The organism is Streptomyces sp. NPDC031121, from assembly GCF_055570615.1.
Genome location: NZ_JBVIGV010000010.1, coordinates 42884 through 84831, shown reverse-complemented (window position 1 = coordinate 84831; position 41948 = coordinate 42884). Strand labels below are relative to the sequence as shown.

Here is a 41948-nt window from a genome sequence, read left to right as displayed (position 1 = left end):
TCCTGTCCCCTTATACTCGGGTGGAGGGTGTTTGAGCTTTGGGGACGGGGGGGCTGGTGGGGGGGGTTGCGCGGAAAAAAGGGTGGTTTGTCCCTCCCCCCCCCACCCCATTGGCCGGTCCCCCCCCCCGCCAGGTCGGATCTGTCGGGCTCGGCTCAGAGGGCGAGCGCCTGGGCGCGGCGCTTGACCTCCGTGCCGCGATTCTCGCGCAACGCCTGCACGGGGGTGCCGGGCAGGGTCGGGTCGGCGGTGAAGAGCCACTCCAGCATCTCCTCGTCGGAGAAGCCGTCGTCCTTCAGCACGGTCAGCAGGCCGGTGAGGCCCTTGACCAGCTTGTCGCCGTCGATGAAGTCGGCGGGGACCTGGAGGGCGCGGTTCTCCCCGCGGCGCACCGCGATCAGCTGACCTTCCTTGACCAGCTGGCGGACCCGGGTCACTTCGACGCCCATCATCTCGGCGATGTCGGGGAGGTGGAGCCAGGCGGGGACAAGGGCATCGATCTTTGCGTCAATCTCGGTCACGGCACAAGCCTGCCACCTCCCACGGGCCGCCGGTACCCGAGCCGACCCGTACGGGGCCGCCCGGGCGCCCGGCCGGGCGGCGGCTACGCGGCCGCGGCCTTGAGCGGGATCTCCGGGTCCGCGACGCGGGCCGGGTCGACGGGGGTGCCCGCCTCGATGAGCCGCCGGCCCTGGGCGAGGTCCCGGGGGCGGCCCACGGCCAGGATCGCGACCATGGCCCCGGCGCGCAGCCAGCACACCGACCAGTCCCGCCCGGCGGGGTCGCCGCGCCACAGCAGGGTGTCCGCGTCCGCATGGTGGCCGGCGTACTGGACGAACCGGCCGAACTGCTCCGACCAGAAGTACGGCACCGGGTCGTACGCCTCCACGGGCTCTCCCGCCAGGATGTTCGCCGCGACGACGCGCGGCCCCTGGAGGGCGTTGTCCCAGTGGTGCACCAGCAGCCGGGCCCCGTACCGGGCCGAGGGGAACGAGGCGCAGTCGCCGACCGCGTACACCCCGGGGACGGAGGTCCGCAGGTGGGCGTCGGCGGTGACCGATCCGTCGGGGCCGAGCTCGACGCCCGACCCGGCGAGCCAGCGGGTCGCGGGCCGGGCCCCGATGCCGACGACGACCGCGCCGGCGGGCAGCTCGCGGCCGTCGGCCAGCAGGACCCGCCCGGCCTCCACGGACGCCACCCGGGCGGAGGTGAGCAGGTCGGCGCCGATCTCCCCGTACCAGCCGCCCATCGCGGCGGCGACCTCGGCGGGCAGCGCCCCGGCCAGGACCCGGTCCGCGGCCTCGACGACGGTGACCGCGCAGCCGGCCTCGCGGGCGGCGGTCGCGAACTCGGCGCCGATCCAGCCGGCACCGACGACGACGGTCGCCGGGGCGCGCGCGATGACCGGCCGCAGCCGGGCCGCGTCGTCGAGGGTGCGCAGCAGGTGGACGCCCGGCACGCCCTCGGCGCCCGGCAGGGTCAGCGGCTCGGCGCCGGTCGCCAGCACGAGGACCCCGTACGGGACCGGTCCGGCCTCGGTGTCCAGCTCGCGGTCGGCGGGCCGCAGACCGGTGACCTCGACTCCCAGCCGGAGCGTGATCCCGAGGCCCTCGAAGTCGACGTCGAAGGCGGAGTCCTCGGCCTTGCCGAGCAGCACCGCCTTGGACAGCGGGGGCCGGTCGTACGGCTGGTGGGGCTCGGCGCCCAGCAGGGTGACGGGGCCGTTCCAGCCCTGCTCGCGCAGGGCGACCGCGGTCTGGACCCCGGCCATCCCGGCGCCGACGATGACGACGCCGCGCTCGTGGTTTTCCGTCTGCTCGCTCACGAAACCCACCCTAGCGACCTGACGATCAGTCAGTGAAGTTGCCGCGGGGGGCCCGGCGGGGCGCCCTCCGGCCTCCTCCCGCTCCCGGAAGGGGAGCGGCTACTGTGGCCACCGTACCTGTCGCGGGAGTCCGGGCGCACCGGGCTGAGAGGGAGGCTGAAGCGGCCTCCGACCGTACGAACCTGATCCGGGTCATGCCGGCGAAGGGAGGGGCTGGACGCCCATGCACTCATCTCGGAAGGGATCCGACGTCCTCGTCATCGGGGGCGGGATCATCGGTCTGGCCACCGCCTGGCGGGCCGCCCGGCGCGGGCTGCGCACCGCGCTCGCCGACCCCGCGCCCGGCGGCGGCGCGGCCCGGGTCGCGGCCGGCATGCTCGCCGCGGTCACGGAACTCCACTACGGCGAGGAGACCCTGCTGGGCCTCAACCTCGCCTCCGCCGCCCGCTACCCGGAGTTCGCCGCCGAGCTGGCCGATGCCAGCGGCGGCATGGACATCGGCTACCGGGCCTGCGGCACCCTCGCCGTCGCCCTCGACGCCGACGACCGGCTCCACCTGCGGGAACTGCACGCCCTCCAGCGCCGCTGCGGCCTGGAGCCGGAATGGCTCACCGGCCGCGAGTGCCGCCGGCTGGAGCCGATGCTGGCCCCCGGCGTCCGCGGCGGCCTGCGCGTCGACGGCGACCACCAGGTGGACCCGCGCCGGCTCGCGGCCGCCCTCCTCGCCGCCTGCGAACGCGCCGGGGTGGAGATCCGCCGGGCGCGCGCCGAACGCCTCCTCGTCTCCGCCGACCGGGCGGCCGGGGCCCTCCTCGACGACGGCACCGAGCTGCGCGCCGGGCAGGTCGTCCTGGCCGCCGGATCGCTCAGCGGCCGCCTCGCCGGCGTACCGCGGGAGGTCCTGCCGCCGGTACGGCCCGTCAAGGGGCAGGTGCTGCGGCTCGCGGTGCCGGCGGCGTACGGGCCGTTCCTGTCGCGGACGGTGCGGGCCGTCGTCCGCGGCAGCCACGTCTACCTGGTGCCGCGGGAGAACGGCGAACTCGTCGTCGGCGCCACCAGCGAGGAACTCGGCTGGGACACCACCGTCACCGCCGGCGGCGTGTACGAACTCCTCCGCGACGCCCACGAACTCGTACCCGGCATCACCGAACTCCCGCTGACCGAGACCCTGGCCGGGCTGCGGCCCGGCTCCCCCGACAACGCCCCGCTCCTCGGCCCGACCGCCCTGCCCGGCCTGCACCTCGCCACCGGGCACTACCGCAACGGGGTCCTGCTGACCCCGCTCACCGGCGACGCGATGGCCGAGCTGCTCGCGACCGGCACGCTGCCGGACGTGGCACTGCCGTTCACCCCGAGCCGCTTCACCGCCGCACGTCAGGAGGCGTACGCATGACCATCTCCGTCAACGGCGAGCCGCGCGAGTTCGCGGCCGGCACCACCCTCGACGCGGTGGTCGCCACCCTCACCACCGCGCCGTCGGGCGTCGCCGCCGCCCTCAACGAGGCGGTCGTACCGCGCGGCCAGTGGCCGCGGACCCCGGTCGGCGACGGCGACCGGATCGAAATCCTCACCGCGGTCCAGGGAGGCTGAGCACGATGGCCGACGACGTGTTCACCCTCGGCGGGCGCACCTTCACCTCCCGCCTGATCATGGGCACGGGCGGGGCGCCCAGCCTCGACATCCTGGAGCGGGCGCTGACCGCCTCCGGCACCGAGCTGACGACCGTGGCGATGCGCCGCCTCGACCCCACCGTCCAGGGCTCCGTCCTCTCCGTCCTCGACCGGCTCGGGATCGCGGTCCTCCCGAACACGGCGGGCTGCTTCACCGCCGGCGAGGCCGTCCTCACCGCGCGGCTCGCACGGGAGGCGCTGGGCACCGACTGGATCAAGCTGGAGGTCGTCGCCGACGAACGGACGCTGCTCCCCGACGGGGAGGAGCTGCTCCAAGCCGCCGAAACCCTCGTCGACGACGGCTTCACGGTGCTGCCGTACACGAGTGACGACCCGGTCCTCGCACGCAAGCTGGAAGACGCCGGATGCGCGGCCGTCATGCCGCTCGGCTCGCCCATCGGGTCCGGGATGGGCATCCGGAACCCGCACAACTTCGAGCTGATCGTCGAACGGGCCGGCGTGCCGGTGATCCTGGACGCGGGCGCCGGCACGGCCTCCGACGCCGCCCTCGCAATGGAGCTGGGGTGCGCGGGAGTGATGCTCGCCTCCGCCGTGACGCGGGCGCAGTCCCCGGTGCTGATGGCTGCCGCCATGCGGGACGCGGTGTCCGCGGGCCGGCTCGCCCACCGCGCCGGCCGCATCCCCCAACGCCGCTTCGCGTCCCCCTCCTCCCCCACGGAGGGCCGCCCCGCCCTGGACCCGGAACGCCCGGCGTTCTGACCACCCCGCCGGATCGCCGCGCGGGCTTCCGCACCGACTCCGCGGCATCCGTGCGCTCCGCGCCCGTCGCGCTCAATCGCCGCGTTTTCAGCCCCGCCGGCGTTTGAGGCGCGGGGTCCGGGGCGGAGCCCCGGTTTCGGGAAGGGGCGGGGTGGGGCACGGCTCCGCGCAGCGGCAGCGGTGGCGGGGGCCGGCAGCCGCGCGTGGGGCGCGTCACAAGTGCGCACCAGCCTGGCTCTCCCGGCGGAGCCCACAGGTGCCGATCGTAGAATCGCCGGGTGGACACGACCCTGGATGACCCTCTGGTCGGGCAGACGCTCGACGGCCGCTACCGCATCGATGCCCGTATCGCGGCCGGCGGGATGGCGACGGTCTACCGGGCTTTGGACACCCGGCTGGACCGGGTTCTCGCGTTGAAGGTGATGCATCCGGCGCTGGCCGCGGACGGCGCGTTCGTGGAGCGTTTCATCCGTGAGGCGAAGTCGGTGGCGCGGCTGGCGCACCCGAATGTGGTGGCGGTGTTCGACCAGGGTACGGACGGCCCGTACACGTATCTGGCGATGGAGTACGTGTCGGGCTGCACGTTGCGGGATGTGCTGCGTGAGCGGGGTGCGCTGCAGCCGCGGGCGGCGTTGGACATTCTGGAGCCGGTGCTGGCGGCGCTGGGTGCGGCTCATCGGGCGGGTTTCGTGCATCGGGACATGAAGCCGGAGAACGTGCTGATCGGTGACGACGGCCGGGTGAAGGTGGCTGATTTCGGCCTGGTGCGGTCGGTGGATTCGGTGACGAGTACGACGGGTGCCGTGCTGGGCACGGTGTCGTATCTGGCTCCGGAGCAGGTGGAGAGCGGTGTCGCGGACACCCGTGCCGATGTGTATGCGTGCGGGGTCGTCCTGTACGAGATGCTGACGGGTGGGAAGCCGCATACGGGTGGTACGCCGGCGCAGGTGCTGTACCGGCACTTGCACGAGGATGTGCCGCCTCCGTCGGCGGTGGTGCCGGGTCTGCCGGTTTCGCTGGACGGGATCGTGGCACAGGCGACGGCCCGGATGCCGGAGCTGCGTCCGTTCGATGCGGCGGCGCTGCTGGGTGTGGTGCTCGGGGTGCGGGCGGAGTTGTCGGATGCGGAGTTGGATGCGGTACCGCCGCAGGCGCTGGCGGGTGAGCGGTCGGCGGCGGAGGACCGTACGAGTGTGATTCCGCGCCCGGTGGGGGCTCGGCAGGGCGGCGGCGCCGGCGATGTGGAGCACACGTCGGTGCTGGCGCCGCTGCCGGAGAGCGGTCCCGCTCAGGCGGGCCCGGCTCCGGCGGGCCGGGCTTCGCGGGCGCTGGCGGGCCGGGTGCGGCGGGGTCCGCTGCTGGTGGTGGCGGCGGTGCTGCTGGTGCTGGGTCTGGGCACGGGTGTGTGGTACATCAGCGCGGGCCAGTTCACGAAGGTCCCGAATCTGCTGGGGAAGTCGGAGGCGCAGGCGCGTTCGGAGCTGTCGGAGGCCGGCCTGGGTGTGAAGCGGGTGGAGCGGAAGTTCAGCGAGGCTTTCGAGCGGGGCACGGTGATGGCTTCGGACCCGGGGGGCGGCAAGCGGATCCGCGGCAACGGTGCGGTGGTGCTGACCGTTTCGCGGGGCCCGCAGGTGGTGGTGGTCCCGAAGGTGAAGGGCCGGCCGCTGGATGAGGCGAAGGCGGAGCTGACGCGGAGCGGCTTGGCGCCGGGGATCGTGAACGAGGCGTTCAGCCAGGACGTCCCGCAGGGCTCGGTGATCGGCACGGACCCGGTGGACGGGCAGAAGCGCGCGCCGGACACGGCGGTGGCGATCACGGTGAGCAAGGGCCGGCCGGTGCAGGTGCCGAACGTGGCGGCGCGGCCGGTGGAGCAGGCCCGTACGGCGTTGCAGGATCTGGGCTTGAAGGTGGAGGTGGCTGCGGAGCAGGTCAACTCGCCGGTGCCGGCGGGGACGGTGGCGAACCAGTCGCTGAGTGCCGGTGCTCAGGCTGCGGCGGGTGACACGGTGGTGTTGACGGTGTCGAAGGGGCCGCGTCTGGTTCCGGTGCCGAACGTGACGGGGCAGGACGCGGATGCGGCGCGCCGGACGCTGGAGGGTGCCGGGTTCAAGGTGCGCGTGGAGAAGCCGCTGATCTCGTTCTCGAACACGGTGGACGCGCAGTCGGTGCCGGCTGGCCAGAACGCCCCGGAGGGCAGCACGGTCGTCCTGCGGATCAAGGGGCTCTAGCCGTGTCGGTGGCGGCGGCCGCGGAGGCAGGGGCGGCGGATGTCGTCGCGGCCGGGCGGCGTGCGCGGAATCCGGTCGGCGGGCACGTTCCGGTGGCGGGCGGGCTCGCCTCGGTGGGGTTGTCGTACGCGCGGGAGCTGGCCGCCGAGGCGGTGCAGGTGTTCGTGGCGAATCCGCGGGGCTGGGCGACTCCGTCGGGCAGCCCCGCGCAGGACGAGTTGTTCGTCGCGGGCTGCGCGGAGGCGGGGATCCCGGCGTTCGTGCACGCCCCGTATCTGATCAACTTCGGCTCGCACACGGCGGCGACGGTGGAGCGCTCGGTGGAGTCGCTGCGGCACTCGCTGCGCCGCGGTCGGCGGATCGGGGCGCGCGGGGTGGTCGTCCACACGGGGTCGGCGACGGGCGGGCGGCCGCGCGAGGCGGCATTGGCGCAGGTCAGGGAGTATGTGCTGCCGCTGCTGGACGAGCTGGTACACGAGGACGACCCGTTCCTGCTGCTGGAGTCGACGGCGGGGCAGGGGTCGTCGCTGTGTTCGCGGATGGAGGACTTCGGCCCGTACGTCGAGGCCCTGGACCGCCATCCGCGGCTGGGGGTCTGCCTGGACACCTGCCATGTGTTCGCCGCGGGGCACGACCTGGCGGAGCCGGGCGGTGTGAAGGCGGCGCTGGACCTGCTGGTGGACACGGTGGGCGAGGGGCGGCTGAAGCTGGTGCACGCCAACGACTCGAAGGAGGGTGTGGGCGCGCACCGGGACCGGCACGCGAACATCGGCGGGGGACGCATCGGCCGGGAGGCGTTCGCGGAGCTGTTCGCGCATCCGGCCATGGAGGGGGTGCCCCTGGTGATCGAGACGCCGGGCGGCAAGGAGGGGCATGCGGCGGACGTGGCCCTGTTGAAGGAGCTGCGGGACCGGCACTGAGCCGGGGGCGGCCGCGTCCTGCGCCCGTGTCGGCCCGGCCCGGCCCGGCCGGGGAGCCGGCCGCGGGGAGCTTCTACAGCTCGGGCCCGTCGCCCGGTTCCTCCTGGTACGAGTAGCGCTGCTCCCGCCAGGGGTCGCCGATGTTGTGGTAGCCGCGCTCTTCCCAGAAGCCGCGCCGGTCGGCGGTCATGTACTCGATGCCGCGGACCCATTTCGGGCCCTTCCAGGCGTACAGGTGGGGCACCACGAGCCGGAGCGGGAAGCCGTGTTCGGCGGTGAGGGGCTCGCCGCCCTGGTGGGTGGCGAAGACGGTCCGCTCGGAGGCGAAGTCGGCCATCCGCAGGTTGGAGCTGAACCCGTACTCGGCCCACACCATCACGTGCGTGGCCTGCGGCGACGGGGGTGCGAGGGCGAGGATCTCGCGGGCGAGGACGCCGCCCCACTCGGCGCCGACCATGCTGAACTTGGTCACGCAGTGCAGATCGGCGACGACGGTCTCGAAGGGCAGCGCGGTGAACTGCTCGTGGTTCCAGCAGTGCTTCTGCCCGTCGGCGGTGGCGCCGAAGACGCGGAACTCCCAGCGGTCGGGCTTGAACCGGGGCACGGGCCCGTAGTGGGTGACGGGCCAGCCCCGCTGGAGCCGCTGTCCCGGGGGAAGCTCCAGCTGTTCTGCTCCCGGAGATTCCCGGCTGTCCGGCTGACCCATGTCTCCATGGTGACAGACGTGGCGGGGTGGTCATGACCAGGCGCGAGCTGATTCGGGCATGTCATGGCAACTCCCACTAAGGAGGCACTTACTGGACGGTTCATGGTCACGGTGCAAGGATGCGCGCACAGACCCGTCACTAGCTGACATTGCCTGGAAGGAGCCTCTGCGATGCAGGGCGACCCCGAGGTCCTCGAGTTTCTGAACGAGCAGCTGACCGGCGAGCTCACGGCGATCAACCAGTACTGGCTCCACTACCGGATCCAGGACAACAAGGGTTGGACCAAGCTCGCGAACTACACCCGTGCCGAATCCATCGACGAGATGAAGCACGCGGACAAGCTCACCGAGCGGATCCTGATGCTCGACGGGCTTCCGAACTACCAGCGCCTCTTCCACGTGCGGGTGGGCCAGACGCTGACGGAGATGTTCCAGGCGGACCGCCAGGTGGAGGTCGAGGCGATCGACCGGCTCAAGCGCGGCATCGAGGTCATGCGCGGCAAGGGCGACACCACCTCGGCGCGGCTCTTCGAGGACATCCTGGAGGACGAGGAGCACCACATCGACTACCTGGACACGCAGCTGGAGCTGATCGAGACGCTCGGGGAGCAGCTGTACATCGCCCAGCTGATCGAGCAGCCGGAGAGCTGACGGGCGGCTGTTCCGCGTACGGGCCTCAGGCGGCCTCGGCGAGTTCCTTCTCGGCGGTGGCTGTGTCCGCGGCGAGCGCGTCAGCGGCGGTGCGGCCCTTCTCCAGCAGCTCGCGGCGGGGGCAGGCCCCGCGGCCGAGGAGGCCCTGGATGGTGCGGACGCAGGAGCCGCAGTCGGTGCCGGCCTTGGTCACGGAGGCTATCTGCCGGGGGGTGCAGGCCCCGGCGGCCGCGTGCTCTTGGACCTGCTTGTCGGTGATGCCGAAGCAAGAGCAGACGTACACGCGGTTCACCTCCTGGGTGGTCTTGCAGCCACCCCTGTTCGGTGAGGCTTACCTAACCGTACCCAAATCAGGGGTGGCCTGAAAGCCCCGGGTACGCCAGTGGGGCGCGGATCACACGGATCCGCGCCCCACTGTCATCGCCTGTCATCGCGCGCTCACCCGCCGCCGCGGGCGGCGGCGGGTGCGGCCGCTACTGGTCGCGGTACATCTCCGCGACGAGGAAGGCCAGGTCGAGGGACTGGCTGCGGTTCAGCCGCGGGTCGCAGGCCGTCTCGTAGCGCTGGTGCAGGTCGTCGACGAAGATCTCGTCGCCGCCGCCCACGCACTCGGTGACGTCGTCGCCGGTGAGCTCGACGTGGATGCCGCCAGGGTGGGTGCCCAGCGCCTTGTGGACCTCGAAGAAGCCCTTGACCTCGTCGAGGACGTCGTCGAAGCGGCGCGTCTTGTGGCCGGAGGCGGCCTCGAAGGTGTTGCCGTGCATCGGGTCGGTGACCCAGCCGACGACCGCGCCGGAGGCGGTGACCTTCTCCACGAGCTCGGGCAGCTTGTCGCGCACCTTGTCGGCGCCCATGCGGACGACGAAGGTGAGCCGGCCCGGGTCGCGCTCGGGGTCGAGGCGGTCGATGTAGGTCAGCGCCTCGTCCACGGTGGTCGTGGGGCCGAGCTTGATGCCGATCGGGTTGGCGATCTGCGAGCAGAACTCGATGTGCGCGTGGTCCAGCTGCCGGGTGCGCTCGCCGATCCACACCATGTGGCCGGAGGTGTCGTACAGCTTCCCGGTCCGGGAGTCCGTACGGGTGAGGGCGCCCTCGTAGTCGAGGAGCAGCGCCTCGTGCGAGGAGTAGAACTCCACCGCCTTGAACTCGGCCGGGTCGGTGCCGCAGGCCTTCATGAAGCTCAGGGCGTTGTCGATCTCCCGGGCGAGCTGCTCGTAGCGCTGCCCGGACGGGGAGGACTTCACGAAGTCCTGGTTCCAGGCGTGCACCTGGCGCAGGTCGGCGTAGCCGCCGGTGGTGAAGGCGCGCACCAGGTTCAGCGTCGACGCGGAGGCGTGGTACATGCGCTTGAGCCGCTCGGGGTCCGGGACGCGGGCCTCGGAGGTGAACTCGAAGCCGTTGACGGAGTCGCCGCGGTAGGTCGGCAGGGTCACCCCGTCGCGGGTCTCGGTGTCCTTGGAGCGGGGCTTGCTGTACTGGCCGGCGATGCGCCCGACCTTCACGACGGGCACGGAGGCCGCGTAGGTCAGGACGGCGCTCATCTGGAGCAGCGTCTTCAGCTTGGCGCGGATGTGGTCGGCGGACACGGCGTCGAAGGCCTCGGCGCAGTCGCCGCCCTGGAGGAGGAACGCCTCACCACGGGCGACGGCTCCCAGACGGGCGCGCAGCTGGTCGCATTCGCCCGCGAAAACGAGCGGAGGATACGACTCGAGGTCCGCGACGACTGCGCGCAGGGCCTCGGCATCGGGGTACGAAGGCTGCTGCGCCGCGGGCAGGTCTCGCCAGGTCGCCTTGGCGGCGGGGGCGTGGGTTTCAGCGTTCACGGTCACCCCTACACATTAAGGCGTCCCACCTCGTGCCCTGCCTGATGCCCATCAGTTGAGACGGACGTCTCTCACCGTGTTTCCCCCGCACGCCGTCCGTCCGGGTGGGCTAGGGTGGCCGGCATGTACGCGCACTCCTGCCGCTCCTGGTGGTGGACCGCTCCCGGCGGCCCACTCCTCGCGCGTACCCACTGACACGACCGACGCGAAGGCCGCCCCGAGGGGCGGCCTTCCGCGTGTGCGATGCGGCCGGCCGTCCCTCCCACCCGGAAGGACCACCGCCCCGCATGGAGACCACCGCCAGCCGACTGCTCGACCTGCTCGGCGACGACAGCCCCCCGTTCGCGCTGCTGCGCCGGCGCACCCCCGGCCGCGCCCACGACACCGTCGAGGTGCTCGTGGGGCCCGTCCACGAGGCGGAGCGCCTCGCCGACCTGCCCGTCCGCGGGCTGCCGACGCTCGCCCTGGTGCCGTTCCGGCAGATCCGCGAGCGCGGGTTCGACGTCCCCGACGACGGCACGCCGCTGAGCGTGCTGGCCGCGGAGGAGGCGTACGAGGTCCCGCTCGCCGAGGCGCTGGCCGTGCTGCCGGCGCACGCGGTGCGGGTGGAGGGCGGCGGCTTCGACGTGCCCGACGAGGAGTACGCGCGGATCGTCCGGCGGGTCGTGGAGGAGGAGATCGGCCGCGGCGAGGGCGCGAACTTCGTCATCCGGCGCACGTACGGCGGCCGCATCGACGGCTTCGGGCGGGCGGACGCGCTGGCGCTGTTCCGGCGGCTGCTGCTGGGCGAGCGGGGCGCGTACTGGACGTACGTGGTCCACACCGGTGCGCGGACGCTGGTCGGGGCGAGTCCGGAGGTGCACGTGCGGATGTCCGGCGGGACCGTCGTGATGAACCCGATCAGCGGGACCTACCGGTATCCGGCCGGGGGGCCGACCGCCGAGTCGCTGCTGGCGTTCCTGGGCGACCGCAAGGAGACCGAGGAGCTGTCGATGGTGGTCGACGAGGAGCTCAAGATGATGTGCACGGTCGGCGACCGCGGCGGTGTGGTGGTCGGGCCGCGGCTGAAGGAGATGGCGCACCTGGCGCACACCGAGTACGAGCTGCGGGGCCGTTCCTCGCTGGACGTGCGGGAGGTGCTGCGGGAGACGATGTTCGCGGCGACGGTGACGGGCTCGCCGGTGGAGAACGCCTGCCGGGTGATCGGGCGGCACGAGCCGGTCGGCCCGGACGGGGTGGGCCGCGGCTACTACGCGGGGGCGCTGGCCCTGCTGGGTGTGGACGCCGCGGGCGGGCAGGTGCTGGACTCCCCCATCCTGATCCGCACCGCGGACATCGGCGTGGACGGGGCCCTGCGCGTGCCCGTCGGGGCGACGCTGGTGCGCCACTCGGACCCGGCGGGCGAGGTCGCCGAGACGCACGCGAAGGCGGCCGGGGTGCTGGCGGCGCTGGGGGTCCGGCCGGGGGCGCCGCGGCCGGCCTTCGAGGGGGCCCGGCTGGCGGAGGACCCTCGGGTGGTGCGGGCGCTGGCCGCGCGGCGCCGGGATCTGGCGCCGTTCTGGCTGCGGATGCAGGAGCGGCCGCCGGCCGCGGCCGGGGACTGCCTGGTGGTGGACGGCGAGGACACGTTCACCGCGATGCTGGCGCACGTGCTGCGGGCCGGCGGGCTGTCGGTGTCGGTACGCCGCTACGACGAGCCGGGGCTGCGGGAGGCCGCCCTCGCGCACACGGGACCGGTCGTGCTCGGCCCGGGGCCCGGCGACCCGTCCGACCCGGCGGACCCGAAGATGCGGCTGCTGCGCGGTCTGGCGGGGGAGCTGCTGGCCGGGCACGCGGGCGGGCTGCTCGGGGTGTGCCTGGGGCACGAGCTGATCGCCGCCGAGCTGGGGCTGCCGCTGGTCCGCAAGGCCGAGCCGGCGCAGGGGGCGCAGGTGGAGGTCGACCTGTTCGGCCGGCCCGAGGTGGTCGGCTTCTACAACGCGTTCGCGGCCGCCTGCGACGGCGCGGCCGCGGCCCGGCTGGCCGCGCGGGGCGTCGAGGTGGCGCGGGATCCGGCGACGGGCGAGGTCCACGCCCTGCGGTCCGCCTCCGGCGGCTTCGCCGGCGTCCAGTTCCACCCCGAGTCCGTCCTCACCCTGCGCGGCGCGGACCTGCTGCACGGCCTGCTGGCGGGCGTGCGCACGGGCGCCCCGGCGTAACACAGGCCGTCGCCCCGGCAGCGGCGGGGCGCGTCGGCACACGCGGCAGGCCACGACACCGCAGGCCCGGCGGGGCCCGGCGTCCCCGGGGCTGCCGCCCCGGCCGGGGAGACGTCCGTCGGGCGCCCCGGCGGAACGGGCCCGGCCCGGCCCCGGACGCCGAAGGCGGACCGTACCGGGGCGCCGCCTCGGCCCTCCCCCGGCAGCTCCGGCCCGGCCGCCCGCACGGCCGCCCCACACGGCAAGCCCGGCCCGGACCCGGACGCCGATGGGCCGTACCGGGACGCCTTCGCCGTCCCCGACGGCTCACGGCCGGGACGTCCGCACGGCCGCCCCACGCAGCAGGCCCAGGCCTGGCCCGGACGCCGAGGGCGGGCTCTACCGGGCGCCTCGCCTCCCCGGCAGCCCCGGCCGGGACATGCGCACGGCGGCCCCTCGGCTCCCGCCAACCCCACCCCCGACAGCTCCCAGCCCGGGCGTCCGTACAGCCGCCCCGTGCGGCAGGGCCGGGCGGGCCCGGATGCCGGGCCGGGGTGCCGCTTCGGTCCGGGCCGCCGCCCGCCCCGGCCCGGGGTCGGCGGGGGTCAGCCGAAGAAGACCCCGGCCTCCCGGTACAGGGCCGGGTCGACCGTCTTCAGCTTGGCCGTCGCCTCGGCGAGCGGGACCCGCACGATGTCGGTGCCGCGGAGCGCGACCATCGTCCCGAAGTCCCCGTCGCGGACGGCGTCGACGGCGTGCAGCCCGAAGCGGGTCGCGAGCCAGCGGTCGAAGGCGCTGGGGGTGCCGCCGCGCTGGACGTGCCCGAGGACGGTGGTGCGGGCCTCCTTGCCGGTGCGGGCCTCGATCTCCTTGGCCAGCCATTCGCCGACGCCCGACAGCCGGACGTGCCCGAAGGAGTCGGTGGTGGCGTCCTTGAGCACCATGTCGCCGTCCTTGGGCATGGCGCCCTCGGCGACGACGACGATCGGGGCGTAGCTCGCCTTGAACCGGGAGGCGACCCAGGCGCACACCTCGTCCAGGTCGAAGCGCTGCTCGGGGATGAGGATGGCGTTGGCGCCGCCGGCGAGGCCGGAGTGCAGGGCGATCCAGCCGGCGTGGCGGCCCATCACCTCGACGACGAGGACCCGCATGTGGGATTCGGCGGTGGTGTGCAGCCGGTCGATGGCCTCGGTGGCGATGCCGACGGCGGTGTCGAAGCCGAAGGTGTAGTCGGTGGCGGACAGGTCGTTGTCGATGGTCTTGGGGACGCCGACGCAGGGGATGCCGTATTCCGCGTGGAGGCGGGCGGCCACGCCGAGGGTGTCCTCGCCGCCGATCGCGATCAGCGCGTCGACCTCGTGCTTGGCGAGGGTGTCCTTGATCCGGCGTACGCCGTCGTCCAGCGTGAACGGGTTGGTGCGCGAGGAGCCGAGGATGGTCCCGCCGCGCGGCAGGATGCCGCGGACGGCGGCGATGCCGAGGGGGACGGTGTCGCCCTCGACCGCGCCGCGCCAGCCGTCCTTGAAGCCGGTGAACTCGTAGCCGTACTCCTGGACGCCCTTGCGGACGGCGCCCCGGATGACCGCGTTGAGCCCGGGGCAGTCGCCGCCGCCGGTCAGCACTCCGACCTTCATGGGATCTCCCTTTCGCCACAGGGCCGCTCGGGCCCGCATGACGGCCACGCTAGTGGTGACGCAGGTCACACCAACGGCAGCGGAAGGTGCAATTCCGGTGGAATTGCGGGGCGTTGGGTACGCCGGTTCACTCGGATGGGGACGTAAGTACGACGTACGCCAGTGTCAGGCCCCGTCGAGGCCGCGCTCTATCGCGTACCGGACGAGTTCCACCCGGTTGTGCAGCTGGAGCTTGCCCAGGGTGTTCTGGACGTGGTTCTGGACGGTGCGGTGGGAGATGACGAGCCGTTCCGCGATCTGCTTGTACGACAGCCCCTTGGCCACGAGCCGCAGCACCTCGGTCTCGCGGTCGGTCAGCTGGGGAGCCGTCGGCTCGTCGGGGGCGGCGGGCGCCGGGTCCGCGGCCAGCCTGCGGTACTCGCCGAGGACGAGCCCGGCGAGGCCCGGGGTGAACACGGCGTCGCCGGCGGCGGTGCGGCGCACCGCGTCGATGAGCTCCTGGGCGCCGGCGGACTTCATCAGGTAGCCGGTGGCGCCGGACTTGACGGCCTCCAGGACGTCGGCGTGCTCGCCGCTGGCCGACAGGACGAGGACGCGCAGGGCGGGGTCGGCCCCGACGAGCTCCTTGCAGACCTGGACGCCGGGCATGCCGGGCAGGTTGAGGTCGAGGACCAGCACGTGCGGGGAGACGGCGCGGGCCCGGCGCACCGCCTCGGGGCCGTCGCCGGCGGTGGCGACGACGTCGAAGCCGGCCTCGGCGAGGTCGCGCGCCACCGCGTCGCGCCACATCGGGTGGTCGTCGACGACCATCACCTTGACGGCGCCGAGCGCATCGGCGCCGTCCCGCCCGGTCGCCTGCGCGGTCCGCGCGGTCTGCTCGTTCGGCTCGGTCACTGGGTCCTCCCCCTGGGTACTTTCAGTTCCACTTCGGTGCCCTGCCCGGGGACGGACACCAGCTCGGCGGTTCCGCCGAGGTCGCGCAGCCTGCCGCGGATGGACAGGGCGACGCCCATGCGGCCCTCGCCCTCGGCCTGGGCCAGGCGGCCCGCCGGGATGCCGGGGCCGTCGTCGCGGACGGTCACGATCACCTCGTCGCCCCAGTCCTCGACGAGGATCCAGGCGCGGGCACCGTCCCCGGCGTGCTTGCGCACATTGTCCAGGGCCGCGCCGACGGCGGCGGCCAGCTCGCGGGCGGCGGGCGCGGGCAGCGGCACCGGGGTGCCCGGTTCGGCGAAGCTCACCCTCGACCCGGCGTGCGGGGCGAGCAGGGACCGCAGGTCCACCGCGCCGCCGTCCGGGCCGGCCTCGGCGCCGTCCGCATCGTCCTCGTCGTACGCGTCGACCAGAGCCCCCCGCGACTCGTCGCGGGAGACCCGGGAGGGGCGGACGAGCCCGCTGGAGACGAGGGTGCGCAGCGCGACCTCCTGCTCGCCGGCCAGCCTCCCGAGTTCGGCGGCCTCGCCGCCCAGCTCGGTGCCGCGGCGCTGGACCATGGCGAGGACCTGGAGGACGCCGTCGTGGATGTCGCGGGCGAGGCGCTCCCGCTCGCGGGTGGCGGCCTCGATCTCCAGGGCGCGGGCGAGGGTGGCCTCGCTGGCGCGGGCGACCTCGACGACGTACCCGATGGCGACGGACGCCACCCACACCAGCAGCACGTTGTGGACGGTGTCCCGGGTGGGCTCGCCGCGCTGGACGATGTTGGCGGCGGCGACGAGGCTGGAGGCGGCGCAGGCCCAGCGCCAGCCGCCCTTGATGGCGAAGGCGAGGACGGAGCCGGCCGTCCAGATGGTGGGCAGGGTGGGGCCGCCGGCGGTGATCCGCTCGTGGGTGTCCGCGAGCGGGGTCAGCAGGATGCCCACGAGGGCGACGGTGAGGTCCGCGACGAGGAAGCGCTTGGTGCAGCTGGCCGCGTTAGCGACCTTGCGGAGCGTGGCCAGGGTCCACACGGCGAGGAACGCCAGGTACCAGACGGCGATCCACGGCCGGTCGAAGTAGCGGTAGGCGGAGGCGAACAGGCCCGCCGCGTAGACCATGGTGATCAGCCGGTAGGCGGTCAGCGCCCGCCACAGCGGCTGCTCGACCGACATGCGCACGACACGTTCGCGTTTCGCCATTGCCCCACCCCTTGCGGGCGGTACCGCCCTGCTGCCGCGCCTGTCAGGCGGTCTTGCCGGCTTCCGCCGCCTTCTCGGCCTCCGCTGCCTTCTCCGCCTTCTCGGCCGCCTTGTCCGCGGCCTTTTCGGCGGCCTTGGCGGCCTTCTCCGCCTTCTCGGCGTCCGCGATCTGCCGCTTGGCGGCCGTCGCGTAGATGTCGACGTACTCCTGGCCGGACAGCTTCATGATCTCGTACATGACCTCGTCGGTCACCGAGCGCAGGATGAAGCGGTCGCCGTCCATGCCCTGGTAGCGGCTGAAGTCGAGCGGCTTGCCGATGCGGATGCCCGGCCGCATCAGCTTCGGGACGATCTTGCCGGGCGGCTGGATCTTCTCGGTGTCGATCATGGCGACGGGGATGACGGGGGCGCCGGTGGCGAGCGCCACGCGGGCCAGGCCGCCGGGCTTGCCGCGGTAGAGGCGGCCGTCGGGTGAACGCGTCCCCTCGGGGTAGATACCGAACAGCTCCCCGCGCTCGATGACCTCGATGCCGCTCCTGATGGCGGCCTCGCCGGCGCCGCGCGCTCCGGAGCGGTCCACCGGGAGCTGGCCGACGCCCTTGAAGAAGGCGGCGGTCAGCTTGCCCTTCACGCCCGGGGAGGTGAAGTACTCGGCCTTCGCGATGAAGGTGACCTTCCGGTCGAGCACGGCCGGCAGGAAGAACGAGTCCGAGAAGGACAGGTGGTTGCTCGCCAGGATCGCCGGCCCCTCGGCGGGGATGTTCTCGAGGCCCTCCACCCACGGCCTGAAGGCGAGCTTCAGGGAACCCCCGATGGAGAACTTCATTGCGCCGTAGATCAACTCGAAAGCCTTCCTGTGTCCTGTCGAACAGACCTTAACCCCTGCCCCGCGCCGAGGTGCCCCGACGGCCCTGGTCGGTGCCGTGCCGGTCGCGTACGGTGAAGTCACACAGCGCTACGCACCCGCCCACGCCCCTTGTCACGAAGGAGAACCCGGTGCCCGTCCTCCCTGGAGCCGAGCCGTTCCGCCACGAGGGCGGGGAGGTCGGCGTCCTCCTGTGCCACGGCTTCACGAGCACGCCGCAGTCGATGCGGCCGTGGGCCGAGTACCTCGCCGGGCGGGGCCTGACGGTGTCGGTGCCGCTGCTTCCGGGGCACGGCACGCGCTGGGAGGACATGCAGCTCACGGGGTGGCAGGACTGGTACGCGGAGGTCGACCGGGCGCTGCGCGAGCTGCTCGACCGGTGCGCCCGGGTGTTCGTCTTCGGCCTGTCGATGGGCGGGGCGCTGACCCTGCGGCTGGCGGCGAAGCACGGTGATGCCATCAGCGGCATCGTCCTCGTCAACCCGGCCAACAAGCTGCACGACCCGCGGGCGTTCGCCCTTCCGGTGGCCAAGCACTTCATCCGCTCGACGCCGGGCATCGCGAGCGACATCGCGAAGCCGGGCGCGTCGGAGATCGGCTACGACCGGGTGCCGACGCGGGCCGCGCAGTCCCTGCGGGACTTCCTGCGGCTGGTGGACGGCGACCTGCCGCAGGTGACGCAGCCGGTGCTGCTGCTGCACAGCCCGCAGGACCACGTGGTCCCGCCGGTGGACTCGGCGCGGATCCTGGCGCGGATCTCCTCGACGGACGTGACCGAGACCCTGCTGGAACACAGCTACCACGTCGCGACGTTGGACCATGATGCGGAGCGGATCTTCGAGGACAGCCACGCGTTCGTCGCGCGGCTCGCGGAGGGCGTCGGCAGCAAGGAGGCGGCCAGCGGTGGCTGAACACGAGGAGTCCCCGGGGGGCGTGCCCCCGCTGGACGAGGAAGCGGCGTGGGCGGCGATCGTCGCCGGGTACGGGCAGGAGCCGCCGGACCCGCCGGGGTCGCGGCCGTTCCGGCCGATCGAGAACCTGATGCTGCCCGAGGAGGACGTCAAGCCGCTGCCGCGGAAGCCGGGGCGGCCCTCGGGCGGCGCGACCGGGGCGCCTGGAACCTCGGCGCCCGAGGCGTCGCCGGGGTCGCCCGAGGCGTCCGGGGAGGAGCCGCCGCAGGACGCCGGCCCGGCGAAGCCGCTGGGCAGCTCGGTGGTGTTCGCCCCGGGCGTCGGCGTGGGCGGGGCCGGGCCGCGGGACTACTCGCCGACCGAGCCGGACGACGGGGACGAGGGGCACTTCGTCCAGCCGGAGCCGGAGCTGCCGGAGGCCGACACCACGGCGAAGTTCGCGTGGCTGGCGGTGGTGGGCGGGCCGGTGCTGCTGCTGCTCGCGGTGCTGTTCCGGTGGGACATGACGTGGTGGCTGACCACTCTGGGCATCGGCGGCTTCCTGGGCGGCTTCGCCACCCTGGTGGCCCGTATGGCGCACGGCGACGACGAGGACGACGACCCGGGCCGCGGCGCCGTCGTCTGACGGGCCGGGCCGCTCAGCCGGCGGCGGGCAGGCGCAGGGCGGCGAGGACCGGGAGGTGGTCGCTGGCCGCGGCGAGGTCCGCGCCGCTGACCCCGTCGAGGCCCTCGGGAACGCCGCAGCCGAGGACCTCCACCCCGCGGCTCGCGAAGACCGCGTCGATGCGCCGGGGGCGCCCGGAGCGGGTGAAGGTGTGCTCGCCGCCCCACGGGGCGGCCGTACGGCAGTCCTGGAGGGTGCCGGCCAGCATGCGGAAGGCGGGGCCGTCGGGCGTCTCGTTGACGTCTCCGGCGGCGATCGCGTACGGGGTTCCGGCCCGGTCGACACGGGACAGCAGCTCCCCGGCCTGGGCCCGCCTCTCGGCGGGGTCCAGCGACAGGTGGGCGCTGAACACGGCGGTGCGGGCGGCCCCGAAGCGGACGACGGCGGTGGCGAAGCCGCGCCGGTGCAGGCCGGGCGTCAGCGGGAGCAGGACGTCCTCGGTGCGCTCGACGGTGGCGCGCAGGGAGCACAGCAGGAGCGGTCCGGCGGCGGTAGCCCCGCCGGAGAGCACGACGAGGTCGCACTTGGCGGCGAGGCGGGCGGCGTGCTTGCGCCAGCGGAAGAACCGCGGGGCCTCCTGGACGAAGACCAGGTCGGGGGCGCAGGCGCGGATGACGCGGGCCAGGGCGTCCTCGTCGTCGCGCAGCGAGCGGACGTTGTAGCTGAGGGCGCGGACGACGGCGGAGCCGTCGGCCTCCGTCCGGGACTGCGGCAGCGCGGGCAGGCGCGAGGTCAGGTCCATACACGGCAACATAGCCACCCCGCCCGCCGTGCCCCAGGGGGCGCGGCGGGCGGGGTGCTGCCGTGTGCGGAGCGGGCCGGGCCGCGCCCGGTCCGGAGTCAGCCCTGGCGGGCGAGGTCTGCCGCGCCGACCAGGCCGGCCTTGCCGCCGAGCTGTGCGGCCAGCACCTGGGCGTGCGGGCGCCAGGCGCCGCCGATCAGCCAGCGCTTGAAGGACTTGCGGATCGGGTCGAGGACGAGGTCGCCCTCGTCGGAGACGCCTCCGCCGACGATGAACGCCGAGGGGTCGAACAGCGAGGCCAGGTCGGCGAGGCCGGCGCCGGCCCAGCGGGCCAGCTCGCGGAAGGAGTCCACGGCCACCGGGTCGCCCTGGCGGGCGGCCTGGCTGATGTGCTTGCCCTCGATGCCCTCGGGGGTGCCGTCGCCCAGGGCGAGGAGCAGTGCGGCGTTCTCCGGGGTGGCCTTGGCGCGCTGCCTGGCGTAGCGGACCAGGGCGCGGCCGGAGGCGTACTGCTCCCAGCAGCCCTGGCTGCCGCAGCCGCACAGCAGGCCGTCGGGGACGACGCGGATGTGGCCGAACTCGGCGGCCACGCCGAAGCGGCCGCGGCGCAGCTTGTTGCCGATGATGATGCCGCCGCCGAGGCCGGTGCCCAGGGTGATGCAGATGACGTCCTCGTGGCCCTGGCCTGCGCCGAAGCGGTATTCGCCCCAGGCGGCGCAGTTGGCGTCGTTCTCGACGACGACGGGCAGGCCGATGCGCTGCTCGACCTTGTCCTTGAGCGGCTCGTGGCGCCAGTTGATGTTGGGCGCGAACAGGACGGTCGCGCGCTTGTCGTCGACGTATCCGGCGGCGCCGATGCCGACGGCCTCGATGGTGTGCTGGCTGCTTACCGCGGAGACGGCGGAGCAGATCGCGTCCGTCACTCCGTCCGCGGTCGGCGGGGTGGGCACCTTGTACGTCTCAAGGATGGTGCCCTCTTCGTCGACCACGCCGGCCGCGATCTTCGTGCCGCCGATGTCGACGCCGATGGTGAGTCCCATTAGTCCCTCGGTTTCCGGTCAAACCCCGCCACGGCCAAAGGTACCCGAGGGTGGCGGAGTCTCAGTCGAGGTCGATGTGCTGGGTGGGGCCGGGGCCGCCGTCGTCGCGGGGGTCGGAGGCGTTTCCGGCGGGCTTGCCGCCGGTGCCGGGCGCGGGGTCGGCGGCGCCGCGGGTCCAGCGGCGCTCGTGCCCCTCGACGGCGGAGCGGTAGGCGGCCACCAGCTCGGAGCCGGCGGCGGCCAGGTGGTCGAAGACCTCGGGATTGCGCTCGACGACGGGCCGGGCGGCGGCCCTGGCCTGGTCGACGAACTGCCGGACGGCGCCCTGGGCGGCGGCCCCGAGCAGCGGGTTGTTCAGGGCGGTCATCTTGTCGGCGACGGCCTCGAACAGCTTGAGGAGCTCCTCGGCGGCGGTGCCGGCCTGCCCGCCGGGGTCGGCCGGGCCGCCGTGCCGGGAGCGGCGGCGCTCCTTCTCCGCGGCGAGGTCCTCGGCGCAGGCGTCGGCCCAGGCCTCGTCGTCGGGACGGTCGGTGGCCTCGCTCATGGCGGACTCTCCTGGGCGGCTTCGGGGTGTGCGTGCTGCCTTCGACGTTACCCGAACGGAGGTACGCGGTTCAGGGCCTGCGCGGCCACAGCGCGGGGTCGGGGGTGAAGCGGATGCGGAGTTCGCCGTCGGCGAGGGCGGCGCCGGAGACGGTGCAGCGGCGCAGGGCGGCGGGCAGCGGAACGATCCGCCGGTGCGGTCCGGCGGCGACGAGCAGCTCGTCACCGCGCCGTACGAGGTCGAGGTCGCGCTTCTCGGCGCCGGGCAGCGGCACGGCCCAGACGAGGACGCCGTCCTCGGCGAGCCGGTCCTCGACGGTCCAGGGGCGGCGGGCGGCGGGGGCGTGCGGGAGCAGCCGGGCGGCCGCCGCGGCGAGGCGGTCCAGGTCCTGCGGGCCGCGGGGGGTGCGGCCGAGGTGGGGCAGGGCGGTGACGGGCGTGCGGGAGGCCCACCGGGCGGCGTGCTGCTCCTGCTCGGCGGCGAGTCCGGCGAGCCAGGGGTCGGGCGAGTCCTGCGGGACCATGCGGTTGGCGGCGATCCCGGTGACGCCCAGCTCCATGAGGGAGGCGCCGAGCAGGCCGCTGCGCAGGGCGGCGTCGGCGGCCGGGCCGGGCTCGGCGACGAGCAGCAGGGAGGTGGTGTCGGCCTCGACGGCCCGCTGGGCGGCGGCCAGCTCCTCGTCCCAGCGGGCGGCGGCCTCGTACAGCCACTGCGCGGGCATCGGCACGCCGGCGAGCTGGGCCAGTACGGGCCGCAGGGCGCGGGCGGCCTGCCGCTCGGCGGGCAGCAGCCGGGCCAGGTAGCGGCGCAGCTGGGCGGGGAGCGCGAGGGCGGCGAGGGCCTGGTGCAGCGGCGGCATGTCGGCGACGACGAGGTCGACGCCGGGTGCGGACGCGGCCCGGCGCAGGGCCCGCAGGAGGGCGAACTGCTCGGCGCCGGGGAGGTCGGTGAGCTCCTCGGCGCCCAGGGGGCGGGAGCCGAGCACGCCGAGGAGGGCGGATCCGCGCTCCTGGAGGGCGGCGAGTTCGGCGCGGAACTCGGCGCCGGAGTCGACGCGGGCGGTGAGCACCCCCGCGGCGGGCTCGGCGGTCAGGCCGGGGACGACCTCGACGGGGCCTGCCTCGGGCTCGCCGAGGAGGGCGCGGGCCGGGTCCGCCGGGCCGGCGGGGGCCGCCGCGTCCGCGCGGAGCAGCAGGACGCGCCGCCCGGTGCGGGCCGCGGCGGCTGCAGCGGCCACGGCGACGGTGGTCCGCCCGGCCCCGCCGGGGCCGGTGACGAGCAGGGTGTGCACGCCGGTCAGGCCGCGGTGGTCTCGACGCGCTTCTTCAGGCCGGCGAGGGCGCGGTCGATGATGACCTTCTCGGCCTTCCGCTTGATCATGCCGAGCATGGGGATCTTGACGTCGACGGTGAGCTGGTAGGTGACCTCGGTGCGCTTGCCGCCGTCGAGGGGGGCCAGCCGGTAGGAGCCGTCGAGCTGGCGGAGCATCTGGGACTTGTCGAGGGTCCAGCTGACCTCGTCGGTGCCGTTCCAGGTGTAGGCGAGGGTGTGGTCGTCGCGGATCGCGCCGGCGTCGAGCAGGAGGCGGACCTTCTGCGCGCGGCCCTGGGCGTCGGCGGCGAGCACCTCGGCCTCCTTGACCTCGCCGGTCCACTCGGGGTAGCGGGCGAAGTCGGCGATCACGGCCATGACGTCGGCCGGCGCCGCATCGATGGTGATGCTCGAGCTGGTGTGTTCCGCCATCGCGGTCGCTCCTGACGTGGAGTGTTCGAGGATGTGTGCGGCCTGCGGCCGCCGCGTGCAGGCTACCGTGCGTGCGGAGGTCACCACTCCAGGGCCCAGGGCCTTCCGGTGGAGGCGAAGTGGCCGACGTTCACGCACTCCGTGGACCCGATCCGCATGCGGCGGGCCAGGGGCTGGTGGACGTGACCGAAGAGGGCGTAGCGGGGGCGGGTCCGCCGGATGGCGGCCAGGAGGGCCTCGCTGCCGCGCTCGAAGCGGCGGGCGACGGTGTCGTAGCAGAGCTCGGGGACCTCCGGGGGGATGTGCGAGCACAGTACGTCGACGTCGCCGAGCGCCTCGACCTTGGCGGCGTACTCCTCCTCGGCGACCTCGTAGGGGGTGCGCATCGGGGAGGGCAGGCCGCCGCCGACGAAGCCGAAGACACGGCCGGCGATCTCGACGCGCTGCCCGTCGAGGACCGTGGTGGTGGGGGCGGCGTACTCGGGCCACAGGGCGGGGATGTCGACGTTGCCGTAGGTGGCGTACGTGGGATGCGGGAACGCGGCGAACATCTCGGCGTACTGGCGGCGCACGGCCTCCTCGATCAGCCGTTCGCGGTCCAGGCCGGCCCACAGCCGTCGGCCGAACTCGCGGGCCTCCTCGAAGCGGCGCGCGGTGCGCAGCTCGACGATGCGGTGGGCGTTCTCGACGCCGAAGAGGTCGGGGAAGATGCCGCGGGAGTGGTCGGCGTAGTCGAGGAAGAGCACGAGGTCGCCGAGGCAGATCAGCGCGTCGGCGCCGTCCCCGGCGCGGGCGAGGGCCTCCGCGTTGCCGTGCACGTCGCTGACGACGTGGACCCGCGTGCTGCTTTTCCTGCCACCGGCGCTGCCCGTCATGGGGCCACCCTAGAGGGGTGGGCGCGACGCGGGTAGAGGCGCCGACCGCAGGGGCCCTACCTGCGGTTACTTCCTAGTCGTTGCTTGGGTCGACTAAGGTCGACCCGGCAGTGCCGCGCCATGTGACGCACGGAACATCTGGCCGGTTCCCTCTATCCGGAACCCACTACCGGTGGGTAACGTCCGGTCGGTCCACACGGTGGCGATGGCGCCCAGAGGAGCAGCAGTCTTGCGCGAGTTCAGCCTTCCGGCCCTGTACGAGGTCCCGTCGGACGGGAACCTCACGGATCTCATCCGCCGCAATGCCGCGCAGCATCCCGACACCGCCGTCATGGGCCGCAAGGCCGGCGGCCGGTGGCAGGACGTGACCGCGCGCGAGTTCCTCGCCGAGGTCCGGGCCGCGGCCAAGGGCCTGATCGCCGCCGGCGTCCGGCCGGGCGACCGCGTCGCGCTGATCTCCCGCACCCGCTACGAGTGGGTGCTGGCCGACTTCGCGATCTGGTCCGCGGGCGGTGTCACCGTCCCCGTGTACGAGACCAGCTCGCCCGAGCAGATCCAGTGGATCCTCGGCGACTCCGGCGCCGTCGCGGCGATCGTGGAGGGCCCCGGGCACGCCGAGGCCGTCGCGTCGCTGCGCGACCGGCTCCCCGAGCTGCGCGAGGTCTGGCAGATCGAGCAGGGCGCCGTGGAGGCGCTGACCGCGCTCGGCGCGGAGATCACTGACGCGGAGGTCGACGAGCGCAGCGCGATCGCCAACGCGGACGACCCCGCCACCATCGTCTACACCTCCGGCACCACCGGCCGCCCCAAGGGCTGCGTGCTGACCCACCGGAACTTCTTCGCCGAGTGCGGGAACGTCGTGGAGCGGCTGAGCCCGCTGTTCCGTACCGGCGAGTGCTCCGTGCTGCTCTTCCTCCCGGCCGCGCACGTCTTCGGCCGACTGGTGGAGGTGGCGGCCGTGCTGGCGCCGATCCGCCTGGGCTGCGTGCCGGACATCAAGAACCTGACGGACGAACTCCAGTCGTTCCGGCCGACGCTGATCCTCGGCGTCCCGCGCGTCTTCGAGAAGGTCTACAACTCGGCGCGCGCCAAGGCGCAGGCCGAAGGCAAGGGGAAGGTCTTCGACGCCGCCGCGGAGACGGCCATCGCGTACAGCCGCGCACTGGACACCCCGAAGGGCCCGTCCCTCGGCCTGAAGCTCAAGCACAAGCTCTTCTCCAAGCTGGTCTACAGCAAGCTGCACGCGGTGCTCGGCGGCCGCGGCGAGTACGCCATCTCCGGCGGCGCGCCCCTCGGCGAGCGCCTCGGCCACTTCTTCCGCGGCATCGGCTTCACCGTCCTGGAGGGCTACGGCCTGACGGAGTCCTGCGCGGCGACCGCCTTCAACCCGTGGGACCGGCCGAAGATCGGCACGGTCGGCCAGCCGCTGCCCGGCTCGGTGGTCCGCATCGCCGACGACGGCGAGGTGCTGCTGCACGGCGAGCACGTCTTCTCCGGCTACTGGCAGAACGAGGCCGCGACGGCCGAGGCGCTGACCGACGGCTGGTTCCACACCGGTGACGTCGGCACCCTCGACGAGGACGGCTACCTCGCGATCACCGGCCGGAAGAAGGAACTGATCGTCACGGCCGGCGGCAAGAACGTCGCCCCCGCGGTGATCGAGGACCGCATCCGGGCGCACGCGCTCGTCGCCGAGTGCATGGTGGTCGGCGACGCCCGGCCGTTCGTGGCCGCGCTGGTCACCATCGACGAGGAGTTCCTCGCCCGCTGGGCGGCGGAGAACGGCAAGCCGGCCGGGTGCACGGCGGCCGACCTGCGCGAGGACGCGGACCTGATCGCGGCCGTCCAGAAGGCCGTCGACGACGGCAACGCGGCCGTCTCCAAGGCGGAGTCGGTCCGCAAGTTCCGCATCCTGCCGGCGCAGTTCACGGAGGAGTCGGGCCACATCACGCCGTCGCTGAAGCTGAAGCGGAACGTTGTGGCGAAAGACTTCGCCGACGAGATCGACGCGCTGTACCGCGCGTAACCGCCTCGCGCAGTTCCCCGCGCCCCTGATCCCCGGCTCCCGAGCCGAGGGGGCGCGGGGCTCCGCGTATCCGGCTCCGCGACGGGAACATCCGGACGGCCCCCGGCCCCACAGCCGGCCCCGGGGCCGCGACGACCCGCAGACACAAACGGACCGCTCCGCCCCCGCACCAGGGGCGCGGGGAACCGCGCGACCAGCCCGCGACGGCCCGCGGACGCAAACGGGCCGCTCCGCCCCGGATGAGGGGCGCGGGGAACTGCGCGGAGGGGGCCGGGGCATTGCCCCGGTTTCGGGAAGGGGCGGGGTGGGGGCTCGCTCCGCGCAGCGGCAGAGGGGCGGGCCGCGCCGCCGCGGCTAGAGGAGGGCGCGGAGGTGGGTCGCGAGGTGGTCCCAGCGCCACCTCTCCTCGACCCAGGCGCGGCCGCGCTCCCCCATCCGGCGCCGAAGCTCCGCATCGCCCAGCAGGGCCACGATGCGCTCCGCGGCGTCGCCGGGGTCGCCACCCCGCACGACCCACCCGGTCTCCCCGTCGAGCACGGCGTCCGGCGCGCCCCCGGAGTCTCCGGCGACGACCGGCAGCCCGGTCGCGGAAGCCTCCAGGTAGACGATGCCGAGGCCTTCGACGTCGAGCCCGCCCCGCCGCGTCCGGCACGGCATGGCGAAGACGTCTCCGGCCCCGTAGTGGGCGGGTAGTTCCTCCCACGGCACGGCTCCGGTGAACACCACCGACCGGGCGACTCCGGTGGCGGCGGCGAGCGCCCGCAGGTCCGCTTCGTAGGGCCCGCCGCCGACGACGAGCAGCACCGCGTCGGGCTCGGCGGCGAGGATCCGCGGCATGGCCTCGATCAGGGTGTCCTGCCCCTTGCGGGGGACGAGCCGGGAGACGCACACGACGACGGGCCGGTCGGTGAGCCCGAGCCTGGCCCGGATGTCGTCGCCGCCGCTTCCGGGGTGGAAGGTCTTCTCGTCGACCCCGGGGGGCAGTTGCGCCATGCGGGCGGCGGCCTGCGGGGTCAGTGCGGAGGCGATCCGGGTGCGGGTGTACTCGCCGAGGTAGGTGAGGGTGTCGGTGCCTTCGCCGATCCGCCGCAGCAGTTGCCGGGCGGCGGGGAGCTGTGCCCAGCCGGCTTCGTGTCCGTGGGTGGTGGCGACGATCCGCTGGGCGCCGGCCCGCCGCAGGGCGGGCGCCATGAGCCCGAGGGGCGCGGCGGCCCCGAACCACACGGACCGGCAGTCGTGTTCGCGCAGCAGTTCCACGGCCCGCCGGGTGACGCGCGGCGTCGGCAGCAGCATGGTGGTGCGGTCGCGTACGACCGGGAAGGGCTGTTCGGCGTCGAAGGCGGCGGTGGCTTCGCGGCCTTCGGCGCTGTGCTTCCAGGTGGAGGCGTAGACGACGATCCGGTCGGGGTCCAGCCTCAGTGCCATGTTGTGCAGGAAGGCCTGGATGCCGCCGGGGCGCGGCGGGAAGTCGTTGGTCACGATCAGCGTCTTGTGCATCGCCTGCCGACAGTACCGGACGTCCCGCCGGGCGCTCAGGGGGCCGCCGCGAGCTGGGTGCGGAGCTGCTCCTGCCAGGCCCGTGCGAGTTCGGCTGCGTCGAGGCCGAGCTCCTCGCCCAGGGCGGTGTCGAGCGGTTCGCGTCCGGCCCGCTCGTAGAGCCGGATGAGGGCCGCGTCCCCCCACCGGTCGGCGATGAGCCGGCAGGCGAGCCAGGCGCCTTCGTAGGCGCGGGCGAGCGCGTCGGTGTCGGTGCCGAAGGCGAAGTCCCGGTCGGCGGGGAGGGCGGCCGGGGGGTCGCCGCGGCGTACGGCCCGGGCGAGGGCGGGTGCTCCGTCGGCGGGGGCGGTGCCGGTGCCGCGGTAGGCGGCCCAGTCGGCGAGGCCTTCGGAGAGCCAGAGCGGGGTGCGGTCGGTGGTGGCGCGGCGGGTGGCGGCGTGGGTGGTTTCGTGGGTGAGGACGATGTCCCGTCCGGCGGCGCTGAGCCGGCCGTATGCGGCGGGGTTGACGATGATCCGGTCGGCGGGGGCGGGTGCGCCGCCGGTGCTGCCGGTGGTGACGGCGGCCATGCCGGTGTAGGCGGCGGCGGGCCGGCCGAGCAGTTCGGCCATCGCCTCCTGTGTCGGGGGGACGATGACGACGATCCGCCCGGCCCAGGGGCGGGGCCAGGCGGCGGCCGCGGCGGGGACGGCGCGGGCGGCGGCGGCGGCGACCTCCGCCGGGTCGGGCCCGCCGCGGCCGGCGCGCAGGACGAGCGCGTGGGTGCCGCGGACGACGTCGAGGGGCCCCTGGTCCCAGGGTTGCGGCGGCGCCCCTGGTGCGGCGGTGTCCCCGGTGACGGTCCAGCGCCCGCCGGTGCGGGTGAGCCGGATTTCGCGGGCGGATCCGGCGGGGGCGGTGTCGTGGCCGTCGATGCGGTAGCGCAGTTCGGCGGCGGCGGTGGCCCGGTGGCCGTTCCGCCGGACGCCGGTGACCTCGTACGCCCACTGCGCGAGCGGGAGTCCGGCGGGGCGGGCGGAGGGCTGCCGGGACCAGGCGGCGACGGCGGTGCGGATGTCGCGGTCGGCGGGGTCGGGTGCGGGGCCCGCGGAGCAGCCGGCGGCGAGCACGCAGAGGGCGAGCGGTGCGGCGGCGCGGCGGACGGGGGGCATCCGCCGATCCTAGTGCTCTGACCGGGAGGGTGTGGCGGCCGCAGCCGCGCTGTCAGGGCCGCGTCACGGATGCGATGGGCATCATCCTGACGGGGTCGTAGCGGACGCGGGCGCCGGGGTAGGGGGCGTGGATGACCTGGCCGTTGCCGACGTACATGCCGACGTGGCTGGCGTCGGAGCGGTAGGTCACGAGGTCTCCTGGCTGCGCCTGGGAGAGGGGGACCTGCCGGCCGGCGTGCCGCTGGGCCTGGGAGGTGCGCGGGAGGGAGACGCCGGCCTGGCGGTAGGACCACACCATCAGCCCGGAGCAGTCGAAGCCGGTGGGGCCGGTGGAGCCCCAGATGTACGGGCGGCCGAGCGCGGAGCGGGCGGCCCGTACGGCGGCCATGGCCCGGCCGGAGGCTCCGGCGGGAACGGCGCCCGGGTCGGTGGCGGCGTCGGCGCGGCCGCCGGTGCGGGAGGACCGCTCGTAGTCGGCGCGCTCGGGGGCGGGCATCTCGTTGAGCAGGCGCCGGGCGTCGGCGAGCTTGGCGGTGACGATGCGCTTCTGCCGGGCCACGTCGGCGCGGGCGGCGTCGAGTTCGGCGAGCTTGAGGGAGGCTTCGCGGCGCTGCTGGGCCAGTCGGCGCTGCTCCTTGCGCAGGTCGTCGAGTTGGCGGGCCTGGCGGCCGGTCAGCTGCTCCAGGGTGGCGGCCTTGTCGAGGTATTCGTCGGGGTCTTCGGAGAGCATCAGCTCGACGGCGGGGTCGATGCCGCCGGAGCGGTACTGGGCTCCGGCGAAGGCGCCGAGGACGCCGCGCATGGTGTTGATGCGTTCCTGGCCGCGGGCGAGCTGGTCCTGGGCGCGGCCGATGTCGGCGCGGAGGGCGTCGGCGCGCTCGCCGGCCCGGTTGTAGCGCTCGGTGGCCTGTTCGGCTTCCCGGAAGAGGCGGTCGACCTGGGCGCGGGCGCCTGCCGCGGGCTCCCGGGGGTGGCCGGGGGCGGCGATGGCGGGTGCCGCGGTGAGGGCGGCGGCCGTGGCCGCGGCTGCTGCGGCGGTGAAGGCGGTGATTCTGATGTTCCGGTCGGGGCTGACGAGCCCGGCCCGGCGAGGGGACGCCACGTGCAACCGCTCCCTTCCGCAGTGCGGGACCGGGTCCGCCCCGGGTGGACGGCCGTGTTCCGGGCTCCGCGCGGGCAGACAGTAGCCGCGCGGCCGCGGGGCGGCCAACGGCCGGAGCGGGGGTGGGCAGGGCTGCGCCCCGCTGAGACGCAGGTCATGGGCGGGGCGCGGGGGTTGGGGCGGCGGTGCGGAATTCGCCCGGATGGGCGGTGTGGGGCGCGGCTGTCAGACGCGGACGCCGAACTGGAAGGGCATGTTGTTGATGGACTCGTACTTGACGCCGCCGCGCGGGTTGGAGGCGTGCAGGACCATGCCGTTGCCTGCGTACAGGCCGACGTGGTGCAGGTCCGAGTAGAAGAACACCAGGTCGCCCGGCTGGAGTGCGCTGCGGCCGATGCGGGTGCCGTCGTTGGCCTGGGTCCAGGTGGTGCGGGTGATGCTGACGCCGGCCTGCTTGTACGCCCACTGCGTCAGTCCGGAGCAGTCGAAGGCGCTGGGGCCGGTGGCTCCGGAGACGTAGGCGCTGCCGAGTTTGGTCTTGGCGGCGGCGAGGGCGGCTCCGGCGCGGCCGGAGGTCTTGACGCTGCCGAGGTCGGCGCGGTCGCTGTCGGCGCGGCTGGCGCGGGCCTCCTCGTCCTTGAGCTGGGCGCGCTGCTGGGCGGTGAGGGTGTTGAGGAGGGCCTGGGCCTCGGCGAGCTTGTCCTGGGAGGCCTTCTTCTTCGCGCCGAGCTCCTTGCGGGTGGCGTCGAGGTCGGCGAGCTTGCCGGCGGCCTCCTGGCGCTGCTGGGCGAGGCTGCGCTGCTTGGCCTGGATCTTCTGGACGGCGTCGAGCTGGCGGCCCGTCAACTGCTGGAGGGTGGAGGCCTTGTCGAGGTAGGTGTCGGGGTCGCCGGAGAGGAACAGGGCGACGGACTGGTCCAGGCCGGCGCCCCGGTACTGGGCGCTGGCCATCGAACCGAGGGTGGCGCGGAGCTGGTTGAGCTCTTCCTGGCCGCGGGCGACCTGGTCCTGGATCCGCCCGATCTCCTTTTCGAGCTTCTCCTGGCGCTCCTTGGCCCCGTTGAACTTCTCGGTGGCCTGCTCCGCCTCCTCGTAGAGGGCGTCGACCTTGGCCTTGACCTCGTCCTTGCCGGGCTGGGCAGGCGCGGCGGAGGCGCTGTGCGCGGAGAGCGCGACGGCTGCGGCGGCCGTGGCGGTCAGCACGGTGACGCGCGCGCGGTTCGGCTGCTTGGGACGACGGTGGGACGCCACGAAGCCGAGCTCCTTCTTGTCGGGGCCGCCGCTGCCGAGTTCGTCGGCGCACCGCGGCGGAACCTCCGCCGACACCCCGAATGAGTGATCTACCGCACGAAGGTTTGAGCAGACCCTAGTGAGCCCGCTGTGATCACTTCAAACCCCTGAAGGAAAAATTCCGCTCCTGCGAACAGGTTCTTCACCGCAGGCCACGCTGCGTGCCGGGGAGTTGACGGTCCGTCCCCCGACGGCACCACCAAATCGGGCATACAGCCGAGGGGTTACGAAACGCGCGAAAGGCGCTTCAGTAGCAGAACGGACGCCACGGGCCGCGCCCCCGCCTTCGCCACCCCGTCGGCCACCTCGCGGTCCGTGGAGACCACGACCACCGGCCGGCCGGGCGGCTCCGCCCGCACCAGCTGCCGGATCAGCTCGTCCGCCGTCACCCCGGGCTTGGAGAACAGCACCCGCACCCCGCGCGGCGGCGCGAGCAGCACCGGCGCGGCCAGCTCGGCGCCGTCGAAGACGCACGTCATCTCGGCACCCGTCTGCGCGGCCAGCATCGACAGCCCGCCCAGCAGCCGCAGCCGCTGCTTCTCCAGCGGCATCGTCGGATAACCGGTCTTGGTGACGTTGTAGCCGTCCACGACCAGATGCGCCTGCGGCAGCGCCAGCAGCTGGTCGAGCAGCGCCGGATCGGTCTCCGACAGCGCCCGCGCCGCGATGTCCTTCGGCGACATCCGGCCCGGCTCCACCGCGTCCGCCAGGTCGGCCGGCCGCGTCGAGACCGGCGGCAGCGCCAGCTCCCGGCGCAGCCCCTGGGCGGCGTCCAGCACCGTGTCCAGCAGCAGCCGCAAACGCATGTCCTCGATGCTGCGCCCCTCGCGGGTCGCGCGGCGCGAGGTCTCCAGCGCCGCCTCCGCCTCGGCCAGCCGCGACTTGAGCCGGCGGCTCTCGCTCTCGGCGGCGGCCACCTGGGCGGCGGCCTCGGCGCGGACCGCGTCGATCTCCGCGGTCGCCTTCCGCAGGGCGGCCTCACCGCGCTTGACGTCGCTGAGGGCGCTGCGCAGTTTCCGCTGAAGCGATTCGGCTTCCTTCCGAGCCGCCTCCAGCTCGCCGCGCACCTGCTCGCCGCCCGCCCGCTGCAGTTCCCGTACGTGGGCCAGCTCCGCGCGCAGCCGGTCGAGTTCGCGCCGGGCCTCCTCGTCCGCCCGCTCGGCGTCGGCGCGCTGCGCCTCCTCCCCCGCGGCGGCGACCAGCTTCACCCAGCCGGCGGGCCGCAGGACGTACGCCGCCGCGGCCACGTCGAGCGGGTCGGCGGCAGCCGGCGGGGCACCGGAGTCCAGGGCCCCGGCCAGCTCCGCGTGGGCCTCGCGCACCTTCCCCGCGACGCGCCCCCGGAAGACGGGGTCGCTCTCGACGGCCGCGGCCATGGCGTTGCCCGCGAACTTCGCCCGCCGGGTCGGGGTGAAGCGGGCGTACTGGCGCAGCTGCGCCGGGAGGTCCGCTACCGTCAGCGCCCCGAAGGCGTCCGAGACGAGCGCGACGACCCGGCGCCGCACGCCCTCCGGCAGCGGGCGGTCGAGCACCTCGGCGGCGTCGCCGGCCGCATCGGCCGGCTCAGCGCCGCTTGCTGGCTCCACAATCCGTCACCCCTACCGTCCATCCCGGCGGGCGCGGCTCCCTCAGGAGTCCGCGCCCGGCCTGTCCACGAGTTCGATCTGGTCCACCGCGTTGCACCAGCGGCAGCGGACCGACTCGATGGTCTCACTGACCACCTCGCGCTCCTCGACCTTGGGCTCCCCGGCAAGGTCCAGGTGGACGTACTCGACGACCTTCGACGAACGGGTGACGTCGAAGCGCGTCAGGTTGCCGCACAGCGTGCAGCGCCACCGGGTGGTCGCGGTCGGCAGGGGAACCGTCATCAGGCCGCACTCTCCTTCATAGCTCTTTCGATTAAAGCCGCCGTCCGCGCGAATCGGCGGCCCGCAGCACGTAACCCTACGGCCTGCCGGTGCGGCGGGGAGGGCCGGTCGGGCCATGCTCGACCGCATGATCGCAAAGTGGCGGGCCGTGCGGGCAGCGGCCGGGGGCCCGGTGGCCACGCACGCACTGATCGCGGGCTGCTGCGCGGTGTTCCTGCTCGGCCCCGCGTCGGGGCTCAATCCGTCGTACGGCACGGGCGAGCGGCTGCTGGAGGCGGGCACCGCCTACTTCCGGCGGTGGGGCGTCGTCCCGACCGAGCTGGCGCAGGGCGCGCCGCGTGCGCTGCTGACGCCGCTGACCGCGCTGTTCCTGCACGGCAGCTGGCTGCACCTGCTCGGCAACATGCTGTTCCTGCGCGTCTTCGGCGCGATGGCGGAGGAGCGGATGGGGCGGCCGGCGTTCCTGTGCTTCTACGTGTGCACGGGCTACCTGGCCCTCGCCGGGTACGCGGCCGCCAACGCCTCCTCGGAGCAGACGCTGGTCGGCGCTTCGGGGGCCATCTCGGCGGTCCTGGGGGCGTTCCTGTTCCTCTTCCCCAGGGCGCGGGTGACCAGCCTGTTCCCGTTCCTGTACTTCCTGCCGCTGCGGCTCCCGGCGTGGCTGGTGCTGCTGTTCTGGTTCGCCCTGCAGTGGCTGGCGGCGCACCGGGCGGGCAGCGGGCCCGGGGTGGCGTACCTGGCGCACCTGGTGGGCTTCTCGCTGGGCTTCCTCCTCGCGTGGGTGCGGTACGGCCGGGCGGCTAGAGTGAGGCGATCAGCGACGGCCACCGAGGGAGACAGCCAGCCGTGATCACCGCGATCGTGCTCATCAAGACCAGCGTGGACCGCATCCCCGAGATCGCCGAGTCGATCGCCGCGCTGGAGAACGTCAGCGAGGTCTACTCCGTCACCGGGACGTACGACCTGATCGCGCTGGTCCGCGTGGCCCGCCACGACGACCTCGCGGACATCATCCCGGGCCGCATCAGCAAGATCCCCGGCGTCGAGGCGACCGACACGCACGTGGCGTTCCGCACGTACTCCCAGCACGACCTGGAAGCCGCCTTCGCCATCGGCCTGGACGCCTAGCCGGACGCCACCGCGCCCCCGCCGCCGCAGGTCGGCCCGCCGGGCGCACGTCAGACCGCCGGGACGCAGCGGCCGTCCTCCGTGCGGTACTGCCACTTCGCCCCGTCGGTGACGAGTTCCTCGACGGCCCGCAGGAACCGCTCGATGTGCTCGTCGGGGGTGCCCGCCCCGAAGCTGACGCGGATCGCGTTCAGCGACCGCTCGCCCGGCTGCCGGGCCTCGGGGGCGTCGCAGGCGCCGGGCTCCCGGGGGGCGCTGCCCAGCAGGGTGCGCACGAGCGGGTGGGCGCAGAAGAGGCCGTCGCGGACGCCGATGCCGTACTCGGCGGACAGTGCGGCGGCGAAGTGGGAGCTGTTCCAGCCGTCCACGGTGAACGAGATGACGCCGACGCGGGGGGCGTCGTCCCCGAAGAGGGACAGCACCCGCACCTCGGGGACGGCGGCCAGGCCCTCACGGATCCGCTCGACGAGCCGGTGCTCGCGGGCGACGAGGCCGTCGAAGCCGGCCTCGGCCAGGGCGCGGCAGGCGGACGCGATCGCGTAGGCGCCGATGACGTTGGGCGAGCCGGCCTCGTGGCGGGCGGCGGTCGTGTGCCAGGCGACGTCGACGCCGCCGTCCTCGCGCCGGGCCACGGTGCGGGAGGCGCCGCCGCCGGCCAGGTAGGGGCGGGCCTGCTGCAGCCAGTCGGCCCGGCCGGCCAGCACGCCGGAGCCGAAGGGGGCGTACAGCTTGTGCCCGGAGAAGGCGACCCAGTCGACGTCGAGGTCGCGCACGGAGACCGGGTGGTGCGGGGCGAGCTGGGCGGCGTCGAGGACGATCCGGGCGCCGTGGGCGTGGGCGGCGGCCGCGAGCTCCCGTACGGGCCACAGCTCGCCGGTGACGTTGGAGGCGCCGGTGACGCAGACGAGCGCGGGGCCGTGGGGGCCTCCCCTGCTCGAGCGAAGCCGAGAGCTCGGGGAAGGGTCGCGGTCGGCGAGTGCCCGCTCCAGGGTGGCGACGGCCTCGGCGGGGGTGCGGGGCGCGTCGAGGTAGGTGACCTGCTCGTCGCCCCAGGGCAGCAGCGAGGCGTGGTGCTCGGTCTCGAAGACGAAGACGCGGCAGCCGGCGGGGAGGGCGGCGGCGAGGAGGTTCAGGGAGTCGGTGGTGGAGCGGGTGAAGACGACCTGGTCGGAGGGGCGGCAGTCGAGGAACGCGGCGACGGCGGCCCGGCTCTGCTCGAAGAGGTCGGTGGACAGCTGGGAGAGGTATCCGGCGCCGCGGTGCACGCTGCCGTAGTAGGGGGCGTAGGCGGCGACGTCGTCCCAGACGCGCTGGAGGGCGGGGGCACTGGCGGCGTAGTCGAGGGCCGCGTACGTGGTCTCGCCGCCGGTGACGAGCGGGACGGTGACGTCGCGGCCGAGGACGGGCAGCGGCTCGTCACAGGCGCCGCCGCAGGCTGCGGAGGCGGGGGCGGCGGGGGCGGCGTTCAGGGTTGCGGACATGGCGGTATCTCCCGGCTGCAGGGCTGAATGGCTTCGGAAACCACCCGTACGCGGGTACGGCGCTGCGCCGTCCGGGGTACGGGGAAGGCCTCGGGGGACGGCCGCGGCGCACGCACGCGGGTACGCGGAAGGGGGCCGGTCCGAGGTGGTGGAGAAGGGGCGGTTCGCCCTATCGCATTCGCTTGCTCACGGAAAAGGCTCCTCGAGAGACCAGGACCCCTGGTGTCGAGGGATCCGCGCTTGCCGCGGACCTCGCTGCCCGCGGCCTGGTCATCACCCGGGGCACCCCGCCACGGAAGGAGGGTTGCCGGACAGCAGGCCGGGGCCAAGACGCTGTCACTCGTGACCTGGTCAGCCATCCTGCCACAAGATCCGGCACGCACAAGGCCCCGGTCCGCCATGCGGACCGGGGCCGGGCCGGGAGCCGTGCCGAGGGGGCGGGCGGCTGTCAGGCGTTGGTGGCGGCCACCCACCGCTCCAGCACGGCCCGCGCCGCCCCGGAGTCGACGGACTCGGCCGCGCGCGCGATGCCCGCCCCGATCTGCTCCTCCAGGGTGCCCGTGCCGGGCTCCAGGGCGACCAGCGCGGCCGCGGAGTTCAGCAGCACCGCGTCGCGCACGGGGCCGGTCTCGCCGGCCAGCAGCCGGCGGGCGACGTCGGCGTTGTACGAGGCGTCCGCGCCCCGCAGCTCCGCCACGTCGACCAGGTCGATGCCGACGTCGCGCGGGTCGAAGGCCTGCTCCTGCACCCGGCCGTCGCGGACCCACCACACGCGGGAGGTCGCCGTCGTCGTCAGCTCGTCGAGGCCGTCGTCGCCGCGGAAGACCAGCGCCGAGGAGCCGCGCTCGGCGAGGACGCCCGCCACGATGGGCGCGACCCGGGCGTCGGCCACGCCGGTGGCCTGGGCCCGCACCCGCGCCGGGTTGGTGAGCGGGCCGAGGAAGTTGAAGGTGGTCCGGATGCCGAGCTCGCGCCGGGCGGCGGCGACGTGCCGCAGCGCCGGGTGGAACTTCACCGCGAAGCAGAAGGTGATCCCGGCCTCCTCGGCCACCTCGACCACCCGGGCGGGGGTGAGGTCCAGGTTGACGCCGAGCTTCTCCAGGACGTCCGAGGCGCCGCTCGCGGAGGATGCGGCCCGGTTGCCGTGCTTGACGACCTTGGCGCCGGTGCCGGCCACCACCACCGACGACATCGTCGAGATGTTGACGGTCTTCGCGCCGTCGCCGCCGGTGCCGACGATGTCCACCGTCCGGCCGGGCACCTCGATCAGGTTGGCGTGCGCGTACATCGTCCGGACGAGGCCGTTGATCTCCTCGACGGTCTCCCCCTTGGCCCGCAGGGCCACCATGAAGCCGGCGATCTGGGCGTCGCTGGCCTCGCCCCGCATGATCCGGTCCATGGCCCACGCCGTGTCGTCGGAGTGCAGGTCGCGGCCGGTGAGCAGGGCGTCGAGGACGGCCGGCCAGCCGCGGGCCGCCACGCTGTCGCCGCCTGCCGGGGTCGCCACGTTCATGGTCCGCTCCTGGTGGTCCACAGTCGAAAGGGGAGGGAATCAGCCTATCCAGCCGCGGGGACGGCAAAGAGCCCCGTCCAGACCCTGGACGGGGCTCTCGCCGTGGCGACGCGGGGGCCGTGGGAAGTCAGCCCCGCTCGGGATCAGTGGTGGCCGTGGCCGCTCTGGATCTCCTGGTACTCCTCCACCGTGGGCTTCGGAATCTGGTTGCCCTCGCCGTACAGGCCCTTGCTGAGCTTGACGCGCAGCTTCTCCATGGCACCGACCTTGCGCTGCACGCCGTTCTCGTCGACCGTCGGGCCGATCTCGGCGGGCCGGTACTGGTGGTGCGAGGTGAGCGTGTGCAGCTTGTCCTGCGACAGCGGCTCGTGGACCTCGACGAACTCACCGTGCGGCAGGCGCTTGATGACGCCGGTCTCGCGGCCGTGCAGCACCTTGTCGTGGTCCCGGCGCTGCAGGCCGAGGCAGATGCGCTTGGTGACGATGAAGGCCAGGACCGGGACGGCGAAGAAGCCGATCCGGACGAACCACGTGATCGCGTTGATCGACAGGTGGAAGTACTGCGCGAACATGTCGTTTCCACCGCCGATGAGCAGGACGATGTACTCCGAGATCCACGCGACGCCGATGGCCGTGCGGGTCGGGGCGTTGCGCGGGCGGTCGAGCAGGTGGTGCTCGCGCTTGTCACCGGTGATCCAGGACTCGATGAACGGCCACACCGCGATCGATCCGAGGACCAGCGGGAAGAGGACCAGCGGGATGAACACGCCCAGGACGAGCGTGTGGCCCCACAGGTTGATCTCCCAGCCCGGCATGGCGCGGATCAGGCCTTCGGGCATGCCCATGTACCAGTCGGGCTGCGCACCGGTGGACACGTGGTCCGGGCGGTACGGGCCGAGGTTCCAGATCGGGTTGATCGAGGCGATCGCCGCGATGGCCGCGATGACACCGAAGACCAGGAAGAAGAAGCCTCCGGCCTTGGCCATGTAGACCGGCAGCAGCGGCATGCCGACCACGTTGTTGTTCGTCCGGCCGGGGCCGGGGAACTGGGTGTGCTTGTGGTAGAAGACCAGGATCAGGTGGGCCACCAGCAGGCCCATCATGATGCCGGGCAGCAGCAGGATGTGGATCGAGTAGAACCGGGCCACGAAGTCGCCGCCGGGGAACTCGCCGCCGAAGAGGAAGAACGACAGGTACGTGCCGACGACCGGCACGGACAGGATCGCGCCCTGCATGAAGCGGACACCGGTGCCCGAGAGCAGGTCGTCCGGCAGGGAGTAGCCCGTGAAGCCGGTGAACATGCCGAGGACCAGCAGCAGGAAGCCGAAGACCCAGTTGATCTCGCGCGGCTTGCGGAACGCGCCCGTGAAGAAGACGCGCATCATGTGCACGATCATCGCGGCGACGAAGATCAGCGCGGCCCAGTGGTGGATCTGCCGGATGAGCAGGCCCCCGCGGACGTCGAAGCTGATGTCCAGGGTCGAGGCGAAGGCCTCGGACATCATGACGCCCTGCATCGGGACGTACGAGCCGTGGTACTCCACCTCGTTCATGCTCGGGTGGAAGAACAGCGTCAGGTACACACCCGTGAGGATGATGATGATGAAGCTGTAGAGGCAGATCTCACCCAGCATGAAGGACCAGTGGTCCGGGAAGATCTTGCGCATGTTCGCCTTGGCGAGGCTGTAGATGCCCAGGCGGCCGTCCGCCCAGTCGGCCACGCGCTCGCCGGCGGGCGCCTTCCGCTTGTCAGTGGCGGTACTCATCCGCGCTCCCAGAATGCAGGACCGACGGGCTCTTCGAAGTCGCCGAGCGCTTCGAGGAAGCCTTCGCCGTTCACGCCGATCCGCAGCTGCGGAAGCGCGTGGCCGGCGGGGCCGAAGATGACACGCGCGCCGTCGGAGAGGTCGAAGGTGGACTGGTGGCACGGGCAGAGCACGTGGTGCGTCTGCTGCTCGTACAGGCTGATCGGGCAGCCGACGTGGGTGCAGATCTTCGAGTAGGCCACGATGCCGTCGTGGGACCACTCGAGCTCGCGCTTGTCCTTGATGTCCTCCGGCTGGATGCGGACGATCATCACGGCGGCCTTGGCGATCTCGGTCAGGAACTCGTGCGAGCCCTCCTCCAGCCCCTCGGGCTGGACGAAGGTCAGCGAGCCGACCTGGACGTCCTCGGGACGCAGCGGCTCACCCGTGTTCTGGTTGATGAGCAGCTTGCCCTTGGCCCAGACGGTCTTGCGGAGCTTCTCCTCGGGCAGCGGGCCCAGGTCGCGCAGCAGGACCAGGCCGGACAGCGGCACCATGGCCAGCGCGCCCAGCAGGGTGTTGCGGATCAGCGGGCGGCGGCCGATGGCCGACTCCTCGGCACCGGCGGCGAAGTCCGACATGACCTTCGCCTTGACCTCGGCCGGGGCCGCGATCGGGTGGCGGTCGTCGGCGACCTCGACGTCGGACATCAGCGTGCGGGCCCAGTGGACCGCGCCGGCGCCGATGCAGAAGAGGGCGGTGCCGAGGGTCATGCCCAGCGCGAAGTTGAGCGCGCTCACCTTCCCGAGCGGGAAGATGTAGACGATCTTGTCGACCGGGATGACCACGTACGCGGCGATGAAGGCGATGGTGGCCAGCATCGACACCGTGAACAGCATCGCCACGGTGCGCTCGGAGCGCTTGGCGGCGCGGTCGTCGATGTCCTGGATGCGCGGCTTGTGGACCGGCAGGCCGGGGTCGGCGAACGGGTCGTCCGCGACCGCCACACCGCCGTGGTGGGCTTCGCCCTGCTCGCTCGGCAGGTGCTTGTCTTCGGGAATCTCTTGGCTACTCATGACTTCTTGGCCTTAGCGGTGTGGGCCGCGACCCAGACGGCGACAGCGATCAGCGCACCCAGACCGAAGATCCAGCCGAACAGGCCTTCCGAGACGGGGCCGAGGCCGCCGAGCTTCAGACCGCCGGGGTTGACCGACTTCTCGCCGTTCACGTTCTGGAGGTACGCGATGATGTCCTTCTTCTCCTTCTCCGGCATGGTGCTGTCCGGGAAGGAGGGCATGTTCTGCGGGCCGGTGAGCATGGCCTCGTAGATGTGCTTCGGCGAGACGTCCTCGAGGTTCGGGGCGTACTTGCCGTTCGTCAGCGCGCCGCCCTCGCCGGTGAAGTTGTGGCACTGCGCGCAGTTGTTGCGGAACAGCTCGCCACCCTTGGCGACGTCGGCGCCCGCCGGGTCGTACTGCTTCTTGGTCGGCGTGATCGGGCCGGCGCCGAGGGACGCGATGTACGCGGCCAGCTGGTCGATCTGCGCCTGGGAGTAGATGACCGGCTTCTTCGGCACCTGGGCGCCGGGCTGCTGGGCGGGCATGCGGCCGGTGCTCACCTGGAAGTCGACGGCCGCGGAGCCGACGCCGACCAGGCTGGGGCCGTCAGTGGTTCCCTCGCCACCGGTTCCGTGGCAGCTTGCGCAACCCACGGCGTAGAGCTTCTTGCCCTCCTCGATGGCGAGGGACTGGGCGGTTTCTTCGGCCTGCGCCTTGCCCGCAGGGGCGAAGGCGGCGTACAGCCCCCCAGTGGCCGCCAGCGCGAGGAGTAGAACGACGACCGCCGCCAGCGGATGGCGTCGTCGTGCGGAGAGCTTTTTCACGGATTACCCCGGTGTCAGGATCTTCTGCGTCGGTGTTTCTGGATGGTTGCCGGGTGCGGGCCCGGCCACGTGTTCGCTACTTGATCAGGTAGATCGTGGCGAAGAGGCCGATCCAGACGACATCGACGAAGTGCCAGTAGTAGGACACGACGATGGCCGAGGTGGCCTGTTCGTGGGTGAACCTCTTGGCCGCGTACGTCCGGCCGAGGACCAGCAGGAAGGCGATGAGACCGCCCGTCACGTGCAGACCGTGGAAGCCGGTGGTCAGGTAGAACACCGAGCCGTACGGACCGGACGAGAGGCTCATGCCCTCGTGCTTGACCAGCTCGGTGTACTCGAACACCTGGCCGCCAATGAAGATCGCACCCATCACGAACGTGACGATGAACCACGTCCGGAGCTTCTTCACGTCACCGCGCTCGGCGGCGAAGACGCCGAGCTGGCAGGTGAGGGAGGAGAGCACCAGGATCGTGGTGTTCGTCGCCGAGAAGGGCAGATTCAGGGCCGAAGCCTGCTCTGTCCAGTACTCGGCGCCCGTCACCGATCGCAGGGTGAAGTACATCGCGAAGAGGGCCGCGAAGAACATCAGCTCGGAACTCAACCAGATGATGGTTCCCACGCTGACGAGGTTCGGCCTGTTGACCGTCGGGTGCGCGTGCCCGGTATCTACTGTCGTTGCTGTCGCCACGACCGACATTATGTCGGTCGCTTATCCCGCCCTCACCCCGGGGGGTGCCGTTCGGAGTGTCAGGGCCGTGTGCAAGGCCCGAACGGCCCATCGCCGGGCGGTCGGCGGGCGTGCCCGAACCGGTGTGGGCGGGCGGTTCCGAGGAGTAGCATCCCGCGCAACATCAACGTGGTTCACGGCAACCGTGGAGGAACGAAATGCGGTCGACTGCACGGGTTCTGGTCTACAGCGACGATGCGAACACCCGGCAGCAGGTGCTCCTGGCCTCCGGGCGCAGGCCGGCCGCGGACCTGCCGCCGGTGGAGTTCGTGGAGTGCGCCACGCTGCCCGCGGTCCTGGGCGAGTTGGACGCGGGCGGGATCGACGCCTGCGTGCTGGACGGCGAGGCGGTCCCGGCGGGGGGTATGGGGGTGTGCCGGCAGATCAAGGACGAGGTCTTCCGCTGCCCGCCCGTCCTGCTGCTGATGGGCCGTCCGCAGGACGCCTGGCTGGCCACCTGGAGCCGCGCGGACGCGGCGGTGACCCTTCCGGTCGATCCGGTGGAGTTCGCGGACGCACTGGCGCGCCTGCTGCGCGCCCGGCTGTCCCTGGACGCGTAGGGGCGTCCGGGCGGTGGGGGGGGGGGGGGGGGGGGGGGGGGGGGGGGGGGAGGAGGGGGGGGGGGGGGGGGGGGGGGGGGGGGGGGGGGGGGGGGGGAGAGGGGGGGGGGGGGGGTGGGGAGGGGA

The 41948-nt window shown here is 73.5% G+C and carries 40 protein-coding genes and 2 riboswitches; of the genes, 13 read left to right on the top strand and 27 right to left on the bottom strand.

Annotated features, from left to right (window positions below):
- Window positions 1-155 precede the first annotated feature (155 nt).
- Both ACZ462_RS19910 and ACZ462_RS19905 read right to left on the bottom strand, forming a co-directional pair.
- Entirely contained in the window at window positions 156-521 is a 366-nt protein-coding gene (locus tag ACZ462_RS19910) for an Rv2175c family DNA-binding protein (protein ID WP_125543032.1), read from the bottom strand.
- 83 nt (window positions 522-604) lie between these two features.
- On the bottom strand, window positions 605-1825 hold the full coding sequence (locus ACZ462_RS19905) for an NAD(P)/FAD-dependent oxidoreductase (RefSeq protein WP_467807299.1): 1221 nt from the start codon (window positions 1823-1825) through the stop codon (window positions 605-607).
- Window positions 1826-1937: 112 nt separating this feature from the next.
- Window positions 1938-2053: riboswitch (TPP riboswitch) on the top strand.
- On the opposite strand from ACZ462_RS19905, the gene thiO reads away from it, so the two are divergent.
- The 5 genes from thiO to ACZ462_RS19880 all read left to right on the top strand — a co-directional run bounded on the left by thiO (window position 2049) and on the right by ACZ462_RS19880 (window position 7363).
- On the top strand, window positions 2049-3218 hold the full coding sequence (gene thiO, locus ACZ462_RS19900; RefSeq protein WP_467807300.1) for a glycine oxidase ThiO: 1170 nt from the start codon (window positions 2049-2051) through the stop codon (window positions 3216-3218). It overlaps the preceding riboswitch by 5 nt.
- The gene (gene thiS / locus ACZ462_RS19895; RefSeq protein WP_467807302.1) at window positions 3215-3415 is read left to right on the top strand and encodes a sulfur carrier protein ThiS; all 201 of its coding nucleotides are present in this window, start codon (window positions 3215-3217) and stop codon (window positions 3413-3415) included. The genes thiO and thiS overlap by 4 nt, the downstream gene beginning before the upstream one ends.
- Window positions 3416-3420: 5 nt before the next feature.
- Window positions 3421-4215 (top strand): thiazole synthase, encoded by a 795-nt coding sequence (locus tag ACZ462_RS19890; protein WP_467807303.1) that lies wholly within the window; start codon window positions 3421-3423, stop codon window positions 4213-4215.
- A 278-nt stretch (window positions 4216-4493) separates the two neighbouring features.
- Entirely contained in the window at window positions 4494-6443 is a 1950-nt protein-coding gene (gene pknB / locus ACZ462_RS19885) for a Stk1 family PASTA domain-containing Ser/Thr kinase (protein ID WP_467807304.1), read from the top strand.
- Between the two features lie 8 nt (window positions 6444-6451).
- The gene (locus ACZ462_RS19880; protein WP_467807342.1) at window positions 6452-7363 is read left to right on the top strand and encodes a deoxyribonuclease IV; all 912 of its coding nucleotides are present in this window, start codon (window positions 6452-6454) and stop codon (window positions 7361-7363) included.
- 73 nt (window positions 7364-7436) lie between these two features.
- Here the strand turns inward: ACZ462_RS19880 and ACZ462_RS19875 are convergent, their stop codons facing one another.
- The gene (locus tag ACZ462_RS19875) at window positions 7437-8069 is read right to left on the bottom strand and encodes a sulfite oxidase-like oxidoreductase (protein WP_467807305.1); all 633 of its coding nucleotides are present in this window, start codon (window positions 8067-8069) and stop codon (window positions 7437-7439) included.
- Window positions 8070-8240: 171 nt separating this feature from the next.
- On the opposite strand from ACZ462_RS19875, the gene bfr reads away from it, so the two are divergent.
- Window positions 8241-8720 carry a bacterioferritin gene (gene bfr, locus ACZ462_RS19870; protein WP_467807306.1) on the top strand — a complete coding sequence of 160 codons (480 nt, stop codon included), beginning with the start codon at window positions 8241-8243 and terminating at the stop codon, window positions 8718-8720.
- A 25-nt stretch (window positions 8721-8745) separates the two neighbouring features.
- On the opposite strand, the gene ACZ462_RS19865 is transcribed toward bfr, so the two are convergent.
- Together ACZ462_RS19865 and ACZ462_RS19860 are read right to left on the bottom strand one after the other, a co-directional pair.
- Window positions 8746-9003, bottom strand: coding sequence for a (2Fe-2S)-binding protein (locus ACZ462_RS19865; protein ID WP_467807307.1), 258 nt, complete (start codon window positions 9001-9003; stop codon window positions 8746-8748).
- 190 nt (window positions 9004-9193) lie between these two features.
- Window positions 9194-10549 carry a class II 3-deoxy-7-phosphoheptulonate synthase gene (locus tag ACZ462_RS19860; protein WP_467807308.1) on the bottom strand — a complete coding sequence of 452 codons (1356 nt, stop codon included), beginning with the start codon at window positions 10547-10549 and terminating at the stop codon, window positions 9194-9196.
- Between the two features lie 281 nt (window positions 10550-10830).
- On the opposite strand from ACZ462_RS19860, the gene ACZ462_RS19855 reads away from it, so the two are divergent.
- The gene (locus ACZ462_RS19855) at window positions 10831-12741 is read left to right on the top strand and encodes an anthranilate synthase family protein (RefSeq protein ID WP_467807310.1); all 1911 of its coding nucleotides are present in this window, start codon (window positions 10831-10833) and stop codon (window positions 12739-12741) included.
- Between the two features lie 584 nt (window positions 12742-13325).
- Here the strand turns inward: ACZ462_RS19855 and ACZ462_RS19850 are convergent.
- From ACZ462_RS19850 to ACZ462_RS19835, 4 genes are all read right to left on the bottom strand, one after another.
- Window positions 13326-14354: a 6-phosphofructokinase gene (locus ACZ462_RS19850; protein ID WP_467807312.1), complete on the bottom strand. Its 1029-nt coding sequence runs from the start codon at window positions 14352-14354 to the stop codon at window positions 13326-13328.
- Window positions 14355-14519: 165 nt separating this feature from the next.
- The gene (locus ACZ462_RS19845) at window positions 14520-15164 is read right to left on the bottom strand and encodes a response regulator (RefSeq protein WP_467807343.1); all 645 of its coding nucleotides are present in this window, start codon (window positions 15162-15164) and stop codon (window positions 14520-14522) included.
- A gap of 80 nt (window positions 15165-15244) precedes the next feature.
- Window positions 15245-16468, bottom strand: coding sequence for a MacS family sensor histidine kinase (macS, locus tag ACZ462_RS19840; RefSeq protein ID WP_467807313.1), 1224 nt, complete (start codon window positions 16466-16468; stop codon window positions 15245-15247).
- A gap of 43 nt (window positions 16469-16511) precedes the next feature.
- Entirely contained in the window at window positions 16512-17309 is a 798-nt protein-coding gene (locus ACZ462_RS19835; protein ID WP_467807315.1) for a lysophospholipid acyltransferase family protein, read from the bottom strand.
- Between the two features lie 155 nt (window positions 17310-17464).
- Between ACZ462_RS19835 and ACZ462_RS19830 the strand changes: the two genes are divergently transcribed.
- Window positions 17465-18244: an alpha/beta hydrolase gene (locus tag ACZ462_RS19830; RefSeq protein ID WP_467807316.1), complete on the top strand. Its 780-nt coding sequence runs from the start codon at window positions 17465-17467 to the stop codon at window positions 18242-18244.
- Complete coding sequence (locus ACZ462_RS19825; RefSeq protein ID WP_467807317.1) at window positions 18237-18869, top strand: hypothetical protein; 633 nt, start codon at window positions 18237-18239, stop codon at window positions 18867-18869. The genes ACZ462_RS19830 and ACZ462_RS19825 overlap by 8 nt, the downstream gene beginning before the upstream one ends.
- A 13-nt stretch (window positions 18870-18882) precedes the next feature.
- Here the strand turns inward: ACZ462_RS19825 and ACZ462_RS19820 are convergent, their stop codons facing one another.
- From ACZ462_RS19820 to ACZ462_RS19795, 6 genes are all read right to left on the bottom strand, one after another.
- Window positions 18883-19650: an endonuclease/exonuclease/phosphatase family protein gene (locus ACZ462_RS19820; protein WP_467807318.1), complete on the bottom strand. Its 768-nt coding sequence runs from the start codon at window positions 19648-19650 to the stop codon at window positions 18883-18885.
- A gap of 98 nt (window positions 19651-19748) precedes the next feature.
- Window positions 19749-20690, bottom strand: a complete 942-nt coding sequence (locus tag ACZ462_RS19815) for an ROK family glucokinase (protein WP_467807319.1) — start codon at window positions 20688-20690, stop codon at window positions 19749-19751.
- A gap of 61 nt (window positions 20691-20751) precedes the next feature.
- Window positions 20752-21234, bottom strand: coding sequence for a DUF5304 domain-containing protein (locus ACZ462_RS19810; RefSeq protein WP_467807320.1), 483 nt, complete (start codon window positions 21232-21234; stop codon window positions 20752-20754).
- A 70-nt stretch (window positions 21235-21304) separates the two neighbouring features.
- Window positions 21305-22525 carry an ArsA family ATPase gene (locus tag ACZ462_RS19805; protein WP_467807322.1) on the bottom strand — a complete coding sequence of 407 codons (1221 nt, stop codon included), beginning with the start codon at window positions 22523-22525 and terminating at the stop codon, window positions 21305-21307.
- A gap of 5 nt (window positions 22526-22530) precedes the next feature.
- Window positions 22531-22977 carry an SRPBCC family protein gene (locus ACZ462_RS19800; RefSeq protein WP_114057237.1) on the bottom strand — a complete coding sequence of 149 codons (447 nt, stop codon included), beginning with the start codon at window positions 22975-22977 and terminating at the stop codon, window positions 22531-22533.
- Window positions 22978-23057: 80 nt separating this feature from the next.
- The gene (locus tag ACZ462_RS19795; protein ID WP_467807324.1) at window positions 23058-23852 is read right to left on the bottom strand and encodes a metallophosphoesterase family protein; all 795 of its coding nucleotides are present in this window, start codon (window positions 23850-23852) and stop codon (window positions 23058-23060) included.
- A 229-nt stretch (window positions 23853-24081) separates the two neighbouring features.
- Here ACZ462_RS19795 and ACZ462_RS19790 point away from each other — a divergent pair, with 229 nt between their 5' ends.
- Entirely contained in the window at window positions 24082-25878 is a 1797-nt protein-coding gene (locus tag ACZ462_RS19790) for an AMP-dependent synthetase/ligase (RefSeq protein WP_467807325.1), read from the top strand.
- Window positions 25879-26232: 354 nt separating this feature from the next.
- On the opposite strand, the gene ACZ462_RS19785 is transcribed toward ACZ462_RS19790, so the two are convergent.
- From ACZ462_RS19785 to ACZ462_RS19760, 6 genes are all read right to left on the bottom strand, one after another.
- Entirely contained in the window at window positions 26233-27375 is a 1143-nt protein-coding gene (locus ACZ462_RS19785) for a glycosyltransferase family 4 protein (RefSeq protein ID WP_467807326.1), read from the bottom strand.
- Window positions 27376-27410: 35 nt separating this feature from the next.
- Entirely contained in the window at window positions 27411-28526 is a 1116-nt protein-coding gene (locus ACZ462_RS19780) for a hypothetical protein (protein WP_467807328.1), read from the bottom strand.
- Between the two features lie 52 nt (window positions 28527-28578).
- The gene (locus tag ACZ462_RS19775) at window positions 28579-29628 is read right to left on the bottom strand and encodes a C40 family peptidase (RefSeq protein ID WP_467807329.1); all 1050 of its coding nucleotides are present in this window, start codon (window positions 29626-29628) and stop codon (window positions 28579-28581) included.
- A 225-nt stretch (window positions 29629-29853) separates the two neighbouring features.
- A complete protein-coding gene (locus ACZ462_RS19770) occupies window positions 29854-30879 on the bottom strand; it encodes a C40 family peptidase (protein WP_467807344.1) in 1026 nt (341 codons plus the stop codon).
- A gap of 263 nt (window positions 30880-31142) precedes the next feature.
- Complete coding sequence (locus ACZ462_RS19765; protein WP_467807345.1) at window positions 31143-32507, bottom strand: NYN domain-containing protein; 1365 nt, start codon at window positions 32505-32507, stop codon at window positions 31143-31145.
- Between the two features lie 39 nt (window positions 32508-32546).
- Window positions 32547-32786, bottom strand: a complete 240-nt coding sequence (locus ACZ462_RS19760) for a hypothetical protein (RefSeq protein WP_114057246.1) — start codon at window positions 32784-32786, stop codon at window positions 32547-32549.
- 127 nt (window positions 32787-32913) lie between these two features.
- Between ACZ462_RS19760 and ACZ462_RS19755 the strand changes: the two genes are divergently transcribed.
- Window positions 32914-33636, top strand: coding sequence for a rhomboid family intramembrane serine protease (locus ACZ462_RS19755; protein WP_467807330.1), 723 nt, complete (start codon window positions 32914-32916; stop codon window positions 33634-33636).
- Window positions 33633-33914, top strand: coding sequence for an Lrp/AsnC family transcriptional regulator (locus ACZ462_RS19750; protein WP_114057247.1), 282 nt, complete (start codon window positions 33633-33635; stop codon window positions 33912-33914). Before ACZ462_RS19755 ends, ACZ462_RS19750 begins: the two co-directional genes overlap by 4 nt.
- A gap of 50 nt (window positions 33915-33964) precedes the next feature.
- Here ACZ462_RS19750 and ACZ462_RS19745 read toward each other — a convergent pair whose 3' ends face one another.
- From ACZ462_RS19745 to ctaE, 6 genes are all read right to left on the bottom strand, one after another.
- Window positions 33965-35395 (bottom strand): aminotransferase class V-fold PLP-dependent enzyme, encoded by a 1431-nt coding sequence (locus ACZ462_RS19745; RefSeq protein WP_467807331.1) that lies wholly within the window; start codon window positions 35393-35395, stop codon window positions 33965-33967.
- 231 nt (window positions 35396-35626) lie between these two features.
- A riboswitch (SAM riboswitch) is annotated at window positions 35627-35743 on the bottom strand.
- A 100-nt stretch (window positions 35744-35843) separates the two neighbouring features.
- On the bottom strand, window positions 35844-36908 hold the full coding sequence (gene trpD / locus ACZ462_RS19740) for an anthranilate phosphoribosyltransferase (protein WP_467807332.1): 1065 nt from the start codon (window positions 36906-36908) through the stop codon (window positions 35844-35846).
- Window positions 36909-37051: 143 nt separating this feature from the next.
- Window positions 37052-38674 (bottom strand): cytochrome bc1 complex cytochrome b subunit, encoded by a 1623-nt coding sequence (gene qcrB / locus ACZ462_RS19735; protein WP_467807334.1) that lies wholly within the window; start codon window positions 38672-38674, stop codon window positions 37052-37054.
- Complete coding sequence (qcrA, locus tag ACZ462_RS19730; RefSeq protein ID WP_467807335.1) at window positions 38671-39729, bottom strand: cytochrome bc1 complex Rieske iron-sulfur subunit; 1059 nt, start codon at window positions 39727-39729, stop codon at window positions 38671-38673. The genes qcrB and qcrA overlap by 4 nt, the downstream gene beginning before the upstream one ends.
- Complete coding sequence (gene qcrC, locus ACZ462_RS19725) at window positions 39726-40535, bottom strand: cytochrome bc1 complex diheme cytochrome c subunit (protein ID WP_467807336.1); 810 nt, start codon at window positions 40533-40535, stop codon at window positions 39726-39728. Before qcrC ends, qcrA begins: the two co-directional genes overlap by 4 nt.
- A 76-nt stretch (window positions 40536-40611) precedes the next feature.
- Window positions 40612-41232, bottom strand: a complete 621-nt coding sequence (gene ctaE, locus ACZ462_RS19720) for an aa3-type cytochrome oxidase subunit III (RefSeq protein ID WP_467807338.1) — start codon at window positions 41230-41232, stop codon at window positions 40612-40614.
- A 188-nt stretch (window positions 41233-41420) separates the two neighbouring features.
- On the opposite strand from ctaE, the gene ACZ462_RS19715 reads away from it, so the two are divergent.
- Window positions 41421-41822 (top strand): hypothetical protein, encoded by a 402-nt coding sequence (locus tag ACZ462_RS19715; protein WP_114057254.1) that lies wholly within the window; start codon window positions 41421-41423, stop codon window positions 41820-41822.
- The last annotated feature ends 126 nt before the right edge of the window (window positions 41823-41948 follow it).

What these genes read in the sequence shown, in the direction of transcription:
- thiO (WP_467807300.1), top strand. Translation starts at nt 2,049, where the DNA reads ATGCACTCATCTCGGAAGGGATCCGACGTCCTCGTCATCGGGGGCGGG.
- thiS (WP_467807302.1), top strand. Translation starts at nt 3,215, where the DNA reads ATGACCATCTCCGTCAACGGCGAGCCGCGCGAGTTCGCGGCCGGCACC.
- ACZ462_RS19890 (WP_467807303.1), top strand. Translation starts at nt 3,421, where the DNA reads ATGGCCGACGACGTGTTCACCCTCGGCGGGCGCACCTTCACCTCCCGC.
- ACZ462_RS19875 (WP_467807305.1), bottom strand. Translation starts at nt 8,069, where the DNA reads ATGGGTCAGCCGGACAGCCGGGAATCTCCGGGAGCAGAACAGCTGGAG.
- bfr (WP_467807306.1), top strand. Translation starts at nt 8,241, where the DNA reads ATGCAGGGCGACCCCGAGGTCCTCGAGTTTCTGAACGAGCAGCTGACC.
- ACZ462_RS19855 (WP_467807310.1), top strand. Translation starts at nt 10,831, where the DNA reads ATGGAGACCACCGCCAGCCGACTGCTCGACCTGCTCGGCGACGACAGC.
- ACZ462_RS19850 (WP_467807312.1), bottom strand. Translation starts at nt 14,354, where the DNA reads ATGAAGGTCGGAGTGCTGACCGGCGGCGGCGACTGCCCCGGGCTCAAC.
- ACZ462_RS19845 (WP_467807343.1), bottom strand. Translation starts at nt 15,164, where the DNA reads ATGGTCGTCGACGACCACCCGATGTGGCGCGACGCGGTGGCGCGCGAC.
- macS (WP_467807313.1), bottom strand. Translation starts at nt 16,468, where the DNA reads ATGGCGAAACGCGAACGTGTCGTGCGCATGTCGGTCGAGCAGCCGCTG.
- ACZ462_RS19820 (WP_467807318.1), bottom strand. Translation starts at nt 19,650, where the DNA reads ATGGACCTGACCTCGCGCCTGCCCGCGCTGCCGCAGTCCCGGACGGAG.
- ACZ462_RS19815 (WP_467807319.1), bottom strand. Translation starts at nt 20,690, where the DNA reads ATGGGACTCACCATCGGCGTCGACATCGGCGGCACGAAGATCGCGGCC.
- ACZ462_RS19810 (WP_467807320.1), bottom strand. Translation starts at nt 21,234, where the DNA reads ATGAGCGAGGCCACCGACCGTCCCGACGACGAGGCCTGGGCCGACGCC.
- ACZ462_RS19800 (WP_114057237.1), bottom strand. Translation starts at nt 22,977, where the DNA reads ATGGCGGAACACACCAGCTCGAGCATCACCATCGATGCGGCGCCGGCC.
- ACZ462_RS19795 (WP_467807324.1), bottom strand. Translation starts at nt 23,852, where the DNA reads ATGACGGGCAGCGCCGGTGGCAGGAAAAGCAGCACGCGGGTCCACGTC.
- ACZ462_RS19785 (WP_467807326.1), bottom strand. Translation starts at nt 27,375, where the DNA reads ATGCACAAGACGCTGATCGTGACCAACGACTTCCCGCCGCGCCCCGGC.
- ACZ462_RS19780 (WP_467807328.1), bottom strand. Translation starts at nt 28,526, where the DNA reads ATGCCCCCCGTCCGCCGCGCCGCCGCACCGCTCGCCCTCTGCGTGCTC.
- ACZ462_RS19760 (WP_114057246.1), bottom strand. Translation starts at nt 32,786, where the DNA reads ATGACGGTTCCCCTGCCGACCGCGACCACCCGGTGGCGCTGCACGCTG.
- ACZ462_RS19755 (WP_467807330.1), top strand. Translation starts at nt 32,914, where the DNA reads ATGATCGCAAAGTGGCGGGCCGTGCGGGCAGCGGCCGGGGGCCCGGTG.
- ACZ462_RS19745 (WP_467807331.1), bottom strand. Translation starts at nt 35,395, where the DNA reads ATGTCCGCAACCCTGAACGCCGCCCCCGCCGCCCCCGCCTCCGCAGCC.
- trpD (WP_467807332.1), bottom strand. Translation starts at nt 36,908, where the DNA reads ATGAACGTGGCGACCCCGGCAGGCGGCGACAGCGTGGCGGCCCGCGGC.
- qcrB (WP_467807334.1), bottom strand. Translation starts at nt 38,674, where the DNA reads ATGAGTACCGCCACTGACAAGCGGAAGGCGCCCGCCGGCGAGCGCGTG.
- qcrA (WP_467807335.1), bottom strand. Translation starts at nt 39,729, where the DNA reads ATGAGTAGCCAAGAGATTCCCGAAGACAAGCACCTGCCGAGCGAGCAG.
- ctaE (WP_467807338.1), bottom strand. Translation starts at nt 41,232, where the DNA reads ATGTCGGTCGTGGCGACAGCAACGACAGTAGATACCGGGCACGCGCAC.
- ACZ462_RS19715 (WP_114057254.1), top strand. Translation starts at nt 41,421, where the DNA reads ATGCGGTCGACTGCACGGGTTCTGGTCTACAGCGACGATGCGAACACC.